Annotated in this window: 43 protein-coding genes and 1 tRNA gene; 20 read left to right on the top strand and 24 right to left on the bottom strand. The window is 63.5% G+C overall.

The features are described from left to right. Positions 1–17: 17 nt before the first annotated feature. Both ACEWPM_RS18745 and ACEWPM_RS18740 read right to left on the bottom strand, forming a co-directional pair. Positions 18–740 (bottom strand): hypothetical protein, encoded by a 723-nt coding sequence (locus ACEWPM_RS18745; RefSeq protein ID WP_393963760.1) that lies wholly within the window; start codon positions 738–740, stop codon positions 18–20. A gap of 99 nt (positions 741–839) precedes the next feature. Continuing rightward, a tRNA-Leu gene (locus tag ACEWPM_RS18740) sits at positions 840–925 on the bottom strand. A 150-nt stretch (positions 926–1075) separates the two neighbouring features. On the opposite strand from ACEWPM_RS18740, the gene ACEWPM_RS18735 reads away from it, so the two are divergent. From ACEWPM_RS18735 to gltB, 4 genes are all read left to right on the top strand, one after another. Then, complete coding sequence (locus tag ACEWPM_RS18735; RefSeq protein WP_393963759.1) at positions 1076–2071, top strand: complex I NDUFA9 subunit family protein; 996 nt, start codon at positions 1076–1078, stop codon at positions 2069–2071. 91 nt (positions 2072–2162) lie between these two features. Continuing rightward, a complete protein-coding gene (locus tag ACEWPM_RS18730; RefSeq protein WP_393963758.1) occupies positions 2163–2963 on the top strand; it encodes an undecaprenyl-diphosphate phosphatase in 801 nt (266 codons plus the stop codon). 155 nt (positions 2964–3118) lie between these two features. After that, positions 3119–4552: an NAD(P)-dependent oxidoreductase gene (locus tag ACEWPM_RS18725; RefSeq protein ID WP_393963757.1), complete on the top strand. Its 1434-nt coding sequence runs from the start codon at positions 3119–3121 to the stop codon at positions 4550–4552. 56 nt (positions 4553–4608) lie between these two features. Continuing rightward, on the top strand, positions 4609–9138 hold the full coding sequence (gene gltB, locus ACEWPM_RS18720; protein ID WP_393963756.1) for a glutamate synthase large subunit: 4530 nt from the start codon (positions 4609–4611) through the stop codon (positions 9136–9138). Positions 9139–9220: 82 nt separating this feature from the next. Here gltB and ACEWPM_RS18715 read toward each other — a convergent pair whose 3' ends face one another. The 7 genes from ACEWPM_RS18715 to ACEWPM_RS18685 form a co-directional block, all read right to left on the bottom strand. Continuing rightward, a complete protein-coding gene (locus tag ACEWPM_RS18715) occupies positions 9221–10366 on the bottom strand; it encodes an iron-containing alcohol dehydrogenase (protein ID WP_393963755.1) in 1146 nt (381 codons plus the stop codon). Further along, entirely contained in the window at positions 10363–11745 is a 1383-nt protein-coding gene (locus ACEWPM_RS18710) for an aldehyde dehydrogenase family protein (RefSeq protein WP_393963754.1), read from the bottom strand. The genes ACEWPM_RS18715 and ACEWPM_RS18710 overlap by 4 nt, the downstream gene beginning before the upstream one ends. 98 nt (positions 11746–11843) lie before the next feature. Further along, positions 11844–13226, bottom strand: a complete 1383-nt coding sequence (locus ACEWPM_RS18705; RefSeq protein WP_393963753.1) for a glutamine synthetase family protein — start codon at positions 13224–13226, stop codon at positions 11844–11846. A gap of 82 nt (positions 13227–13308) precedes the next feature. Next, entirely contained in the window at positions 13309–14349 is a 1041-nt protein-coding gene (locus ACEWPM_RS18700; protein WP_393963752.1) for a TRAP transporter substrate-binding protein, read from the bottom strand. Positions 14350–14407: 58 nt separating this feature from the next. Next, on the bottom strand, positions 14408–15727 hold the full coding sequence (locus tag ACEWPM_RS18695; protein ID WP_393963751.1) for a TRAP transporter large permease: 1320 nt from the start codon (positions 15725–15727) through the stop codon (positions 14408–14410). Beyond that, positions 15727–16323 carry a TRAP transporter small permease subunit gene (locus tag ACEWPM_RS18690; protein WP_393963750.1) on the bottom strand — a complete coding sequence of 199 codons (597 nt, stop codon included), beginning with the start codon at positions 16321–16323 and terminating at the stop codon, positions 15727–15729. Before ACEWPM_RS18690 ends, ACEWPM_RS18695 begins: the two co-directional genes overlap by 1 nt. Next, on the bottom strand, positions 16316–17113 hold the full coding sequence (locus ACEWPM_RS18685) for an N-formylglutamate amidohydrolase (RefSeq protein WP_393963749.1): 798 nt from the start codon (positions 17111–17113) through the stop codon (positions 16316–16318). Before ACEWPM_RS18685 ends, ACEWPM_RS18690 begins: the two co-directional genes overlap by 8 nt. Positions 17114–17230: 117 nt before the next feature. Between ACEWPM_RS18685 and ACEWPM_RS18680 the strand changes: the two genes are divergently transcribed. Further along, positions 17231–18109, top strand: a complete 879-nt coding sequence (locus ACEWPM_RS18680; RefSeq protein WP_393963748.1) for a MurR/RpiR family transcriptional regulator — start codon at positions 17231–17233, stop codon at positions 18107–18109. Positions 18110–18115: 6 nt separating this feature from the next. On the opposite strand, the gene ACEWPM_RS18675 is transcribed toward ACEWPM_RS18680, so the two are convergent. Continuing rightward, complete coding sequence (locus ACEWPM_RS18675) at positions 18116–18718, bottom strand: TetR/AcrR family transcriptional regulator (RefSeq protein ID WP_393963747.1); 603 nt, start codon at positions 18716–18718, stop codon at positions 18116–18118. A gap of 202 nt (positions 18719–18920) precedes the next feature. Here ACEWPM_RS18675 and ACEWPM_RS18670 point away from each other — a divergent pair, with 202 nt between their 5' ends. After that, positions 18921–20366, top strand: a complete 1446-nt coding sequence (locus tag ACEWPM_RS18670) for a dihydrolipoyl dehydrogenase (RefSeq protein WP_393963746.1) — start codon at positions 18921–18923, stop codon at positions 20364–20366. Between the two features lie 39 nt (positions 20367–20405). Here the strand turns inward: ACEWPM_RS18670 and ACEWPM_RS18665 are convergent, their stop codons facing one another. Next, positions 20406–21884 carry a DegQ family serine endoprotease gene (locus ACEWPM_RS18665; protein ID WP_393963745.1) on the bottom strand — a complete coding sequence of 493 codons (1479 nt, stop codon included), beginning with the start codon at positions 21882–21884 and terminating at the stop codon, positions 20406–20408. Between the two features lie 244 nt (positions 21885–22128). On the opposite strand from ACEWPM_RS18665, the gene ACEWPM_RS18660 reads away from it, so the two are divergent. Then, positions 22129–22467, top strand: a complete 339-nt coding sequence (locus ACEWPM_RS18660; protein WP_393963744.1) for a hypothetical protein — start codon at positions 22129–22131, stop codon at positions 22465–22467. Between the two features lie 13 nt (positions 22468–22480). Here the strand turns inward: ACEWPM_RS18660 and ACEWPM_RS18655 are convergent, their stop codons facing one another. Both ACEWPM_RS18655 and ACEWPM_RS18650 read right to left on the bottom strand, forming a co-directional pair. Then, complete coding sequence (locus tag ACEWPM_RS18655) at positions 22481–22924, bottom strand: DUF4112 domain-containing protein (RefSeq protein ID WP_393963743.1); 444 nt, start codon at positions 22922–22924, stop codon at positions 22481–22483. Then, positions 22911–23090, bottom strand: a complete 180-nt coding sequence (locus ACEWPM_RS18650) for a YqaE/Pmp3 family membrane protein (protein ID WP_393963742.1) — start codon at positions 23088–23090, stop codon at positions 22911–22913. The genes ACEWPM_RS18655 and ACEWPM_RS18650 overlap by 14 nt, the downstream gene beginning before the upstream one ends. Positions 23091–23336: 246 nt before the next feature. Here ACEWPM_RS18650 and ACEWPM_RS18645 point away from each other — a divergent pair, with 246 nt between their 5' ends. Then, on the top strand, positions 23337–24167 hold the full coding sequence (locus ACEWPM_RS18645) for a PRC-barrel domain-containing protein (protein ID WP_393963741.1): 831 nt from the start codon (positions 23337–23339) through the stop codon (positions 24165–24167). A gap of 66 nt (positions 24168–24233) precedes the next feature. Here the strand turns inward: ACEWPM_RS18645 and ACEWPM_RS18640 are convergent, their stop codons facing one another. The 3 genes from ACEWPM_RS18640 to ACEWPM_RS18630 form a co-directional block, all read right to left on the bottom strand. Next, a complete protein-coding gene (locus ACEWPM_RS18640) occupies positions 24234–24872 on the bottom strand; it encodes an HdeD family acid-resistance protein (RefSeq protein WP_393963740.1) in 639 nt (212 codons plus the stop codon). Between the two features lie 41 nt (positions 24873–24913). Further along, positions 24914–26470 carry a phospholipase D-like domain-containing protein gene (locus ACEWPM_RS18635; RefSeq protein WP_393963739.1) on the bottom strand — a complete coding sequence of 519 codons (1557 nt, stop codon included), beginning with the start codon at positions 26468–26470 and terminating at the stop codon, positions 24914–24916. A gap of 114 nt (positions 26471–26584) precedes the next feature. Continuing rightward, on the bottom strand, positions 26585–26779 hold the full coding sequence (locus ACEWPM_RS18630; RefSeq protein WP_393963738.1) for a hypothetical protein: 195 nt from the start codon (positions 26777–26779) through the stop codon (positions 26585–26587). A gap of 212 nt (positions 26780–26991) precedes the next feature. On the opposite strand from ACEWPM_RS18630, the gene ACEWPM_RS18625 reads away from it, so the two are divergent. Together ACEWPM_RS18625 and ACEWPM_RS18620 are read left to right on the top strand one after the other, a co-directional pair. Continuing rightward, on the top strand, positions 26992–27594 hold the full coding sequence (locus ACEWPM_RS18625) for a YqaA family protein (RefSeq protein ID WP_393963737.1): 603 nt from the start codon (positions 26992–26994) through the stop codon (positions 27592–27594). Positions 27595–27700: 106 nt separating this feature from the next. Continuing rightward, positions 27701–29833, top strand: a complete 2133-nt coding sequence (locus ACEWPM_RS18620; protein ID WP_393963736.1) for a DEAD/DEAH box helicase — start codon at positions 27701–27703, stop codon at positions 29831–29833. Here the strand turns inward: ACEWPM_RS18620 and betA are convergent. Beyond that, positions 29830–31506: a choline dehydrogenase gene (betA, locus tag ACEWPM_RS18615; protein ID WP_393963735.1), complete on the bottom strand. Its 1677-nt coding sequence runs from the start codon at positions 31504–31506 to the stop codon at positions 29830–29832. The genes ACEWPM_RS18620 and betA overlap by 4 nt on opposite strands. 125 nt (positions 31507–31631) lie before the next feature. On the opposite strand from betA, the gene betI reads away from it, so the two are divergent. Beyond that, positions 31632–32315 carry a transcriptional regulator BetI gene (gene betI / locus ACEWPM_RS18610; protein WP_393963734.1) on the top strand — a complete coding sequence of 228 codons (684 nt, stop codon included), beginning with the start codon at positions 31632–31634 and terminating at the stop codon, positions 32313–32315. Between the two features lie 109 nt (positions 32316–32424). Here betI and ACEWPM_RS18605 read toward each other — a convergent pair whose 3' ends face one another. From ACEWPM_RS18605 to ACEWPM_RS18580, 6 genes are all read right to left on the bottom strand, one after another. After that, on the bottom strand, positions 32425–33273 hold the full coding sequence (locus ACEWPM_RS18605) for a TonB family protein (protein WP_393963733.1): 849 nt from the start codon (positions 33271–33273) through the stop codon (positions 32425–32427). Continuing rightward, positions 33270–33686 carry an ExbD/TolR family protein gene (locus tag ACEWPM_RS18600; RefSeq protein WP_393963732.1) on the bottom strand — a complete coding sequence of 139 codons (417 nt, stop codon included), beginning with the start codon at positions 33684–33686 and terminating at the stop codon, positions 33270–33272. The genes ACEWPM_RS18605 and ACEWPM_RS18600 overlap by 4 nt, the downstream gene beginning before the upstream one ends. A gap of 2 nt (positions 33687–33688) precedes the next feature. After that, the gene (locus tag ACEWPM_RS18595; protein ID WP_393963731.1) at positions 33689–34072 is read right to left on the bottom strand and encodes an ExbD/TolR family protein; all 384 of its coding nucleotides are present in this window, start codon (positions 34070–34072) and stop codon (positions 33689–33691) included. 1 nt (position 34073) lies between these two features. Next, the gene (locus tag ACEWPM_RS18590) at positions 34074–35033 is read right to left on the bottom strand and encodes a MotA/TolQ/ExbB proton channel family protein (RefSeq protein WP_393963730.1); all 960 of its coding nucleotides are present in this window, start codon (positions 35031–35033) and stop codon (positions 34074–34076) included. Further along, a complete protein-coding gene (locus ACEWPM_RS18585; RefSeq protein ID WP_393963729.1) occupies positions 35008–37062 on the bottom strand; it encodes a TonB-dependent receptor domain-containing protein in 2055 nt (684 codons plus the stop codon). Before ACEWPM_RS18585 ends, ACEWPM_RS18590 begins: the two co-directional genes overlap by 26 nt. Positions 37063–37159: 97 nt before the next feature. Continuing rightward, entirely contained in the window at positions 37160–37522 is a 363-nt protein-coding gene (locus ACEWPM_RS18580; RefSeq protein WP_393963728.1) for a DUF2946 family protein, read from the bottom strand. A 286-nt stretch (positions 37523–37808) separates the two neighbouring features. On the opposite strand from ACEWPM_RS18580, the gene ACEWPM_RS18575 reads away from it, so the two are divergent. Then, the gene (locus tag ACEWPM_RS18575) at positions 37809–39239 is read left to right on the top strand and encodes a Hint domain-containing protein (protein ID WP_393963727.1); all 1431 of its coding nucleotides are present in this window, start codon (positions 37809–37811) and stop codon (positions 39237–39239) included. Positions 39240–39313: 74 nt separating this feature from the next. Here ACEWPM_RS18575 and dapB read toward each other — a convergent pair whose 3' ends face one another. Continuing rightward, positions 39314–40132, bottom strand: coding sequence for a 4-hydroxy-tetrahydrodipicolinate reductase (dapB, locus tag ACEWPM_RS18570; protein WP_393963726.1), 819 nt, complete (start codon positions 40130–40132; stop codon positions 39314–39316). An 86-nt stretch (positions 40133–40218) separates the two neighbouring features. Between dapB and rbfA the strand changes: the two genes are divergently transcribed. The 8 genes from rbfA to pnp all read left to right on the top strand — a co-directional run bounded on the left by rbfA (position 40219) and on the right by pnp (position 48453). Then, complete coding sequence (gene rbfA / locus ACEWPM_RS18565; RefSeq protein ID WP_393963725.1) at positions 40219–40614, top strand: 30S ribosome-binding factor RbfA; 396 nt, start codon at positions 40219–40221, stop codon at positions 40612–40614. Beyond that, positions 40607–41362, top strand: coding sequence for a phosphodiester glycosidase family protein (locus tag ACEWPM_RS18560; protein ID WP_393963724.1), 756 nt, complete (start codon positions 40607–40609; stop codon positions 41360–41362). Before rbfA ends, ACEWPM_RS18560 begins: the two co-directional genes overlap by 8 nt. 100 nt (positions 41363–41462) lie before the next feature. Next, positions 41463–42875, top strand: a complete 1413-nt coding sequence (locus ACEWPM_RS18555) for an MATE family efflux transporter (protein ID WP_393963723.1) — start codon at positions 41463–41465, stop codon at positions 42873–42875. A gap of 55 nt (positions 42876–42930) precedes the next feature. After that, positions 42931–43842 carry a tRNA pseudouridine(55) synthase TruB gene (gene truB, locus ACEWPM_RS18550; protein ID WP_393963722.1) on the top strand — a complete coding sequence of 304 codons (912 nt, stop codon included), beginning with the start codon at positions 42931–42933 and terminating at the stop codon, positions 43840–43842. After that, entirely contained in the window at positions 43839–44360 is a 522-nt protein-coding gene (locus tag ACEWPM_RS18545; RefSeq protein ID WP_393963721.1) for a DUF1643 domain-containing protein, read from the top strand. Before truB ends, ACEWPM_RS18545 begins: the two co-directional genes overlap by 4 nt. A gap of 74 nt (positions 44361–44434) precedes the next feature. Further along, positions 44435–45592, top strand: coding sequence for a calcium-binding protein (locus ACEWPM_RS18540; RefSeq protein WP_393963720.1), 1158 nt, complete (start codon positions 44435–44437; stop codon positions 45590–45592). 176 nt (positions 45593–45768) lie between these two features. Further along, positions 45769–46038 (top strand): 30S ribosomal protein S15, encoded by a 270-nt coding sequence (gene rpsO, locus ACEWPM_RS18535; protein WP_393934269.1) that lies wholly within the window; start codon positions 45769–45771, stop codon positions 46036–46038. A gap of 282 nt (positions 46039–46320) precedes the next feature. Next, positions 46321–48453, top strand: a complete 2133-nt coding sequence (gene pnp / locus ACEWPM_RS18530; RefSeq protein ID WP_393963719.1) for a polyribonucleotide nucleotidyltransferase — start codon at positions 46321–46323, stop codon at positions 48451–48453. Positions 48454–48609: the final 156 nt, after the last annotated feature.

Genomic DNA, 48609 nt, shown 5'->3' with positions numbered 1-48609 from the left:
CAAATTTATCAGGGGGGTCACTTTTGGACGCCGATCACCCCAATACAGGGGTCAAAGTTGCATGCTGATCCACATGTAAGGTTCCGTTTCGCCGATGTCGCCTTCATCCGACCCAAGAGTTTATCGCGTACTTGTCGGGCGTGAGTTCGCGTGACATTGGCTATAGCGATGTCTTGCTTCGTCACATTTAAAAGGTCTTGTTTGACACGAGCGATCCGCTGCTCCTGTTTCCTTCTTTTGTGCGGATCGGGTTCTTTCTTCTCAGAGAGGTAAAATGCGAAAGCTTCGGTGATCGTGAGCGGAACCTCAATGCTATGGACCCCATTCAACAAAGCGGTGACCATAGCCCTATCTCTCAAGGAAAGGCTCTCCGGATCAGGCCACCCAGTCTCCGCGTCAGCTGGGTATTTTCCGAGTAGCCGGTCTGCCTCTGCTTCCCTGGCCGTTCTCTCGTCCTCGCTCTTGCCACGCGAATAGGGATCGGCCTCCAATTCTGCGAACTGGGCTTCGATGCTATCCTTTATCGCTGGTAGCTCAGACGCGTCAGAAGAAGGGTTTGAAGACCGCAAGAGGTGCTCAACGTGATCGTGATAGCCAGGGTAGTTCCGCATGACTTCGAGTTCAGTCTTACCGAGGACTTTGACGAATTCTCGTTTTCCTAGAACCTGTTGAAGATCTTTTGGGATCCTACGGCGGTACTTTACGGTGCCGTTCTTTTCAGTGCGGAGGTGTTTGAACATGAGGCTTCTAGTCATTGGCATTGTGGACCCGATTGTGGACCTCATGGGGTCATCAATCCGAGAAAGCCAATTTTTTTCAGTGACTTAGATAGGGTTGATTGGTGCCCAGGAGAGGACTCGAACCTCCACACCGTTGCCAGTACTAGCACCTGAAGCTAGCGCGTCTACCATTCCGCCACCTGGGCAGGTCACGTGAGGGGGCGTTTAGACGCCGGCGCCGGGCGTGTCAACGGCCTTTTTGGCGTGAGCTGACATGCCGCCTTGCCCGCAGGGCCGTGCGCAGGTAGGACAGTAGGCGCACAAAAACTCAGCACAGCGCGCCGGAGGCTGCTCTTATGTCGAAACTGGTCACAATCTTTGGCGGATCGGGCTTTGTCGGCCGCTATGTCGCCTATCGCATGGCGCAGGCTGGTTGGCGTGTCCGTGTCGCCTGCCGCCGTCCCGAAACGGCCGGGTTCGTGCGCACCTACGGCGTTGTCGGTCAGGTCGAGCCTGTCATTTGCAACATCCGCAACGATGAGAGCGTGCGCGCAGTCACGCGCGGTGCGGATGCGGTAGTCAACTGCGTCGGCACTTTCGACCGTAAGGGCAAGAACAACTTTGGCGCGGTGCAGGATGACGGCGCCACGCGCATCGCCCGTATGGCCGCGGAAGAGGGCATTTCCCATCTCGTCCACATCTCGGCAATTGGCGCGGATGTGGACGGCGCCAGCCTCTATGCCAAGAGCAAGGGTCGCGGCGAAAGGGGCGTGCTGAAGCATTTCCCTAATGCCGTTATCCTGCGCCCGTCCATCGTTTTCGGACCCGAGGATGCCTTCTTCAACCGCTTTGCCGCGATGACCAAGATGGGCCCGATCCTGCCGGTCGTCGGCGCAAGCACCAAGTTTCAGCCGGTCTATGTCGGAGACGTGGCCGATGCCGCCGCGATGGGTGCGCAGGGCAAGGCCGCACCGGGCGTCTATGAGCTGGGCGGGCCTGAGGTAAGAACGTTCCGCGAGTTGATGCAGAACATGCTGGCCGTCATTCGCCGCCGTCGCCTGATCCTGAACATCCCCTTCCTGCCGGCCCGTGTCCTTGGCGCATTCATGGAGCTGGGTCAGAGCCTGACGCTGGGCCTCGTGCCGGCGCAGATCACGCGCGATCAGGTGACCTCGCTGAAATCCGATAACGTCGTGCAGGATGGCGCCAAGTGCTTTGCCGATCTGGGTATCACGCCAACGGCAATGGAGGCCGTTCTACCCGACTATCTGTGGCGTTTCCGTCCGTCGGGGCAATATGCCGCCATGACGGAATCCGCCAAGAACGCGTCCGGGAAACTGGGCACGCACTAAACCAATACCCCGGGCCAAGCCGGCGCAGATCGGTTGGCCTACCCCGTCCGCCCTTGCGCGGGCAGTCGCAACAGGCAAGAGCGGTGCAACTATGTCGGATACCACGCTGGTCGCGGCCGCCCTTGGGCTGATCGAGGGCCTGACCGAGTTCATTCCGGTCTCCTCCACCGGCCACCTCCTTCTGGTCGGGCATTTCATGGGGTTCCACAGCCCGGGTCGCAGTTTCGAGGTGGTGATTCAGCTGGGGGCGGTTCTGGCGCTGCTCAGTGTCTATTTCACGCGGCTGGCGCAGGTGCTGATCGACGCGCCCTACAAGCCCGGCGCGCGGCGCTTTCTGGCGTCGGTTATCGTCGCGTTCCTTCCGGCGCTGGTGGTTGGCGTGCTGGCCCATTCCTTCATCAAGCAGGTGCTGTTCGAGACGCCGATCCTGGTGGCTGTCATGCTGATCCTTGGCGGCATCATTCTGATTTTCACGGACCGTTTTGCGCCGACGCCGCGGTATGTCGACGCGACCCATCTGCCCATCTGGGTGACCTTGCGCATTGGCCTGTTCCAGTGCCTCGCGATGGTTCCCGGCACCAGCCGGTCAGGCGCGACGATTGTCGGCGCGCTGCTGATGGGAGTGGATAAAAGGGCGGCGGCGGAATTCTCCTTCTTTTTGTCGATTCCGACGATGGTGGGGGCGGTCACCTATGATCTCTACAAGAATTGGGACGTTCTGGACCTGAGTGCCATGGGCGATATCGCGATCGGCTTTGCCCTCGCTTTTGTCAGCGGCCTGCTCGTGGTCAAGTGGCTTCTCGGCTTTGTGTCGCGCAATGGATATGCGCCTTTTGGCTGGTGGCGAATCATTGTTGGGGCGCTTGCCTTGGGGTTCCTGCTCATCCGGTGACACTATTTAGGTAAGTTATACTGCCATATTATCTAACGGCCTAGCGACAGAATTTCTCTATGCCATCCGATTTCTGATATATGAGTCAGTAATACTGTCTTTTATACGATCTGCGACCGGTCTATGCATCAACTTCTGAATAGATAGGTGCGCCGATGGCTGACAACCCGATGCTGAAATTTACCACCGTGATGCGCGACATGCCCGAAAAGCGTGCGCCGGATCTGCGGACCCATGATTTCCACGAAATCTACGCCGAATACGCGGCCGACAAGGCGCGCGAGCAGGCCAGCCGTTGTAGCCAGTGCGGCGTGCCTTACTGTCAGAGCCATTGCCCGCTGCACAACAACATCCCCGACTGGCTGCGCCTGACCGCCGAGGGCCGCCTCAAGGAGGCCTACGAGATCAGCCAGGCGACCAATACCTTCCCCGAGATCTGCGGCCGGATCTGCCCGCAGGACAGGCTCTGCGAAGGGAATTGCGTGATCGAGCAGTCGGGCCACGGCACTGTCACCATCGGCGCGGTCGAGAAATACATTACCGACACGGCGTGGGACGAAGGCTGGGTCACCCCCGCCAAACCGGCGCGGGAGCGCAGCGAAAGCGTCGGTATCATCGGCGCGGGCCCCGGCGGGTTGGCTGCCGCAGACATGCTGCGACGCGCGGGCGTGCAGGTGACGGTTTATGATCGCTATGACCGTGGCGGCGGCCTCATGACCTATGGCATTCCCGGCTTCAAGCTGGAGAAAAACGTGGTGATGCGCCGGATGGAGCAGTTGGAGGCGGGCGGCGTAAGCTTCCGGCTTAACTGCAACGTGGGCGAGGACATCACTTTTGCCGAGATGCGCGCCCAGCATGATGCGCTGATCATTGCCACCGGCGTCTACAAATCGCGCGAACTGACCGGCCCCGGATCGGGCGCCAAGGGCATTGTGCGCGCCATCGACTTCCTGACCACCAGCAATCGTCAATCCTTTGGCGATTCTGTTCCGGAGTTCGATGACGGCACGCTCAACGCCAACGGCAAGCGCGTTGTCGTGATCGGCGGCGGTGACACCGCGATGGATTGCGTGCGCACCGCCATCCGGCAGGGCGCGACATCGGTCAAATGCCTCTACCGGCGGGACCGCACCAATATGCCCGGCAGCCAGCGCGAGGTCGCCAATGCCGAGGAAGAGGGCGTCATCTTCGAATGGCTCAGCCTGCCCAAGGGCTTCTCGGGCGATCCTGTCACGTCGGTGCGGGTCCAGCAGATGCGCCTTGGCGCGCCCGACGCGACGGGCCGCCAGTCGCCCGAGGAGATCGACGGCGCTGTCCATGACGAGCCTGCGGATCTGGTGATCAAGGCGCTTGGCTTCGAGGCCGAGGAATTACCGACCCTCTGGGACCAGCCCGAGCTGGAGGTCACCCGTTGGGGCACCGTCAAGGCCGAGTTTACGACCGGGCGCACTTCGCTTCCCGGCGTCTATGCCGTGGGCGATATCGTGCGCGGCGCGTCCCTCGTCGTCTGGGCCATCCGCGATGGGCGTGATTGTGCGGCCGCGATCCTCGACGATCTGGCCGCCAGCCAGGCGGTGGCTGCGGAATGAGTATTTTCAGAACCATGAAAGACGCAGAGCAAAGCATCTGCAGGGAGGGCCGGACCATGACGAGTTTCGATGCGAATTGGGCCGCCACGGAGACCGCCAAGCGTGACTGGATGGCGAAGAACGGCATGTATGCACACGAGGAAGAGCATTCTTCCTGCGGTGTCGGCCTTGTCGTCGCGGTCAGCGGCAAGCGCTCGCGCCGCGTCGTGCAGGCGGGCATCAATGCGCTGAAGGCGATCTGGCATCGCGGCGCGGTGGATGCGGATGGCAAGACGGGCGACGGCGCAGGCATCCATTTGCAGATCCCTGTGCCGTTCTTCTATGATCAGATACGCCGCACCGGCCACGAGCCGCGTCAGGATCAGTTGGTCGCGGTGGGCCAGGTTTTCCTGCCGCGCACCGATTTCGGCGCGCAGGAGGCTTGCCGGACCATCGTCGAGACCGAAGTGCTGCGCATGGGCCACACGATCTATGGCTGGCGGCATGTTCCGGTGAATATCGACTGCCTTGGTGAGAAGGCGAATGCGACCCGGCCCGAGATCGAGCAGATCCTGATCTCGAACGCCAAGGGCATCGAGGAAGAGGATTTCGAGCGCGAGCTTTACGTTATCCGCCGCCGCATCGAAAAGGCGGTGATCGCCGCTGGCATCGCCAATTTCTATATCGCGTCGCTCAGCTGCCGCAGCATCATCTACAAGGGCATGATGCTGGCCGAGGAGGTAGCGGTATTCTACCCCGATCTGATGGACGAGCGGTTCAAATCCGCCTTTGCCATCTATCACCAGCGCTATTCGACCAACACCTTCCCGCAATGGTGGCTGGCGCAGCCCTTTCGCATGCTGGCCCATAACGGCGAGGTCAACACCCTCAAGGGCAATCGCAACTGGATGAAAAGCCACGAGATCCGCATGGCCTCATCCGCCTTTGGCGATCTGGCCGAGGATATCAAGCCGATCATCCCCGGCGGGGCGTCCGACTCGGCCGCGCTCGACTCGGTTTTCGAGGTGCTGGTGCGCGCTGGCCGCTCGGCCCCGATGGCGAAAACCATGTTGGTGCCGGAATCCTGGTCGAACCTCGCGCAAGATCTGCCGCAAGCGTGGCGCGACATGTATTCTTATTGCAACTCGGTGATGGAGCCGTGGGACGGTCCCGCCGCCCTCGCCATGACGGACGGGCGCTGGGTCTGCGCGGGTCTCGACCGCAACGGGCTGCGCCCCATGCGCTATGTCGTGACCGGCGACGGCCTTGTCATCGCGGGCAGCGAGGCGGGCATGGTGCCCATTGACGAATCCACCGTGCGCGAAAAGGGCGCGCTGGGCCCGGGCCAGATGCTGGCCGTCGACATGAATGAGGGCAAGCTTTACGGCGATGTCGAGATCAAGGACCGCCTTGCCGCCGCGCTGCCCTTTGGCGAATGGGTGGGCAAGATCAACGAGATGGACGAGGCGCTGGCCGTGGTCAGCGAGGCGCCCATGCATAGCGGCGATGCCCTGCGCCGCCGCCAGATCGCGGCAGGCTACACCATCGAAGAGCTGGAACAGATCCTTGCCCCGATGGGCGAGGACGGCAAGGAGGCGATTGCCTCGATGGGGGATGACACGCCCAGCGCGGTTCTGAGCAATCAGTATCGCCCGTTGAGCCATTATTTCCGGCAAAATTTCAGCCAGGTGACCAACCCGCCGATCGACAGCTTGCGCGAATACCGCGTGATGAGCCTCAAGACGCGCTTTGGCAACCTGCGCAACGTGCTGGACGAGAGCGGCGCGCAGACGCAGATCCTCGTGCTGGACAGCCCCTTCGTGGGCAACGCCCAGTGGAATGTCCTGATGGAGCAGTTCAGTTCGGCCGTGGGGCATATCGACTGCACCTTTGCTGCCGGCGCCGGCGCCCTTCAGGAGGGGCTGGAGCGGATCCGCGCCGAGGCCGAGGATGCGGTTCGCAGTGGCGCGGGCCATATCGTGCTGACCGACGAGGCCGTCGGTGAGGGCCGCATCGGCATGCCGATGATCCTGGCCACATCGGCGGTGCACAGCCACCTGACACGCAAGGGGCTGCGCACCTTCTGCTCGCTGAACGTGCGCAGCGCCGAGTGCATCGACCCGCACTATTTTGCCGTATTGATCGGCGCGGGCGCGACGGTGGTCAACGCCTATTTGGCCGAGGATTCACTGGCCGACCGGATCGAGCGTAACCTGCTGGACGGCACCCTGACCGAGGTGGTGGCGCGCTACCGCAAGGCCATCGACCAGGGCTTGCTCAAGATCATGTCCAAGATGGGCATTTCCGTCATCTCCTCCTATCGTGGCGGCCTGAACTTCGAGGCCATCGGCCTTTCCCGTGCCATGTGCGCCGAGTATTTCCCCGGCCTCGTCAGCCGCATCAGCGGCATCGGTGTCAGTGGGGTCCAGACCAAGTTGGAAGAGATCCACGCCAAGGCCTACGGCACGCCCGAAAACGTGCTGCCCATCGGCGGCTTCTACAAGGCGCGCCGGTCGGGCGAGACCCATGCATGGGGCGCGCAGAACATGCATATGCTGCAAACCGCGTGCAACACGGCCAGCTTCGATCTGTGGAAGCGCTACTCGGCTGCGATGCAGGCCGCCGCGCCGATCCACCTGCGCGACCTGATGGCGATCAAGCCCATGGGCAAGGCCATTCCGCTGGACGAGGTCGAAAGCGTCACGGCCATCCGCAAACGCTTTGTCACGCCGGGCATGTCGTTGGGCGCGCTCAGCCCCGAGGCGCACAAGACCCTGAACGTGGCGATGAACCGCATCGGTGCGCGCAGCGATTCAGGCGAGGGCGGCGAGGATCCGGCGCATTTCCTGCCCGAATCCAACGGTGACAATCCTTCGGCCAAGATCAAACAGGTCGCCTCGGGCCGCTTCGGCGTGACCGCCGAATACCTCAACCAATGCGAGGAGCTGGAGATCAAGGTGGCCCAGGGTGCCAAGCCCGGTGAGGGTGGCCAGCTGCCCGGCATGAAGGTGACCGCGCTGATCGCCCGCCTGCGCCACTCGACGCCGGGGGTCACGCTGATCTCGCCGCCGCCGCATCACGACATCTACTCGATCGAGGACCTCGCGCAGCTGATCTACGACCTCAAGCAGATCAATCCGCATGCCAAAGTAACGGTAAAGCTGGTCGCCCAATCCGGCGTCGGCACCATCGCGGCGGGGGTGGCCAAGGCCAAGGCCGACGTGATCCTCATTTCAGGCCATAACGGGGGCACCGGCGCCAGCCCGGCGACCTCGATCAAATATGCGGGTCTGCCGTGGGAGATGGGCCTGACCGAGGCGCATCAGGTGCTGTCGATGAACAACCTGCGGGGCCGCGTCACGCTGCGCACCGATGGCGGGCTGCGCACCGGGCGCGACATCGTCATGGCTGCGATGATGGGGGCCGAGGAATACGGCATCGGCACGGCAGCGCTGATCGCCATGGGCTGCATCATGGTGCGCCAGTGCCAGAGCAATACCTGTCCCGTTGGCGTCTGCACGCAGGATCCCGCCCTGCGCGAGAAGTTCACCGGCAGCGCAGAGAAGGTCGTGAACCTCATCACCTTCTATGCGCAGGAAGTGCGCGAAATCCTGGCCAGCATCGGCGCGCGCAGCCTTGATGAAGTGATCGGGCGCGCGGATCTGCTGACGCAGGTTAGCCGCGGCTCGGCGCATCTGGACGATCTGGACCTAAACCCGATGCTGATCACTGTCGCCAGCCACGGCGCGCCTTATGACCGCGCCCGCCCGCGAAACCCGGTGCCCGACACGCTGGATGCCGAGATCGTGCGCGATGCTGCCCGCTTCCTTGATGATGGCGAGAAGATGCAGCTGCATTACGCGGTGCAGAACACGCATCGCACGGTGGGCACGCGCCTCAGCAGCCATATCGTACGCAAGTTCGGCATGCGCAACTCTCTGCAGCCGGATCACCTGACGGTGAAACTGTCGGGCAGCGCCGGGCAGTCGCTGGGCGCCTTCGCCGCGCCGGGTCTGAAACTGGAAGTGTCGGGCGATGCCAATGACTACGTGGGCAAGGGCCTGTCGGGCGGTATCATCGTGGTTCGCCCGCCCATGTCCAGCCCGCTGGAGGCCAGCGAGAACACCATCATCGGCAATACCGTCCTTTATGGCGCGACCGCTGGCTATCTCTTTGCCGCCGGCCGCGCGGGCGAGCGGTTTGCCGTGCGCAACTCGGGCGCGCATGTGGTGATCGAGGGCTGCGGGAGCAACGGGTGTGAATACATGACCGGCGGCGTCGCCGTGATCCTGGGCCGCATCGGCGCCAATTTCGGCGCGGGTATGACTGGGGGCATGGCCTATCTCTATGATCCGGACGGCCTTGCCACCCCGCTTATGAACCGCGAAACCATCGTGACGGAGGCCGTGCAGCATCCTCATTGGGAAGAGGAGCTCAAGACCTTGGTCCAGCGTCACGCGGACGAGACCGGCAGCCGCAGGGCGCTGGACATCCTGCAGCATTGGGACGTCGAGCGCGCGCATTTCATCCAGGTCTGCCCGCGCGAGATGCTGGGCAAGCTACCCCATCCGCTGGGCGATGAGGATATCGCGGTGCCAGCCGAATAAGCGCAGCGCGATCTAATGAAAACCCCGGGCGCCCATAATGCCCGGGGTTCTTTTTTTGAGTATTTTCAGAACGATGAAAGCGTCAGATGCTCGCCTCATAGAGGGCGCGCAGGTTTTCCTTGGTCAGCTTGACCGGATTGCCGCCACAGCTGGGGTCTTTCACAGCCTCCTCGACCAGATCGTCGATGCGGTCCGCGGTGACGCCCATCTCGGACAGCTTGCGCGGGATGCCGAGCGCATCGTTGAACTCCTGCACGAAGTTGCAGAAGCCGTCAAACCCGCCCTCGATATCGAGATAGGCGGCGGCCGAGTGAAAGCGGCCCTGAATCTCGGGCGCGTTCAACTGCAGCACGGCGGGCATGCAAACGGCGTTGGTGGTCCCGTGATGCGTGCCGAAAACGGCGCCGATCGGATGGCTCATCGCGTGAATCGCGCCAAGGCCTTTCTGGAAGGCGGTTGCGCCCATCATCGCGGCGCTCATCATATGCGCACGCGCCTCGAGGTCATCGCCGTCCTTGTAGGCGCGCGGCAGGTAATCCTTGACCAGGCGCATCCCCTCCAGCGCCATGCCCTGGCTCATCGGGTGGTAATGCGGGCTCGAGAACGCCTCGACGCAATGCGCGAAAGCATCAAGGCCGGTGCCTGCGGTGATAAACTTGGGCATCCCGGTGGTCAGCTCCGGATCGCAGATGACGACCGTGGGCATGACCTTTGGGTGAAAGATGATCTTCTTCACATGCGTCACGGAATTGGTGATGACGCTGGCGCGCCCCACCTCGGATCCCGTGCCGGCGGTGGTTGGCACGGCGATGATCGGCGCGATGGCATCGGCATCAGCACGGGTCCACCAGTCATCCACATCCTCGTAATCCCAGACCGGGCGCGTCTGATGCGCCATGAAGGCGACCATCTTGCCCAGATCCAGCCCCGAGCCACCACCGAAAGCGATCACGCCGTCATGCCCGCCTTCGAGATAGGCGGTGACACCGGCGGCCAGGTTGATCTCGTTCGGGTTGGGATCGACGTCGGAGAAGATACCGCGGCCAAAACCCGCCTTCTCCATGATGTCCAGCACCTGCGCGGTGATCGGCAGATCGGCCAGCCCCTTGTCGGTCACCAGAAGAGGGCGCGTCATGCCGGCCTGCGCACAGGCGGCGGGCAGTTCGGAAATGCGGCCGGCGCCGAATTTCACGGAGGTCGGGTAGGACCAGTTTCCAGTCAGGTTCATTTTGTCACCTTCTTGAGATGGTAGGATTTCGGGCGCGTCAGGTTGTGATAGCCGATGACCGACAGACCGCCCCCGCGGCCCGTATCCTTGCAGCCGGTCCAGCACAAGCCGGGGTCCAGATAGTCGGCGCGATTCATGAAGACGGTGCCCGTCTCGACCCGGTCGCCCACGGCCTGCGCGCGTTTCACATCGGCAGTCCAGAGGCTGGCAGTCAGGCCGTAGGGGCTGTCGTTCATCAGCTCGATCGCCTCATCATCCGAGGAGACCTTCATGATGCCGACGACAGGACCAAAGCTCTCGTCGCGCATCACGCGCATCTCATGCGTCACATCCGTCAGGATCTGGGGGGTCAGATAGGCGCCGCCATCATCGGCAGCCATGGTGGTGATATGTGCCTTGGCGCCCGCCGCGACAGCCTCGTCGATCTGCGCGCGCACTTCCTTGGCGAAGCGCACATGCGCCATCGGGCCGATGCTCGTCTCCGGGTTCAGCGGATCGCCCAATTTGTAACCTTCGACGATCTTCACGGCCTTTTCGATGAAGGCGTCGTAAAGGCTCTCATGCACATAGATCCGCTCGATCCCGCAGCAGCATTGGCCGGAGTTGAACATCGCCCCGTCGATCAGCGTGTCGACGGCGGCCTCCAGATCGGCATCCTCCATGACATAGCCCGGATCCTTGCCGCCCAGCTCGGTCGCCACCGGGGTAAAGGTGCCCGCCGCCGCGCGCTCCATCTCGCGCCCGCCACCGACGGAGCCGGTGAAGTTCACGAAATCCACGGCGCCGGCTGCGATCAGACCCGAGGTGGTGTCATGCCCCATGAAAAGGTTCTGGAATACATCCTCGGGCACGCCTGCCGCGTGAAACGCCTGCGCCATGCGCTCGCCCACCAGAAGGGTCTGCGTCGCATGTTTCAGCAGCACGGTATTGCCGGCGATCAGCGCGGGCGCGACCGTGTTGATGGCGGTCATGTAAGGGTAGTTCCACGGCGCGACGACCAGCACGACACCATGCGGCAACCGCTTGATATAGCGCAGGAAGGCGTCATCCTCGCCCACGATGATATCGGCCAGCGCATCCTCGGCAATCCCTGCCATATGCGACGCGCGCTCGTTAAAGCCGCCGAATTCGCCGCCATAGCGCACCGGCCGCCCCATCATGCGGGCCAGCTCGGGCACGATATCGTCATTCATCGCGCCGACGGCCTCGACGCCCGCCATCACCAGCCGGATCCGCTCGGCCAAAGGCCGCGTCGCCCAGTTCGCTTGCGCCCTGCGCGCCCGCGCTGCCGCCGCCTTGGCGCCGTCCAGATCCAGCGTCTCACGCGTGGCGAAAACCGATCCGTCGATCGGCGAAATGCAGGTCAGTGTGTCGCTCATTGCAAACCTATCCATAGTCTGGGTTCGGCCATGTATCTTTTGGCCCTAAATATCCCCGCCGGAGGCTCCGGCGCTCTCAATCCGGCGCCACCGGCGCTTCAGCAGCGCTCGAACCCGCGCGCGATCTCGTAATCTGTGACGGCGGCCTCGAAATCCTCGATTTCGACCTCGGCGGCGCGGGCATAGTGATCCACCACATCGTCGCCCAGTGTTTGTCGCAGCATGGCCGAGCCTTTCAGCGAGGCATAGGCATCACGCAGATTGGTCGGAATCATCCCCTCGTCGCCGGAATAGGCATCCCCCTTGAAGGGCGCACCCAGCTCCAGCTTTTCCTCGATACCGGCCATCCCGGCGGCCAGTTGCACGGCCATGGCGAGGTAGGGATTGATATCCGATCCGCCAACGCGGCATTCGACGCGCACGGCCTTGGTGCTTTCACCGCAGAGGCGGAACCCGGCGGTGCGGTTGTCTACCGACCAGATCGTGCGCGTGGGCGCGAATGTGCCCTTCATGAACCGCTTGTAGCTGTTGATGTAGGGGGCCAGGAAATAGGTGTAGTCCGGCGCGTATTTCAGCATTCCGGCCATGTAGTGCTTCATCACTTGCGACATGCCCAGATCGTCCGACTTGTCGTAAAAGACGTTCTCGCCGTCCTTCCACAGAGACTGGTGCACATGGCTGGAACTGCCCACGCGGTCACGGCTCCATTTCGGCAGGAACGATACCGCGTGCCCTTGCTGCCAGGCGATCTCCTTGACCGCATGCTTGGCGATCGAGTGGTAATCGGCGGTGTCGAGCGCCGCGGCATATTTGATGTTCAGTTCTTCCTGGCCCGCCTCGGCCTCGCCCTTGGTGCACTCGATGGGCAGACCTGCGTCCCAAAGGTGATTGCGCAGCGGGCGCATCACATGCTCTTCCTTTGTAGTCTGGAAAAGGTTGTAATCCTCATTATAGCCCGAGATCGGCGCGAGGTCGCGGTAGCCGTCCTTGCGGATCTCGTCAAAACTCTTCTCGAAAAGAAAGAATTCAAGCTCGGTTGCCATCATTGCCGTCATGCCCATCTCTTCCAGCCGGGCCAGCTGCTTTTTCAGCATGGCGCGGGGCGAGTGGGGCACAGGCTCGTGCGTGTGGTGGTCCAGCACGTCACAAAGCACCAGAACCGTGCCCTCCAGCCATGGCATCGGGCGCAGCGTGTTCAGATCGGGGCGCATGACGTAATCGCCATAACCCGTTTCCCAGGAAGTGCTGGCAAAGCCTTCGGGCGTCGACATCTCAAGGTCGGTGGCCAGAAGGTAATTGCAGCAATGGGTTTCCTTGTAGGCGCCGTTGATGAAATGCCGCGCATGAAAGCGTTTGCCCATCAGGCGTCCCTGCATGTCGACAAGGGCGACGAGAACGGTATCGACGCGGCCCGCCTCCACCTGTTCCTTCAGTTGGTCAAAGCTGAGCGCCGGGGTCTGGGCAGTCGTTTGGGCGGGCATGGAAAACCTCGAAAAATGGCGGATGATTGAAACAGGGGGGACCGGCCCCGAAGCGCCTCGGGGCCGGTCATCAGGTGAAGGATCACTCGAAGGTGTAGGGAGGGCCCGCCTTGCTGATCACATCGCTGTAGTCGCGGAAGATCTGCACGACCTTCTGGTGTACTTCGCCCTCTTCGGCGATTTCGTCCCAGAAGGTGATGGCAGCCTCTTCGACCGTTTTCCACTCCGATTGCGGGATCGAACGCAGTTGCAGCTTGTCGCCCTGCGCGCGCAGACGCGCCTCGCCGCCCCAATACCACTGGTTGCGGTAGGTGTGGCTGGCCTCGATACCGGCCATGACGATCTGCTTGAGGTGGTCGGGCAGATCCGCCCATTGCTGCGGATTGACGAAGAACGAGCCGATCCAGGCACCCGAGATGTTGTTGGTCAGGAAGTAGTCGGTGACATCCGCCCAGCCCACCGTGTAATCCTCGGTGATGCCCGACCAAGCCATGCCATCTAGCTCGCCGGTCTGCACGGCGACCTCGGCATCCTCGTAGGGAATGCTGACCGGCACGACGCCGAATTGCGACAGGAATCGGCCCGCCGTGGGGAAGGTATAGAGGCGCAGACCGTCCAGATCGGCCAGCGAGGTGATTTCCTTGGTGGTGTTGAAGTTGCACGGATCCTGGCCCGCGGCGGACAGCCACTTGACGCCGACCTTCTCGTATTCGGCGTCCCAGATATCCGCGAGGCCATACTGGTTGAAGAGGACCGGCACGTCCAGGATGTGCTTGGTCGCCAGCGGGAAGTACCCGCCAAACCGCTGCAACGGCGTGGGCGAGGCCATCGAATCGTCATCCGAATGCACGCCGTCGATAGTGCCGCGCTGAAGCGCTTGGAAAAGCTCGCCGGTGGGCACGATCTGATCCGCGTAGAACAGCTCGATCTCCATCTCTCCATTGGCGGCGTTGTTGATGTAATCGATGGCGGGTTTCGTCACATGCTCGCCCAGGGCGGCGCCGGCATAGGTCTGAAAGCGCCATTTGATCGGCGCTTGTGCGCGCACGATGCTGGGGGCGCCTAGCGCGGTGGCTGCGGTGCCGAGACCGGCGGAGGCCAGAAACTTTCTGCGTGTCGTCATTTTTTCTCTCCTTGTTGTGGTCATCTCTCGCCCCGGTGTACCGGGATTCTGATTGGGTCTAGTTATAGACCAGATCCGGCAGCCACAGCGCGATTTGCGGGAATGCCATCACAGCGATCAGCGCGCCTACCATGACCGCCACGAACGGGATGATCGACCGATAAATGTCGCGAATCGAAATCTCGGGCGGCGCCATCGCGCGCATCAGGAACAGGTTATAGCCAAAGGGCGGCGTCATGTAGGCAATCTGGCAAGTGATCGTGTAAAGCACACCATACCAGATCAGATCGAAGCCCAGCTCGCCCACCAGCGGCACGTAGAGCGGCGCCACGATGACCAGCATGGCGGTGTCATCGAGGAACGTGCCCATCACGATAAAGCTGAGCTGCATGAGTATCAGGATCACCCAAGGGGAAAGGCCCCATTGCGCGGTGAAGAGGTCCGAGATCGCCTTGACCGCGCCCAGCCCGTCAAAGATGGCGCCAAAACCGAGCGCGGCGAGGATGATCCACATGAACATGCAGGAGATGCCCAGCGTGTTGCGCACTGAGTTCTCGAAGACCTCGCGCGTCATCCGTCCCTTGAGCACGGCGGCAAGAAAGGCCGCCATCGCGCCGATGGCGCTGCTTTCCACGAGGCTGGTCCAGCCCTTGACGAATGGCACCATCATCACCGCAAAGATCACCAGCGGCAGCAGGCCCGCGCGCAGAAGGCGCATCTTCTCGCGGGTGCTGACGTCGCGCTCTTCTGCGGGCAGGGGCGGGCCCAGATGAGGCTGCATCCGGCAGCGCACATAGATGTAGATGATGAACATCGTCGCCATCATCAGGCCTGGGATCACGCCCGCCAGCCAGAGCTGCCCCACCGGCTGCCGCGCGATCATCGCGTAGAGGACCAGCACGACCGAGGGTGGCACGAGAATTCCCAGCGATGATCCCGCCTGGATGACCCCCGTCACCATGATCTTGTCATAGCCGCGTTTCAGCAGTTCGGGCAGCGCAATGGTCGCGCCGATGGCCATGCCGGCCACGCTCAGCCCGTTCATCGCAGAGATCAGCACCATCAGGCCGATCGTGCCGATGGCCAGCCCCCCGCGCACCGGCCCCATCCAGACATGGAACATCTTGTAGAGGTCATCGGCGATGCGGCTCTCGCTGAGCACATAGCCCATGAAGATGAACATCGGCAGCGTCAGCAGCGGATACCATTTCATCAGCTTCATCGCGGCGGAAAACGGCATGTCCGCCCCGCCCGTGCCCCAAAGCAGCATACCGCCCGCAGCCGCGACAAAGCCGATGGCGCCAAAGACCCGCTGGCCCGTCAGCAACATCAGCATCATCGTGCTGAACATCAGGATGGCGATCATTTCGTATGGCATCAGAGCTCCACCCCGCGGATACGGCCGATATCGCGGAAAAATTCAGCCAGCACCTGCAGGATCATCAGGGTGACACCCAGGATCATGATCGCCTTCACGGGCCAGATATAAGGCCGCCACGCCGTCGGGCTGCGCTCCATGAAGCCCATCTGGTCCTTGGCGGCGGCCGGCCCTTCGGTGACAAAAGTGGTTAAGAGGTTCCAGAAGAAGCTGAACGGCTCGCCCTGGAAATGGCCCAGCGAATAGGCGGTTGATCCGATGGCGCCATATAGAAGCACGCCCAGATAGAACATCAGAAACAGCACGGTGAACGCGTCCATCCACGCCTTCTGCTTGGCCGTCCAGTCGCCGTAAAATAGGTCCATCCGCACGTTCGATCCCATCTGGATCGCGTAGGGCCCGCCCAGCACGTAATAGGCAACCATGACGAATTGCGCCGTCTCCAACGTCCATAGCGTCGGATCGAAGAAGGTCTTGGAGACCGAGGACCACAGCAACACGCCGACCAGCGCAAAGATCAGATACATCGCGATGCGCCCGACAAAGCGGTTCATCGCGTCGATCCCGCGGACATAACCGCGAATGAGGCTAGGCATGGGCGGCCCCTTGGGTTTGCAGGCCCAGATGGATCAGCGCGGGCGTGATCATGGCGGCAAGCTCATCGCCGATGGCGGCCACCTGCGCAGGTGTCTGCAGCAGGTCGTTGCGCACCTCGATCATCACGTTGGGCAGGCCATGGGCCAGCCCGTGGATCTGCAGCGAATGGGTCACGCCATCCTCGGGGCCGTAGGGGCGGTTGCGGTGTGTGATGCGGTGGGACAGCTTGGCCGCGGCCTTCAGCATCGCATCGGCCAGCGCGGTGTCGGTGTCATGCAGGATGCCGATCTCGGTCTCGCGCATCTCGCCGTAATAGACGGGCGTGAAACTGTGCACGGTAATCAGCGCCGTGGGCTGGCCGCGCGCGGCGCGCTCCTCGATCTGCGCGGTGACAGCCTCGCAGAAGGGGCGGTAGATGGCATCCGTTCGCGCTTCGCGCTGGGCCTGCGTCAGGCCAGCGTTGCCGGGCACTTCGATCACTTCGGATTTCTCGGGCATGGCCGATGCGGCCTCGGGCGGGCGGTTGCAGTCATAGACCAGTCGCGACACGGTGCTGGCCACCAGCGTTCCGTTCAACTGATGCATCAGGTTCAGGGCCAGATCGCGCGCGCCGGGGTCCCAGGCGGCATGGCTGACCGCTGCCTCATCTGACAGGCCAAGGCCGTCATACTGCGCGGGGATACGGTGCGAGGCATGCTCGCACAGGATCAGCGCGGCACCAGCACCGCCCGCGTCGATCACTTCAACCACATCCTGATCCTGCGACTGGCCTGATATATCGCCCGTCATCACATCCCCCTTGCGTCTGAAAAATTGTTTTCACGCACGAGATTTTCTGTCAATATCTTTCCAGTCAGAAATTTGCATCCCGCCCCTTTTGCCTCTTCTCTATGCAAGGCCCGGCACATGAGCGATCCGGCCCCAGTCCATTACAAGACAGTCCGCGAAGCGATCCGCACCCATTATGCGGCCCTCACGGCGTCCGAGCGTAAATTCGCGCAGGCTCTTCTGGATAATTACCCCGCCGCCGGGCTTGCCTCGATCACCATCGCGGCAGCCAATGCCGAGGTGTCGACACCCACACTGGCGCGCCTCGTGCAAAAGCTGGGCTTCAAGGGCTATCCGCAGTTCCAGCAGGCCCTCTTGGCCGAGCTTGAGGCCAAGGCGTCCGGCCCCACGCAGCGGCGCGATCAATGGGCCAGCGATGTGCCGGAATCGCACCTGCTCAATCGCTTTGCCACGGCCGTCGGCGACAATATTCAGCAGACGCTTGCCAATATCGACAGTGCACAGTTCGACGCAGCCGCGCAGTTGCTGGCCGATACGGACCGGCGGCTGTACGTGGTGGGCGGGCGCATCAGCCGCGCGCTGGCAGATTATGCCTTTACCCATTTTCAGGCGGTGCGCCGGCGCATCACGCATATGACCTCCAGTTCGGCCACATGGCCGCATTACGTGCTGGATATGAGCGAGGGCGACATCCTGCTGCTGTTCGATATGCGCCGCTACGAGACGAACCTCCTGCGCCTTGCCGAGCTGGCCAGTGCGCGGGGCGTGCGGGTGATCCTGATAACGGATCAATGGACCAGCCCGGTGGCCAGCCATGCCGTGCACACCTTCCATTGCTGGACACAGATCCCCTCGGCCTGGGACAGCAACACCTCGACAATGATGCTGCTCGAGGCGCTGATCGCCGCGGTCCAAGAGGCGGACTGGCCCGAGACGCGCGAGCGTTACGAGCGTCTGGATGCCATTTTCGACGCCGCGCGTCTTTTCGAGAAATAGTGCGGCCTAGCTTGATTGCAGGCTGTTCAGAACATCATCGCGCGCCTGTTCCATATCGGCAATCGGCATGCCGGTTCGGGCCATGACCCGAAGGCCAGCATAGACTGCCAGTACCGTTTGCGCGCGGCGGCAGGCAGCCTCCGCCGGCATGATCTCGGCCAAGGTCCGCTCTAGCGCAGTCGTGACCTTGGCGTAGCAGCGGCGCACCACCTGCGCGGTTTCCGGGTCCAGTGCGGCCCGATCGGCGGAAGCGTTGCAGACAAAGCAGCCGCGCGCATCGCCCGCATCGCGCCGCGCGGCGATGGGCGCGTCCAAAAAGGCCGTCACGCGCTCTAGCGCCGAACCGTCGCCGGATCGCAACGTCTCGGCGCCTGCGTCGACCATCTGCGTCTCGAACGCGGCTAGCGCGCGCAGATACATCGACTGCTTGTTGCCGAAGGTCGCATAAAGGCTGGCCTTGCCGAGGCCAGTGGCCTTGATGATATCGCTCAGGCCGGTCGCTTCATACCCATGCTCCCAAAAGAGCTGCATGATGGCGGCCAAGGCCTGATCTTCATCGAATTGGCGCGGTCTGCCGGGGGCTGCGCGCGCGGTGATCTGATCTTCCATGCCGTGCCTCCTTTACCTTTTGGTAAGGTATTCATTTAAAAAACATGTTCAAGACCGTTCGGTCGGGATCTCAATGATGAGCGGTGCCCTGACCTGCGGCAGATGCGTGCTATAACGATTTTCAACAGGGGCTTTGCGCGGGGTTGAGGCAACGATCCAGGCGCATCGCGCGTTGGACGGCAAAGCATAACGGGAGTTCAAGATGAGAAAGTATGATGTCGACGTCGCCATTCTGGGCGCGGGAACCGCCGGCCTGGCCGCCTATCGCGAGGCTGCCAAGCGTACTGACAGCATCGCTCTTCTGGATGGCGGGCATCTGGGGACGACCTGCGCGCGCGTCGGCTGCATGCCTTCGAAACTGCTGATTGCGGCGGCGAATACGGCGCAGGGCGCGCGCGGCACCGACCGCTTCGGCATATACCTCGATCCGCCCCGCATCGACGGCGCGGCAGTGATGCAGCGCCTGCGGGACGAGAGGGACCGCTTTGTCGGCTTTGTCCTCGATTCGATTGAAGGGTTCCCCGAGCGTCACATCATCCGCGAAAACGCCACGTTCGAGGATGATCACACCCTGAAGCTGTCGTCGGGGCGCAAGCTGACGGCGCGGGCCATCGTCATCGCCACCGGCTCGCGGCCCAATATCGTGAAGCCTCTCAAAGGGGCGGGGGACCGCCTTTACACCAATGACGACGTGTTCGACTGGCACGATCTGCCCCAATCGGCGGCCGTCTTTGGCGCGGGCATCATCGGGCTCGAGCTTGGGCAGGCGCTACACCGGCTGGGCGTGCGCATCCGCCTTTTCGGGCGCGATCACGAGGTCGGCCCGATCAGCGACCCGGAGGTGCGCCGCTATGCCGCCCGAACTTTCGAAGAGGAGTTTCCAGTGCATTGGCACGCCGATAGCGAGGTCGAGCGCGGCAGCGACAGGGTCACTGTCCGCTGGTCCGACGCCAGCGACGAGAATGCGCCGCAGCACGAGGAACGCTTCGATTGCGTCATCGCGGCCACAGGCCGGCGGCCCAACATCGACAAGCTGGGACTTGAGAACACCACATTGCCGCTGGACGAGCGCGGCACGCCGATCTTTGACAAGCTGTCGATGCGGGTGGGCGAGAGCAATGTCTTCATGGCGGGTGACGCGAATGCCAATCTGCCCCTGTTGCACGAGGCGGCGGATGAGGGGCGCATTGCCGGGGAGAATGCCGCGCTGTTCCCCGACGGCTACCGCAACGCCCGTCGCACACCGCTGAGCATCATCTTTTGCGAGCCGCAGATCGCCATGACGGGCGCCACGCATCAGGAGCTGATGGATTGTGACACCAAATTCGCCACAGGCTCGGTAGATTATGCGGATCAGGGCCGCGCACGGGTCATGGGGGTCAATCAGGGTCTATTGCGGCTTTACGCCGATATGGACACCGGCCGCCTTCTGGGGGCTGAAATGGTCGGCCCCGCGGCCGAGCATATCGGCCATCTGCTGGCCTGGTCGATCGAGAGCGATCTGACTGTGGACCAGATGCTGGCCCGTCCATACTATCATCCGACACTTGAGGAAGGTCTGCGCACGGCGCTGCGCAATACGGCTGAAGCGCTGGGGATGGGGCCGCCGCCGCCGCTGCGCAGCATCGATTGCGGCCCCGGATCGTAATGACATGCGCCCGGCCTCATTGGACCGGGCGCAACAGGATCACTCTTCCTCGCCGGCCAGCTTGACCGCGATGAAGGTGTAGTTGCCACCGCGATAGACGCGCAGCAGCAGGGGCGTCTCGGCATCCGCCGCCGATTTGACCGCAGCTCTGAGTGTGTCCAGATCGCCCACCTCATCGCCAGACGCGGCAGTGATCACGTCACCAGGCTGAAGGCCGGCCCGCGCCGCGGCGCTATCCGGCTGCACGCCGGTAATGGCGACGCCGCTGAGCTCCTCGGGCAGCTCCAACCGAGCGCGCACCGCGGCATCCAGCGGCGCGATGGAAACGCCCAGACGCGGGGTGCCATCGGCTTCGGGCTCATCCGTGCCCGCCTCTGCGATGCTCTGGCTGGGATGCAGACCGATTTCGACGGTCACCTCCTGCTCGCTGCCACCCCGCAAGACGGTCAGCGCAGCGTCCGAGCCTACCTCCAGGTCCGCTACGGCCAGCGACAGCTCACGTGGCCCTTCGACAGGAGCGCCGCCCAGCGACAGGATCACATCGCCCGGCCGGAGGCCCGCCTTTTCCGCCGGGCTGTCACGCGTGACCGACGAGACCAGCGTGCCTTCGGCGGTGTCCAGATCCAACGCGCTTGCGATATCCTCGGTCACCGGCTGGATGCCGACCCCAAGCCAGCCGCGCTGCACGGCGCCATCATCCTGCAGGTCTGCGACGATCCGCTGCGCCACGGCCGACGGCACGGCAAAGCCGATCCCGACACTGCCGCCCGAGGGCGACACGATGGCGGTATTCACGCCGACGACATCGCCATCGACATTGAAGAGCGGACCGCCCGAGTTGCCCCGGTTGATTGCAGCATCCGTCTGCAGGAAGTCGTCATAGGGACCGGCATTGATGTTGCGCGAGCGCGCCGAGAGGATGCCCGCGGTCACGGTGCCGCCAAGGCCGAAGGGGTTTCCGATGGCCACCGTCCAGTCACCGATCTCCAGATCGTCGGATGCGCCCCATGCGACATGCGGCAACTCTTCGTCGCTCTCGATCTTGAGGAGGGCGATATCCGTGGCAGGGTCGGTGCCGACCAGAACGGCGTCAAAACGGCGCTCATCCTCCAGCACCACCTCAATGCCCGAGGCCTGTTCGATCACGTGGTTATTCGTGACGACGTAACCATCTCCCGTGATGATGAAGCCCGAACCTTGTGCCTGCGCCGGGCCCTGAGGGCCACGCGGTCCGCGAGGTGCGCCGAAAAGGTCGCCCATGCCGGGCGGCAGTTGCGGCTGTGCGCCGCGCTGGGCGGCAGGAGCGTCAACGGTGCTGATGATGCCGACAACGGCGGGAAGCTTCTTCTTGACGATTTCCGAGAAGCTGATGGGCGCGCCGGCAATGGGCGCGGCAGCGGTATTGGCTGCCTCCTGCTGGGCAACGCCGACCATGGGCACCGACAGCGCGATACCGATGGCCGTGGCAGCGCCAAGCATGTAACGCGGCGAGCTTGCGAGCCGGGAAAGTGTAGTCATGAATGCAAATCCTTCGTGTGTGATGCGCGTCAATTGGGCGCGCCGCCTCTGCGCTTCAACCCGCCGAAAGGGCCGGTCCGGTCACATGTCGATCCCATTCGCGTGAGCGATGCGGCACTGCGCCGCGCCTGATAACGGGTCTCGGGGCGGAACGTAGCGCAGGTCCCAAGGGTTATCCTCACAAGCCGCCAATGAATGCACCGGGTCCGAACGGCCCGAAGCCGAAGCTGAAAAGGAGACGCCGATGGCCAATTCAAGTGGCAAGACCACCGAGCCGAAGCATACCGAGGCCGGGCCTGACATCGCGCCCCATGGCCGTGAGAAGACCATGGAAGAGCACCGAGGGCGCTTGGAGGGCGAGCCAGCCGCCGCCCCAATGGAGACCGACGCCGAAAGCGGCGGCGCTTCAGCGGTGTCAGGACTGCCGGAGGGAGACGCACCCCGAGACCCGGCGGAACCTTATTTGGAAGGTGCTGCAGAGTTCGGCACCGATGCACCCAAAGACGGCGGAACCGGTTGGCTGAAATGGGTCATAGCTGCTCTGATTGGTGTGGCGGTAATCTATGCCGTGATGCAGTTCTGACGTGCTACGGGTGTCAACGCGCGCCTTCGTCCAGCACCATTCGCTTGGGCGCTTTGCCTTGACGTAGCATGTCTGCCCGCAGCAGTGCGGCGTTGCGCAGATTGGCCTTGTAGCCGATGTCGAAAATATCCCCGACCAGCGGTATGGCCCCGATCACGAGATCGATCCCGCTATTCGTGGCCATGCGGACCAGTGTCCGCTTGCGTGCTCCGTGATGCCAGCCGCGTTGCAGCATCCAGGCAGATGGCAGGAATACAACCGCATCACCAATACCCGGAATAAGGCCTATCAGCCCGTCAAGTCCAATGCGGGTGCCGATCACCGGCAGCTTGAACTGGGCATCCATTAATTGCGCAATGCGGTCGATCCGATCCAAATCGGCTTCAACCGCGCTCGCGCCTGGCCGGGCATGCCCCTCGGGGGCCGTGTCGCCAGCCAGCTCGTCAGGATGCCGCACGGCCAGGCCCCCGTGAAGCGATAATGTAGACGGCATGCACGATGCCGGGCAGGTAGCCCAGAATGGTCAGCAGGATGTTGATCCAGAAATGCTTGCCGAGGCCCTCCTGCAGGAACACCCCCAGAGGGGGCAGGAAAATGGCGATGATGATGCGTATGAAATCCATGAAGCTCTCCTGTCGGCGCGTCGCGTGGGATCGGGAACCGCTTAAAGATAAACGCGCGGCGAGGGGCATTGTTCCCGAACGGTACACATCACTGAACGCACGCGCAATCGGGCGCGAATAACGCAAAGGACGGTGCGCAGGTTCCGCGAAGAATCTGCATTTTTCTTTGAAACTTACAGCCTCGCCAAGCGCTTGTTCCAGCAGAAGCAGGTATGGCCTGCACCGAAGTTAAAAGGAGCAATTCGCATGAAACGCTTTATGATGACGACCGCACTCGTGATGGCAACCGCAACCGCACCCGGCGCCCTGATGGCCGCCAGCGACGATGCGTCCATGGAAACCGCTTCGATGTTCGAAGCGCAGTCTCCGGCAGGTGAAGCGATGGACGTGAAGGCATCCAACCTGATCGGCCATCGCATCTATATCCCTGAAAACGGCGGCGACATGAGCGCCATCGGCGAGATCACGGATGTACCCGACAACTGGCGTATGGCCGGTGAGATCGATGACGTGATCATCGGCAAGGACGGCAGCGTTCAGGCCGTTCTGATCGACGCTGGCGGCTTTCTTGGCATGGGCGAAAACCAGCGCCGCGTTGCACTGGATACCATCCGCTTCCAGCCGGATTCCGATGATGAAGGTGAATTCTTTGCCATCTACACGGGCGACCGTCAGATGCTGGAGGAGACCGAAAACTACGACGAAACCGCATCGAATGAGATGGGCGAATCGCTGGGAACCAGCACGTGGTCCGATTACGGCGCCAATGACGCCGAAATGCAGACCGTCTCCTACGACGATATGACCACCGAAGAGCTGCTGGGGACCACCGTCTACGGCAGCAACGACGAGTGGGTCGGCGAGATCAGCGAGTTGGCTCTGGGCGATGACGGCAACGTCTCGGCCGTGATCCTCGATATCGGCGGTTTCCTTGGTCTGGGCGAACGCGCCGTGTCCATGCCGATGGACCAGGTCGAGCTGCGCCGGATGGGCGATGATGGCGACGTCAGTGCCTATGTCTCGGCCACCGAAGAAGAGTTGGAGAACATGGAAGAGTGGACCGGCGACCAGTCGTAAACTCTGACACTACCTACGCGAAAGGGCGGGCCGATCGGCCCGCCCTTTTTTATGAGCATGGCAATGTCACGAAGCGGTCGTCGATGCCTCGCGCGCTGCGGCCAGTTGCGCATTGCGTGTGCCAAGGGCGATCAGGATCGCGCCCCATGTCACCAGGTCGATGCCCAATAGAACGCCCGGCACCCAGGCCGCGCTGAAAGGCAGGCCGCTGATCAGAATCACCGCCAGGATCACCGCCAAGGCACCGCCCGCGATCATCCAGCCGCCACCGCCGCCATGTTGCAACATGCGGATGCCGTAATAGAGGCGCAGTGCACCGCTAACCGCGAAGAACGCGATGATCAGCGCGGTGATGGTGAGCAGCCCGACCATGGGCTGCACGAGGATCATCAGGCCGATCAGCACCGACAGCGCCGCGCTTAGCGCGGCGGCCACCATGTGCCAGCCATGCCGCCGCCGGAAGGCCGCGATGATGCCGACAACACCGCTGGCGATCAGAACCCATGCGGCCACCAGGGCCATGGTGATGGAGGCAAAGAGCGGCATGGCGATGGCCAGAACACCGCCGATGAGGGTGACGATACCGATGATCAGCAGCAGCCACTTGTTATGGGCGGCCTCCTGTCCGGCGGCATAGGCGGCCTCGGAGGTGGGGCTGTCGGGCATGGCAGGGCCGCCGGACGCGGGGTGAGACGGTTCGGTCATGATCAATCCTTTCGTTTTTTGACAGGTAGCGCGGTGGCGGATCACACCATCGCGTCGGGGATACCGGGCAGGCGGCGCCCGAATTCCTTGGCCGGGCGGACGTCATAAGGCACAAGGAAGCCTTGCCGGTCCTCCGGCGTGACCTCGGCGTTGCGCCTGGCGCGCTCGGCCCAGAGGGCGACGGCACTTTCGGGGGCGTAGAACTCGGGGCCCGCACCCTTGCCCAGCCAATGTTGGAAAATGCGGTCGCGCAGATGCATTACTTGCTCGGTGTCGCTCAACATGACGCCCGCCTCGGTATCCCAGTTCAGCGACCGCCCGTTCAGGTTGGCCGACGAGACGATGGCGCGGTCGCAGTCGAAGATCGACACCTTGGAATGCACATAGATGATGGGAGAGCCGCAGAGCGTGTCTCGCTCACCCGTGTCCAGCGCCTTGGGGCGCACGGGCGAGCAGATGGTCATGCGCGGGCCAAAGGCGTCCTGCAGCATGCTCACGCATTTGGCCTGAAGGAATTCGCCAAACCGCGCGTCCGATCCCGTGGCGCCGTCGAAGGCGACGGATTCAGGCGCCCCCGGCACGACGACAATCAGCATCAGCGCCGGGTTGTCCGCCGCCGCCTGCGCCAGCCGTTTGCACAAGGGGCGGTCGCGCAGGAACTGCGTCTCCAGATAGACCAAGCCGCGCGCGCGCCCGATCATTCGGTGGTGATCATCCGATATCGTACGCACCAGAGGTTTCGGGCTGAGGAACGGCCAATCATGCTTGCGCTTGCGTGACAAGGTGCGCAGCAGTCGCCCCTCGGCTGTCGGAGGAGTGGTGCCGGCGACAACGTCCAGAAATTCCTGCAGATGGCTTTGCACGTCGCGCGCAATCGGGCCTGTGCAGCGCAGTTGCACGTCCTGCCATGTCTCTTCACGGTCGCGGTCATGGCTCTTGTCGTCATAGCGCCGCTCGTTCAGGTCCAGCCCGCCGACATAGGCGACGCGCCGGTCGATCACGCAGATCTTCTGGTGATGCGTGCCGGGGATCAGGCGCGGGATGGGCCATTTGCGGGCGGCATATTTACCGTCCCGCTGGCACAGCATAGGGCGCAGGCCGGGGCTGCATTCCAGAATACGCTCGGCCTCCGACCGGCTCATGTGGTTCAGCTTGGAGGCGGTCTTGCCCACCTCCTTAATGAGGCGGGGCCACAGTGCGATACGGGGCAGGATGCCGACATTTGCCGAATGTGCCGCGTTTGTCACGGTCAGCTCGGCGTCCCTTCCGGCCAACTCGCGTGCCGCGACAAAGGCCCGCCGCGCCTTCCAGGATCGATAATGCAGGTCCGGCGTCAGCACAGCGTCGAAATCGGAAATCACGAAGTTCAGACGGATCCCGCGCGTCAGGACATGCACCAGCAGGTCGAACCAGTCATGCCCAATGGCCTGCCCTTCCTCGCTGCGCAGTTTCGTCGATAAATCGAAAACGCGGTAGCCAGCCCAGATTTCGGTTGTCGCAGACAGAAAATCCCGCTCCATGGCGGGATATACTTCCTGTGCAGTGATCATGACCTTGGCCTCGGCCACGTCATCCCCATCTGTCTGGTCGTTGCTCAAATCCTGCCCACCCGAAAATACCGTTGGCGTGTGATGCGCGCATCATGACTTGGACCAACTCCTCAGTCATGCCGGGAGTTCCGTCGCAGAAGGGGCAGGTGAAGCGGTGCGCGGTCACCCCGCGGACTGTTTGTCCTGTTCCTGCAGCTTGCGCAGCAAATCTGCCATCTCGGGCGGCATGTCTTGCGGTTCGGCCTCGCGGTAGGCGCGTTTCAGATTTTTGGCTACAGGGTTCATAACAGGTTCGCTCGCTTCTAGATTTGCCTCGTCCACTCCGTTCTTGTGGTCGCGTTTGATGCCTTTCGTCATGCTCGGGACGGTGGCTCAACACGGGGCAAGGCGAGAGGTTCCCGCCAAAACAGCCTCTTGGACATAGAATGTTGCAAGAATATCGAAACAATCTGTTAACGCACGCCGGTGCGCGCTCTGCCGCGCGCCGGAACCTGCCCGGCCAGGGGGCGTTGCTCTCAGATATGACACGCACCGGCATGACGGAAGCCGCCGAGGGAAGGGACACGCGCATGACAGACAACACCGCAACGGGCGCCCGGCCCGATACCCCCAGCTGGACGGACCGCCTGTCCAACAGCAAGGCCGGTCTTGCTCTGTTGTCTTTCGCCGAAAGCACCGTCCTGCCGATCCCGCTTGAGGCCATCGTGGTGCCGCTGATGGTGGGCCATCCCCACCGGGCGCTGCGCATTGCGCTGATCATCTGGCTGGGCTGCCTTGTCGGGGCGAGTGTTTTCTACCTCGTCGGATACCTTCTGGCCGATCCTGTAGTGATTCCGGTACTGCAAATGCTGGGCCTTGAGGACAGCTTTGATGAGATGGCGCAGAGGCTTTCGGGAGACGGGCTGTTCTGGTCGGTCTTCCTCGTATCGCTCCTCCCTGCTCCGCTGCAACTGGCCACCTTGGGCGCGGGCACCATCGGCGGCAATTTCCTCGTCTTTTTCGGTGCCGTTCTACTGTCACGCGGGTTGCGGTATTTTGGCATGGCCATCCTGGCGCAGTTCGTGGGCGAGCGGCTTGCCCATTGGAACATTCCCAAGCGCTACCTCGTGCCCGGCCTCGCGGCCGTTCTGCTGCTGATCTGGGGCATCGCGCAACTCTTTGGCGGGTCCTGACTGCGCGATGACAACGCTATACATCCCCGCCCCGAGGGTATAGACCGCGCAACTTGTGGCGCCGCAATGCCCGCGCCCACCCCTGACACAGCAGAAATCGATACCCGTGAAACAAGCTCTCGCCGACGCCATCAAAGCCCGTGGATATGCCACCCTCACCCCTGTTCAGGAGGCCGTGACGAACCCGGACCTGACCGGCGCCGACATGCTGGTCTCGGCCCAGACCGGCTCGGGCAAGACGCTTGGCTTCGGTCTTGCCATCGCGCCGACCCTGCTGGACGAGGCCGAGGCGTTCGATGCCGCCGCCGCACCGCTGGCCTTGGTCATCGCGCCCACCCGCGAGCTGGCCCTGCAGGTCAAGCGTGAGCTGACATGGCTCTATGCCGGGGCGAATGCCGTGCTGGCCTCCTGCGTCGGCGGCATGGACATGCGCGACGAAAAGCGCGCGCTGGCGCGCGGTGCGCATATCGTCGTCGCCACGCCGGGCCGTCTGCGCGATCACATCATGCGCGGCTCGATCAACCTTGGGAGCCTGCGCGCCGTGGTGCTGGACGAGGCGGACGAGATGCTCGATCTCGGCTTTCGCGAGGATCTGGAATTCATCCTTGGCGAGGCGCCCGAGACGCGCCAGACGCTGCTCTTTTCGGCGACCGTGCCAGCCGCCATCGCCAAGCTGGCCGAGAATTATCAGCAGGACGCCGTGCGCGTCAGCACAGCGGCCACCGAAAAGGGCCAGCACGCGGATATCGAATACCGCGCGATGAACGTCTCGCCCCGTGATGGCGAGAACGCGATCATCAACGTGCTGCGCTATTATGAGGCGCCCAATGCCATCGTTTTCTGCAACACGCGCGCCATGGTCGCCCGCCTGACGACGCGTCTGTCGAATCGCGGCTTTGCTGTCGTTGCCCTCTCGGGCGAATTGTCGCAAACCGAGCGCACCCATGCGCTTCAGGCGATGCGAGATGGCCGCGCCCGCGTCTGCGTGGCCACCGATGTGGCCGCGCGCGGCATCGACCTGCCCAATCTCGATCTGGTGGTTCATGCCGAGCTGCCCGGCAGCCACGAGACGCTGCTCCACCGCTCGGGCCGCACGGGCCGGGCCGGGCGCAAGGGTGTCAGCGCGCTCATCGTGCCGCCCGCCGCCCGCAAGAAGGCCGAGCGAATTCTCAACTGGGCCAAGCTGCGCGCCGAGTGGGGGCCTGCGCCATCCGCCGACGAAGTCACCGCCAAGGACGAGGAGCGGATGCTGGGCGACGAGGCATGGTCTGAGGCGATCACTGAAAGCGAGGCGCCCGCCGTCGCCAAGCTGCTGGAGCGGTTCTCGCCTGAGCAGATCGCCGCCGCCTACCTGCGCTTTTACCACGCGCGCCATTCCGCCCCCGAGGATCTGGGCGATCCGGGTGAGAAACCCGCACCGCGCGCAGCCTTTGGCCCATCAGTGTGGTTCTCGATCTCGGGCGGGCGCGCCAAGGGCGCTGAGCCGCGCCGCCTTCTGCCCATGCTCTGCAAGGCAGGTGGCGTCACGCGCGAGGATATCGGCGCGATCCGCGTTGGGGATGACGAGAGCTATGTCGAGCTGCGCAAACCCGCCGTGGCAGGCTTCAAGGCCACGATCGGTGAGAATATGCGCGTCGAGGACGGCGCCGAGGTCAAGGAACTCAGCCAGCCGCCTGCGATTGCGCAGCGCAAGGGCGGACCAGCGGGCAAGACCCATTCCGGCCCCAAGCCTGAGTGGAAAAAGCCCGCGCCAAAAGGCCCGCCCCCGCCCAGCGCGATGGACGACCTGCCGCCCGTGCAGGCGCCCTCCGATGCGCCGGGGCCGCGCACGCCATCCAGCAAGCCCGTGCAATATGACGACGCGCCCGCACCGCGATACAAAAAGCCCAAGGGCGAAGCGCCGTCCAAGCCGCACCGCAAGGGACCAAAGCCTGACTACAGCCGCGACGGCGCGGTGACGGCAGCAGGTGACAAGCCGAAATACAAGGGCAAGACCGGCGGCTTTGGCAAGCCCGGCGGCAAACCCGCAGGCGCGCCCCCCGTGGGCAAGCCCAGCAGCAAGAAAAACCGCGCCCGTGCCGCCGCCAAGGCCGCAGAAGGCTATGCCAGCAAGCCGGGCGCCGCGCCGAAGGGCGGTAGCAAACCGGCGGGCAAGCCGTTTGGCAAACCAAGCGGCAAACCGGGCGGCAAGCCGCGTAGCGGTCCGCCTAAGTCCGGCTCCAAGGGCGGCAAAGACTAGGCCGGAATCGCCGCCTTCACCGTCTCGCGCCAGCCGGGGTGAACCCACGGCCTCTGGTTCGAGGCGGGCAGGGGGGGCTTGCCGAGAATGTGATCCGCTGCTTTCTCGCCCGTCATGATGCTGGGTGCGTTCAGGTTGCCATTGGTAATGCGCGGAAAAATCGAGCTGTCGGCGACGCGCAGCCCCTCGACGCCGATCACCCGGCACTCGGCATCGACGACCGCCTGAGGATCATCCAGCGCCCCCATCTTGCAGGTGCCGCAGGGGTGATAGGCGCTCTCGGCGTGCTCGGCGATGAAGGCATCGAGATCGGCGTCGCTTTGCACCGCGTCCCCCGGCTGGATTTCCTTGCCGCGATAAGGGTCGAAGGCCGCCTGTCCGAAGATCTCACGCGTCAGCCGGATGCAATGCCGGAACTCCTCCCAATCGCTGTCATGGGACATGTAGTTGAACGCAATTTTCGGCGCCGTCATCGGATCGGACGACCCAAGGCTGACCCGCCCGCGCGATTTGGATCGCATCGGACCGACATGTGCCTGATATCCATGCCCCTCGGCCGCCGCCTGCCCGTCATAGCGGACCGCCATCGGCAGGAAGTGGTACTGGATGTCGGGATAATCGACTCCCGGTTTGGAGCGTAAGAACGCCGCGCTTTCAAACTGGTTCGAGGCGCCAAGACCGGTCTTGCGAAAGAGCCACTCTGCCCCGATCAGTCCCTTGGACCAGAGGTTCCAATGCTTGAAAAGCGTGATCGGCTGGATGCAGGCCTGCTGGATGTAAAGCTCTAGGTGGTCCTGCAGATTTCCGCCCACGCCGGGCCGGTCGGCCACGACGTTGATCCCATGTTCGGCCAGATGCGCGGCGGGGCCGATCCCCGAGAGCATCAGGATCTTGGGCGAGTTGAAGGAGGAGGCCGCCAGCACAACCTCGCGGTTCGCGCGTATCACCTGGATCCGCCCACCCCGCTCGATCTCGACGCCGGTTGCGCGGCCCTCTTCGATGATGACGCGCCGTACAAAGCAGCGGATCATGTCGCAATTCGGCCGCTTCAGCGCAGGCTTCAGATAGGCGTTGGCGGCGGACCAGCGGCGGCCCTTGTAAACCGTCTGCTCCATCGGGCCAAAGCCCTCCTGCTTTTCGCCGTTATAATCCTCGGTCACCTCGTAGCCGGCTTGCTGGCCGGCCTGTTGAAAGGCGTCGAAGAGCGGATTGTGCCGCGGCCCACGCGTCACGTGCAGCGGTCCGTCCGTGCCGCGCCACGCCGGGTCGCCGCCATGGCCGCCATCGGTCCAGCTCTCCATCCGCTTGTAATAGGGCAGGACGTTTCGATAGCCCCAGCCGGTCGCGCCCGATGTCTCCCAATGGTCGAAATCCCCGGCATGGCCGCGCACATAGACCATCCCGTTGATCGAGGACGAGCCACCCACCACCTTGCCTCGCGGCGCGGCAAGGCGTCGTCCGTTCAGCCGCGCCTCCGGCTCGGACCTGTAGCCCCAGTCATAGCGCTTCATGTTCATCGGATAACTGAGCGCGGCAGGCATCTGGATGAACGGCCCCGCATCGCTGCCGCCGTATTCCAGCACCAGAACGCTGTGCTGTCCATCCTCGGACAGCCGATACGCCATCGCGGACCCCGCCGAGCCCGAGCCTATGATCACGAAATCCGCCTGCATCGTACTCTCCTGAGCTTCATCTTGGCTCAAATACTTACCAACGGTCAGTTTTCTAGTCAAAAGGTAAATATTGTGACTTCCAAGCCCCCGCCCTAGACTGGAGGGAAGCGGAGATGAGCAGGCATATGGCACGCAAGAGCATCGGGGATATCAGGCGGGCGGAGCTGTCGCAGGCGGCCTTCGATGCATTGGTGCAGCACGGCATCCGGGGCACGACGTTGGACCGGGTGGCCAAGATCGCGGGGGTGTCAAAAGGCGTCGTGCTGCATCATTTCAAAGACAAGGATGCGCTTTTCGAAGGCGTGCAGCGCAAGGCGAACACCGTGCTGCGCGACTGCGTGAGCGAGCTTTTGCGCCATGCCGAGACCCCTCTGGAGCGGCTTTATGCGATCATTGTCGGCAATTTCGCCGCGCCGGTATTCCAACAGGAGATTTGCCATGCCTGGATCTCGCTCTGTTCGGACGTGCCGCATAATCGACAAAGCCAGCGCATTCAGACAGTCGTGCATGCCCGCATGCGCAGCAACCTGATGAGCGCGCTGCGGCCTTTGGGTGTGGCGGATGCGCCGCGCGCCGCGTTTCAGTTGCGCACGGTGATGGACGGGATCTGGCTGCGCGCGAGTTTTCAGATCGCGCCTATGACGGGTGCCGAGGGCGTGGCGGAGGTAGACTATGCCGCGCGGCACCTGCTGGCGGGCAGCGCGATTGCGTTGACGGACATGGATGCGGCGCTGGCCAAGATGCAGGGGCTCGCCAACCTGATCCTGACCACGCGTGCGTTCCGGGATCAGGCCTTGACCGGCAGTTGAACGGCACAAAAGGGGGGGGGCTTCGCCCCCGTCGCCCTTCGGGCGTCTCCCCCAGGATATTTTTCGGCCAGAAGATGGGCAGTCCTGGATTGGTCGCTGCCCTTGTCGCTCAGGTGCTGAAGCGCATTGCGAGTGTGAAGGAGTAGCTGGGCTGATCGAGCTGGCGCGGGGCAGGCGGGAACCGGCGGGCGGATTTGACAGCGCGCAGGGCGGCGGCGTCGAGCGCGGCATGCCCCGACGAGGTGGCCACGGAGACGGCGCGCAGGGTGCCATCGCGGGCGACGGTGATACGGACATGCGCGGTGCCAGTGGCCCCGCGCGCGGCGGCGGGGTAGCGCTTGGCGCGCTCGATCTTGTTGCGGACCTGGGCGCCCCATTGCGCAAAGAGGCTCTGGCGTTGACCCGCGCTGAGGGTGGCGGCCGCGCTGCTGCGGGCCGAACCGGCATTGGCGCCGCCGCCGCTGCCGCTGGCGGTTTGTGCCGCGCTGGATTGTGACGTCGGCCTGTTCTGTTTTGGAGCCGGCTTAGCCGGGGTGGGGCTAGGCGGCTGGGCCGGACGCATGCGTGGCCGTGTGTCCGAAACCTCGGCGCGTGTGACCGCCGGAGCGGCGGGCGCGGTATCCACCTGATCCGGCGCGCTGTCGCTGCCTGGCAGTTGCAGGCCCGGCCCTTTGCTTGCGGGTCTGGGTGCCGCGTCGGGCGTGGGCAGCTCGGGTGCTGAGTCGAAGGCGGGCGTCTGCATCTCTTGCGGCGGCGCCTCATCAAGTGTCTCGGGCGGGGTTTCCCAGCGGGCCACCATGTCGCTGACCTGTGCGGAAGCGGCCTGCAGCGTGACGGTGGCCGCGCCGCCCTGACCGGCGGATTGCGCGCCCTCGGCCTCGGGGCTGAGCGTGGCGAGGGCCAGATGGGCGGCAGCGGCCAATCCGAGAAAGACGGCAAACTCCGCCGTGCGCCTCATTTCGGCACCGTGACAAGCTGGACCTGCGCAAACCCTGCCTCGCCCACCATAACCATCAGACCGGCGAGCGCCGCGCCCGAGGCGCTGCCATCGGCGCGCAGTATCAATGGGGGCGGGCTGGTGCCGCATCCTCCGCCCGCGCAGATTGCCTCGCGCGCACGGGTGAGCGCGCCGAGTGCGGCAGAGCCTGTGGCATCCTCGAAGGCCAACGCGCCATCGGAGCCGAGGTAGAGCGTGAGATCGGCCTCGGTGGGCGCGCCTGCCTCCTGAGCGGTTGGAGGGTTGACATCGATGGGAAAGGGCGGCGCGATCTGGGCCGTCATCAGGAAGAAGATCAGCAGCAGGAAGACCACATTGATCATGGGCACGATGCTGTCCGAGGGCTTGCGGCGGGGCGGGTCGGAAAAATGCATGGCTATTCCACCAACACCAGTGCGGTGAAGCCGGCCTGCGCCAGACGCTCCATCACGTCGACCACGCGCTGAAGCTGGGCGTCCTCCTGCGCGCGCAGTATGATCGTGTCGGAGGGCGCCGCGGTGAGATCGCCGATGGCGGGCAGCAGCGCCGCCGCCCCGATGGGCTGGCCGTTGAGGCGCAGGCCCTCCGGCAGGATGTCGATCAGGCGGGGTGAGCCGGACCAGGCGGCGCCTGCATCTTGCCCCGCAGTGTTGAGCGGCAGGGCAGAGTCCACGCCAAACCGCGAGGCCAGCATGAAGAACACCAGCAGCAGAAAGACCACGTCGATCATCGGGGTCAGACTGGGCCTGCGCGCCGGCCTTGGGGTGTCGAAGGCGAACATGTCATTCGGCCGCGCGCGCGAGGGGCGTGTCCTGCGCAGTCGGGCGCAGGAAGATCCGGGTGGCGGCATCCTCCATCTCGCTGCGCAGCCGGTCCACGACGCTTTCGAACCATGCCAGGGCCATAGACGCCGGGATGGCGACGGCCATACCCGCCGCCGTGGTCAGCAGCGCCTCCCAGATGCCGCCCGCCAGGATGGCCGGATCGGCGCGGCTGCCCGCCTCTTGCAGGGCCTGAAAGGCGGCGATCATGCCCAGCACCGTGCCGAGAAGCCCCAGAAGCGGCGCAATAGCGGCGATCAGTTCGAGCGGGCGCAGGCCATCGCGGGCGCGCGCGATGAGGCCCCGCGCCACACGCTCGGTTTCGGCGCGCGCGCCCGCATCGTCGAGCGTGCCGTCGCGCCTTGCGGCCATGGCGGTGCGTACAAGCGCGGCGCGGCAGGTGCGGCGCCCCTCTAGATCGGCGAGCGCATCCGCCTCGCGCCCTTCGGTCCAGAGCGCGACGGCACTTTGAACGCGGCGCCCGCCGCTCCAAGCGCCCATCATGGCGAGGCGCCAGGTTTTCCAGAGAATGAGGGCCAGGGCCACGATCGACAGCGCCGAGATTGACCAGATCGCAGGCCCGCCGCGCTGGAGAAATGTCAGCGCGTCCGAGGCGCCGCTGGCCGGTGTTTTCGGCGCGGCAGCGACAGGCTCTGACACGTCGGGCATCACCGGGGCGTCCGCAGGGACGGGCTTCATGTCTAAATGGCCCGAGTGATCCTCGGCTGCCGCGTTCGGGGCTGTCGGCGCCTCGATCTGCAGCGACGGGGCGGGCAGGGATGGGCCGGGGGACGTGCCCCCGGTCTCGGCTTCCTGGGCCAGCGCCGCCCCGCAGGGCGCCAGCGCAAGCGCCGCGCAGGCAAAGGCCATGCGCAGCGACCGGCCCCCGGCGCGATCAGAAAGTCGCTTCGAGTTTGACATAGATCGTCCTTCCCGGCTCGTTCACTTGGGTCACCGTCGCGTCGAAAAGGTTCGAGCGGCTGAGGTGATTGGCGTAGGTTTCATCGGTCACGTTGTTGATACCGGCCAGCAGCGTCGCCTTGTCGGACAGCGCGTAGCTGCCGAAGAGGTCGAGTGTTGCATAGCCCGGCGTGGTGCCCGGATCGCGGGACGGGTCGATCCGGTCCTGCTCGGTCGCCCAGTTGACGCGCGCGCCGCCGCGCCAGCCATCCTGCCCATAGGCGACGGAGACCTGCCCCTGCAGCGGCGGGATCTGCGCCAGCGCCATATTGTCCGAGGTATTCTCGCCATAGGTATAGGTGGCATCGCCCCAGATTTCCCAGTTGCCCTGCGCCCATCCGGCGGCGATCTCGACCCCGGCCAGCTGCGCATCGACATTGCGGTAGGTGGTCACGCCCGCGACGCTGAACTGGTCACGCAGGATAAAATCCTGCACCCAGTCGGCATAGGCATTGGCATCGAGATACCACGCGCCCTTGTCGATCTGCACGCCCAGGTCCAGCTGGTGGTGCTTTTCCGGGTCGATATCGGGATTGCCGACCCAGTTTGGGCGCGCCATCGCGCGCTCGGTCGCGTCCGCGGTCCGGACCGAACGCGAGAGCGCGGCGAAAATCATCGTTTCGTCGGTCAGGTCGTGCTCGAGCCGGATCAGACCGCCGACATTATGCTCGTCCCGCGAGGCGTTGAAATCGGTCCCGTATTGCGCCGTGTAGTAGGTGTTGGGCGCTGCGCCGAGAGCGGGCGTAACCGCCGCCTTGCCGGCGTCGGCATTCACGTAATCATACCGCAGACCTGCAATCAGCGAGGTTGCCGTAGAGAGCGCCGTTTCGGTTTCGGCATAGATCCCCGTCTGTGCGATGGTCACGTCAGGCCAATTCAGGAAAGCGGTGCGCGCAGGATCTTCCGCCTCGAGCAGCGGGATCATGCCCGGCATACCCATGAAGGCCGTCGCGTTGCGGTTGTTCGACTGGTAGTCGACGCCGATCTTCGCCTCGGTCGCGCCGAAGGTGAAATGGCCTTCCAACTTGCCGCCACCCGTATCCGAGGTGGCGGGCACGCGCATCGCCATGGCCCCGACGGGGCGCAGCGAATAGTTGTCCATCACGTGATCGACGGTGCTGTAATAGAGTGTGCCTTCGATCCGGTGCAGCGCGCCCACGGCCACGTCCACCCCTCCGCGCAGGCGATAGGTGTAGGTTTCGTCAAAGGGGCTGTCCATGCCCGCGCCGGGAAAAAGGATATCCTCGGCCAGGTCGTATTCCACATCAAAGGCCAGATCGATACCGGTGCCGACATAGCCCAGCGTCACACCGGCGCTCCGCTGATCGTAGGCGCTGCGCACCTCGCGGCCCGAGCCGTCCTCGTAATTCTCGGCCGATTTCACTTCACCCGCGCCCTGAAGGTAGAGGCCATTGCCCAGATCGTAGGTGAACCGCCCGGCCACGTCCTGACCGCCCCCGTTGCTGGAAATACCCGCGCTGGCCGCGCCGCTGAACGCTACTTCCTGGTCCAACTCGGGTGGGTTACGCTTGAGGATAACCGCCCCGCCCGAGCCGCCCGGCCCGTTGGTGACGGTGGAATAGCCCTTTTGCACGATGATCTCATCAGCGCGGTTGAAGGACGCCATCGCGGTCGGCGGGTCCATCCGGTTGGGGCAGGCACCATAGGTGAAGGAGCCCGCGTCGATCACGTTGATCTGGTTCTGCTGTTGGCCGCGAATGACCAGTTCCAGCCCGTGCCCGCCCATGCGGCCCGAGGTCACGCCGGGGACCTGGCGCAATATCTCGGCGCCGTCACTGGCCGGAGCGATGTTTGCCAGCTGCGGGTCCAGCGCGGTGGACATCGGCCCGTCGGCGATGATGTCGCCCTCGACGAGGATCGGATCGAGCGCGATGGTGGTCTGGTCCAACTCCTGCGCCAGGGCGAGTTCGGAGATCGTGCAGAGCAACAAGGCGTGTGTGCCAAGGCACAGTGGTTTGCGAAGTGTCATTTGGAATTACCGTCAATGGTCTGAAAATATGCGGCCCCATACCGGTGCCGGACACGCACGGGTGCCGATCCTCCCGAAGGACCGCGTTTAGGAAAATTCAGACGTGAACGGGTGGTGCGCGAATGGCGTCAGCGCGGGCCGAGAATTGGCCGCGCGTTTGTGCGGATGCGGTGATATCCGCGCGCTGGGTCGCCTCGATCCGCCCGGCGGGCTGCCAGGCGCCGGCGCAACTCGGCAGGTCGACCACCTGGATGCAAAGCGTGCATTGACCGTGCAAGGCCGATGGGTCGGTGGGCGCATCGGCCGGATCCTCGCCGCTGACCGCGACGGTGCGCAGCCCGTCGGCGGAACAGATGACCATGCTGAATTGCGTATCCGCGCCCGCAGGAACCGCAGCCGACGCCATCGCAACCTGCACCGCGAGCAGCGTGGATAGCAGAACGCCGCAGAAGGCGTTCAAAAAGGCTGATATGCGATTGCAAGACAACATTGCTCCCTTTCATACAAAACTCCGTGATTGCGCAACCCTAAAGGCGCCGTTGGGTCGAGGCCAAAACGTCGCGGTGCTGGCAGTAGGTTTTGCGCCTAGAAACGGCAATGCAGGGCGCCGCCCACCACTGCAATCCTCACACGCCCGATAAAATCCGAGGAGAGTTTCCTTCGCATTTTCAGCATTTATCGCGTGACGTTAATCACCCTTTTGCCTTTGACGCGCTAGCGTTCCACGACCTTTGGAGGTGAACATCATGGCCACAATGAATTCGGGGATGGGTGGGCCTGCCGGCTACGGCGAGAATGCGTTCTCGTCGACCCGTAAGTTTTCCGGCGACAATGATGACGGCAATGTAAAGATCGACATTACGTCTGTTTTCAGTGGCGGCATGAATTTCTTCGGAACAACCTACTCCGAGATTTATCTCGGCGTGAATGGCATAATCACGTTCGGAGGGTCACATGACAATGACAATGATGACGGCTTTCCCGTTATCGATCTCCCTGCACTTGTGCCTTTCTATTCTGACCTTGATGTGGACCAGGGTGGCGAGGTCTACTGGGATTTTGACACCGCTAACGGCAAAATCACGATCACTTGGGACGCCGTCGAGCCTTACAATTATCGCAACGACAACTACGAGGATGATGACGATGGTGCCGCAAACTCTTTTCAGGTCGTACTCACTGATCTGGGTGGTGGTGATTTCAACGTCGAATATATCTATGAAGATATTCAGGATGCCTACGTCGGCGGTGACAACGCGATTGCCGGATTCACGGACGGAGCGGGAACGGTCTTCGAGCTTGAGGGCTCGGGGAATGACTCCTTTATGGAGAGCAATTATTCCAGCAATGATTTCGGCTATGGCGATCCGGCGGGAACGTTCTCCTTCAGCACTGTAAACGGCACGCCGGATGCTCTGTCGGGGCCACCTTGCTACGCCCCCGGTACATTGATCGACACGCCCGATGGGCAGCGCCCGGTCGAGGTATTGGCGGTGGGTGATATGGTGAACACGGTGGATCACGGCCCGCAACCCATTCGCTGGATGCGCAGCGGCAGTCATCCGCTGGAACAGGTCGAGCCGGACGCCAAGCCCGTTCTGATCGCCGCCGGGGCGCTTGGGCGTGGGCTGCCTACGCAGGACCTGATTGTGTCGCCACAACACCGGGTGGTTGTCGGCGGCGGCGGACAGTTGGATGGTTGGTTCAAGGCCGAGGCCTTTGCTCCGGCGAAATCCCTGACGTCATTGCCGGGCATTCGCCACATGAAGGGCAAAATCGCAATCACCTGGATTCATTTCGCCTGCGACCGGCACGAGGTGGTAAGTGCCAATGGATGCTTGTCGGAAAGCCTGCTACTCGGGCCGATGGTGACAAATGGGCTCGCGCGCACCGAACACAAACTCCTCGCCGACATTTTCGGACCTGCGGTCTCAGACGGTGCAGCCCTGAATGGCCCGGCCGCCCGCAAATGCCTCAAGGTTGGCGAGGTGCGACGGCATCTCACGAAGTGCAAGAACGACAAAGAGCAGCGCACCGCGAAAGACATCAGCAAATGGGACTTGGACCTGATAGCCGAGCGATGGGAATCGGACGAGGTGCGCGAGGATCTGCCGAGAGGTGAGGAACGTCATCTTAAACACGTCAGCCAAGAATTAATTGGAGCCTGTTTCCAGTAACCCTCAGCCGTACTCGTAACGGTCATCGAAGCAGCTGTAGTCAAAATTCACCCTGCTTCCGCAAAACGTCCCCTTCACCCGTCCCCAAGCCCCAGCACGTCCAGCATATCATAGGCCCCCGGCGACCGCCCCTGCCCCCAAAGCGCGGCCTTGAGCGCGCCGCGCGCGAAGACGGCGCGGTCGGTGGCGATATGGCGCAGCACGATGCGCTCGCCCGCGCCGGCGAAGATCACGTCATGTTCGCCCACCACATCGCCGCCGCGGATCGCGGCAAAGCCGATATGCCCCCGCTCGCGCGGGCCGGTGATGCCGTCGCGCCCCCGGTCGGCCACGCGGTCCAGTGCGACGCCGCGCCCCGTCGCCGCTGCCTCGCCCAGCATCAGGGCGGTGCCCGAGGGCGCGTCGACCTTCTGGTTGTGATGCGCTTCGACGATCTCGATATCGAAATCTTCATCGAGCGCGCGTGCGACCTTTTCGGTCAGCATGGTTAATAGGTTGACGCCAAGGCTCATGTTACCGGCGCGCACCTGCACCGAATGGCGCGAGGCGGGGATCAGTGCCTCAAGCTCGTCATCCGAAAAGCCGGTGGTGCCGATCACATGCACGGCGCGGGCCTGTGCCGCCAGCTTGGCAAAGGCGATCGTGGCGCTGGGCGCGGTGAAATCGATGACGGCCTGCGCGTGGCGAAACGCTTCGAGCGCATCGTCCGTGACGATCACGCCCAGCTTGGCGCCGCCCATCGCCTCGCCCACATCCTGGCCGATCCAGGCATGGCCGGTGCGCTCGACCGCGCCGACCAGGTGGGCGCGATCGCTCTGCATGATGGTGCGGATCAGCATCTGGCCCATCCGGCCCGATGCGCCTGTCACTGTTATGCCCGGTCCTGCGCTCATCATCCTGCCCCTTTGCTGATTGCCGCCTTTGATAGCGCGGGCATCACCGCTTGGCAAAGGGCGCCATAGGGACTAAATGCAGGCCTATGGCAAAGAACAAGTTCTCTGATGGCGCAGGCCCATCCCAAAGACAGCTACAGGTGGGCGAGAACGTGCGCCGCACGCTGGCCGAAGTGCTGGCACGCGGCGATATCCACGACCCCGACCTGGCCCGCATGTCGGTGACCGTGGGCGAGGTGCGCATGTCGCCCGACCTCAAGATCGCGACCGCCTATGTCATGCCGCTGGGCGGGCAGGGACAGGAGGAGCTGCCGGCCCTTCTGGCCCGCAACAAGGGCGAACTGCGCCGCGTCGTCGGCAAGAAGCTGGGCCTCAAATTCGCGCCCGACCTGCGGTTTCGCCTCGACACCACCTTTGATCAGATGGACGAGACCCGGCGGCTGTTTTCGCAAGGCGATGTGCAGCGCGATCTGGATGAGTAAGGCGGTTCGGGCCGCGGCGCTGGTTGCCGGGCTTGGACTGATGCCTGCTGCGCTTTTCGCCGCGGACTGCCGGAGCCACACCTTTGACGGCGTGCGTTACGTGATCTGCGAAGTCGACATGCGCAGCGAGGATCTGCGTCTTTTCCTCAAGGATGCCGAGGGCGAGAACCTGGGCAGTTTCAGCCGTGTCGATACCATGCTCCGCGCCGAGGGCGCGGCGCTGGGTTTCGCCATGAATGCCGGTATGTATCACTCCGATCGTCGGCCCGTCGGGCTTTACGTTGAGGATGGGCATCAGCAGGCGGGCCTTGTGACCCGCGAAGGGCCGGGCAATTTCGGCCTGCTGCCGAATGGCGTTCTGTGCATCCGCGAGGGCCGCGCCGACGTGATCGAGACGCTTCGCTTTGAGGAAGAGGCGCCCGCGTGCCGCTATGCCACGCAATCGGGGCCGATGCTGGTCATCGACGGCGCGCTGCACCCAAGGTTCCTCAAGGATAGCGACAGCCTTTACGTGCGTAACGGCGTCGGAACCAGCGCAGATGGCACGCGCGCCGTCTTTGCGATCTCGGAGGGGCCGGTGAATTTCCATACCTTCGGGCGTCTTTTCCGCGATCATCTGGATCTGCCGCAGGCGCTCTATTTCGATGGCAACATCTCGCGGCTTCGGGCGCCGGATCTGGACCGTAGCGATATCGGCTTTCCCATGGGGCCCATCGTCGGCACGGTGCGCCGCGCACCTGCTGAGTAGCGTAGCCCGGGATCTGATCCCTAGGATTCTGCGCAATTCGCCTTAGGTTTGCGGTTTGGCGGCCGATCCGGGCCGCAGCCATGCCCGAGGATTGCCTGCCATGAGCGCCGAGAAAACCCTGAACGACGGTCCTGTCGGCGGCGCGCTCTGGTCCGTCAGTGCGCCGATGACCATCGGCATCCTTGGCGTTCTCAGCGTCGGGCTGGCCGATGCGTTCTTCCTTGCGCGGGACGGCGAGACATCGCTGGCGGCCATTGGCTTTGTCTTTCCTGTGATCACCGCGCTCACTTCGCTATCGATCGGCCTCTCGGCGGGCACGAACACCGTCATCAGCCAGGCCATCGGGCGCGGTGAGGAGGCGGAGGATCGGCGCCGCATGACGCTGCATGCGATGGCGCTGGCGCTGGCTTTGGCCTGTTCTGTCGCGGCGCTGGTCTATCTGTTGGCGCCCTATCTTTTCCGCGCGATGGGCGCCGAGGATGAGGTGCTGGAGGCGATCCTTGGCTACATGCGCTTCTGGAGCCTCAGCTTTCCTTTCCTCGTCACCAGCATGGCGCTGAACGCCGTCTTCCGCGCGGGCGGGCGCAGTGGTGTTGCGGCAGTCACGATGCTGCTGCAGGCGCTTATGAATATCGGGCTGGACCCAGTGTTGATCTTTGGGCTTGGCCCCATCCCGGCGATGAGCATGGATGGCGCCGGCCTCGCCTCGCTATTGGCGCGGATGGCGTCGCTGACTGGGCTGGTGCTCTTTGCCTTGCACGCGGGCGTGCTGCAACTCGGCTCGGCGCCTTGGCAGGGGGCTATCCGGTCGGCCCGGCGCATCGTGCGCGTGGGGGCGCCAGCGGCTATGTCCAACGCGATCAACCCCCTGGGCATGGCCATCGTCACCGGGTTTGTCGCCACGATCGGCGATACGGCCGTCGCGGGCTTTGGCGCCGCCACCCGCGTGCAGGGCGTTGTCGTCGTGCCTCTGCTGGCGCTCTCCTCCGGCATCGGGCCGGTGGTGGGACAGGCCTGGGGCGCGGGCCGGTACGAGCGTGCGCGCGATGGCCTGCGCATCTGTCATATCACCTGCGTGGTCTTTGGCCTTGGCGTTGCCGCGCTGCTGCTGGTCTCTGCCGGGCCGCTGGCCAGGATCATGACCTCGGGCAGCGAGGCGCAGGCCTATACCGCCACCTATCTGCGTATCGCCAGCTGGGGATTCATGGGGTATGGCATCCTCATCACTGCGAATGCGGCGATGAACGCCCGTGATCGCGCCCTCTGGTCGATGAGCCTCAGCGGCACGCGGATCTTCCTGCTCTATGTGCCGATGACATGGGTCGGTGTCCAGTTGGGCGGCTACGGCGGCATGATCGTCGGCGCGCTGGTGGCCAATCTGGTCAGCGGATGGCTGTCGCTGATCGCCGTGCGCTCGGTCGGCCTCGGTGTCCTTGACTGGGCGCCTATTCGCATCCCGTCGGACCGGCTGGCCGGGGTCATGGGGGCCGAGCCGGCGCCAGCCCGCGATTGACAGCCCGGCGGCCTTGGGCTAGCCCGCGCGCTTCGAGGCAGTGAGGGCTAGGCGCATGGCACGCAAACGCAAGGGACGCGATATTTCCGGTTGGCTGGTCGTGGACAAGCCTGCGGGCATCGCCTCGACCTCCGTGGTGAACAAGGTACGCTGGGCGTTGCAGGCCAAGAAGGCGGGCCATGCCGGCACGCTGGATCCCGAGGCGACCGGCGTGCTGGCCGTGGCGCTGGGCGAGGCGACCAAGACGGTTCCCTACATCACCGACGCGCTCAAGGCCTACCGGTTCGAAGTGCGCTTTGGGGCCGCCACCAATACCGACGATGCCGAGGGCGAGGTGATCGCCTCCAGCGATGTGCGGCCTACGGATGACGAGATCAAGGAGGCGCTGCACCAGTTCGCGGGTGACATCATGCAGGTGCCGCCCAAGTTCTCGGCGGTCAAGATTGACGGGCAGCGCGCCTACAAGCTGGCGCGCGACGGTGAGGATGTGACGCTGGCCGCGCGGCCGCTGTTCGTCGATGAATTGCTGCTGGCGGACCGGCCCGATCCCGATACCGCCGTGCTGGAAATGGTCTGCGGCAAAGGCGGCTATGTCCGCTCGATCGCGCGCGATCTGGGCAATGCGCTGGGCTGTCATGGCCATGTAACATGGCTGCGCCGCGTCTGGTCCGGCCCGTTCGAGGCCGAGGATGGCCTCACGCTGAAGCAGATCGACGAATTGGCCCATGACCCTGCCCTGGACGCGTATGTTCAGCCGCTGGAAGTGGGTCTGACCGATCTGCCCGAGCTGCGCTGTACGCCCGAGGGCGCGGTAAAGCTCCGCAATGGTAATCCGGGCATGGTCTTTGCCAGCGATGTCGAATACGGCGACGAATGCTGGGCCTCGCTCGACGGGCGCGCGGTGGCCGTGGGCATCTACAAGGCAGGCGAATTGCACCCCAGCCGCGTCTTTGTGGACCCGGCGTGATCACACGGACGCATCTCAAGGGCGACGCGGCCTCAACCGCCGTTTATTCGGACTGCGAGCGCTACAGATATTCCCTGACCCGCATCTGGGACGAGGGCGGCGGGCGCGTGCATTTCATAATGCTGAACCCCTCGACCGCAACCGAAGTGCAGAACGACCCTACCGTCGAGCGGTGCGAGCGCCGGGCGCGCACGCTGGGCTTTGGCGCGTTTCGGGTCACGAACATCTTTGCCTGGCGCGACACTGACCCGCGCAAGATGCGCGCGGCGGCGGATCCCGTCGGCCCCGCCAATGACGCCGCCATCTTTGAGGGCTGCGCCTGGGCCGCGTGCAACGTGGCCGCCTGGGGCACGCATGGCGCGCATCTGGAACGGGGGCCGCAGGTCCTCAGCCTGCTGCGCGGCGCAGGGGTGTCGCTGCACCATCTAGGCATGACCAAAGAGGGCCATCCGCGCCATCCGCTCTACGTTGCCTATGCGCAGCAGCCCCGTCTGTGGGATATTTCGCACAGCCGTTAACCAGTTACTCAGAATAAGCTGGGAAGCATGCCCGTATCGGTGCATTCTGCACTTGAGCAATAAGGTTTGATAACATGCTGCTGCTTGCAGGTCTGTTGGGAATGGTTGCGCTGGGCGCAAGCGCCTTGGTCGGCGTCTCGGACGTGAACGTGGCCGAGACTGACGATCTGCCTGACGAGTCAGAAGAAGAGCGGAGTGAAATCGACGCCGAGGGCGGGTTGCTGTCCTATGTCGGCCCGGAAGGCGAGGTGAGCGCGGAGACGGACGAGGCGCGAAACGATGCCGATGCAGAGCATTTTGCCGACGTGAGCGCGGAGGCTGCTGGCCCTCAGCTTGTCACTGTGCCGTTCCCGGCAACGGCAGAGCTGAGCCCGGCGGCGGAATTGGCAGAGCTTTCCGTGGCTGAAGATGAGGTCGTGACCGTTGGTACCTCCGGTGATGACCTGCTTGAGGGCGCGGATGCGCGCGATGTAGCGAATGGCTATGCGGGCGACGATATGCTGACGGGCGGCACGGAGGCCGATCAGCTCTGGGGTGGCCTTGGGGCCGATACGCTAATCGGCGGGGCCGATGCGGATATCCTGAATGGCGATGGCGGCGATGACTCCATAGCTGGGGACGAAGGTAATGACCTGCTTTATGGCCATGGCGACGCGGACAGGCTGACCGGCGGCGCTGGTGCCGACAGTCTTGTCGGCGGTGCTGGCGATGACATGCTGCAGGGCGAGGATGGCGACGATATACTTCACGGCGGTCTGGGGGATGACGATCTGCGCGGCGGCGCCGGACATGACGCGCTGTTCGGCGGCTGGGGCGACGACACGCTTTCGGGCTATGAGGCTGATCCCGATGCGGGCGGCGGGAGCGATACCGACGGGATGGATTTCCTCAATGGCGGTGGCGGGTCGGATGTGATCACCGCCGGAGCAGGTGATATCGTCACCACGGGTGATGGGGCGGATACTGTTGTCCTTGGCGAATGGCTGAGCGGCGCACATCAGGCCGAAATATTGGACTTCGCGCCGGATGAGGATACGCTGATGGTAATTTATGACGATGCAGACGACAGCGCGCCCGAGGTCGATCTGGCAGAGGATCCCGACGACAGCGGCATCATGCATGTCATGCTGAATGGCGTTGCGATTGCGACGGTCAACAATGCGGCGGGCCTGAACGCGGGGCATATCACCATCATCGGCTCCAGCCTGCTGGAAGCGCAGCTCCGCGTCTAGATCACTTTGCCTTAATACGCGCCTCGAACCGCTTTGGACGCGGAGCCTTTTCAACACGCTGGATTTGCCCTATACGCCGCTGCGTGCGTCTGCCCCCGGCTGGCGCCGATTCTCTATGGACCTTGCTGGACGACATCCCGGCTTGCGCCCGCAACCCTTGATACAAGGAGATCCCGATGTCGATCACCGTCGAAGAAAAGCACCGCCTGATGAAGGAATTCGCAACCAAGGAAGGCGACACCGGTTCGCCCGAAGTTCAGGTTGCCATCCTCACCTCGCGGATCACCACCCTGACCGAGCACTTCAAGACCCACAAGAAGGACAACCACGGTCGCCGTGGCCTTCTGAAAATGGTCGCCCAGCGCCGTAAGCTGCTGGACTACACCAAGGCCAAGGACGAAGCGCGCTATCAGGACCTGATCAAGCGCCTTGGCATCCGCCGCTAAGCGCATTTCAGTTTAAGCTCACAAATGAACGCCCGCTGCATCCAGCGGGCGTTTTGCGTTGGGCACCGCTATTGTCTGGCGCGCTTGGGGGTGGGTAATGACGCTCTGCCGCAATGCCTTCCAAAACGCTTCGTTTTCCTGTATGGCCCGCCCATCTGAGACTGCGTGCCACGGCCCCGGCACCTGGAAGACAAGATGATTGGGGTCGGCGGCAATGGGGCCGCCATTGAAAAAAGGAGGACCGGGCAGGGGCCCGCTGTGCCTCCAGATAGGAAACGATAGATGTTCAACGAAGTGAAAAAATCGATCCAGTGGGGCGAAGAAACGCTGACACTGGAAACGGGCAAGGTTGCCCGTCAGGCCGACGGATCGGTCATCGCCACTCTGGGCGAAACCAGCGTCATGGCCAACGTGACATTCGCCAAAGCGCCCAAGCCCGGAATGGATTTCTTTCCGCTGACGGTGCACTACCAGGAAAAATACTATGCGGCCGGCAAAGTGCCCGGCGGCTTCTTCAAGCGCGAGGCGCGCCCGACGGAGAAAGAGACGCTGACCGCGCGTCTGATCGACCGTCCCATCCGCCCGCTTTTCGTGCCCGGCTTCAAAAACGAGACGCTGGTGATGTGCACCGTGCTGTCGCACGATCTTGTCAACGATCCCGACATGGTCGCGATGATCGCCGCCAGCGCTGCGTTGACGATCTCGGGCGCGCCCTTCCGCGGGCCCATCGCGGGCTGCCGCGTCGGTTATGAGGATGGCGATTACATCCTGAACCCCACCGTCGACGACATGCAGGACCTCAAGAACAACCCCGATCAGCGTCTTGATCTGGTTGTCGCCGGCACCAAGGACGCCGTCATGATGGTCGAGTCCGAGGCTTACGAGCTGACCGAAGAGGAAATGCTGGGCGCCGTGAACTTTGCGCATGAGCAGATCCAGCCGGTGATCGACCTGATCATCGACCTGGCCGAAGCCTCGGCGAAAGAGCCGTTCGACTTCCAGCCTGCCGACTATTCGGAGCTGTATGAGGCGGTCAAAGCCGCCGGTGAGGACAAGATCCGCGCCGCTTATGCGATCACTGACAAACAGGAGCGCACCAGTGCTGTTTCTGCTGCCAAGGATGCGATCAAGGATGCTCTGACCGAAGAGCAGCTGGAAGATCCGAACCTGTCCTCGGCGCTGAAGAAGCTCGAAGCCAGCGTCCTGCGCGGCGATGTCGTCAAGACCGGCAAGCGGATTGATGGCCGTGCCCTCGACACCGTGCGCCCGATCGTCTGCGAGACGGGCCTTCTGCCCCGTACGCATGGCTCGGCGCTCTTCACGCGCGGCGAAACGCAGGGTTTGGTCGTGACCACGCTCGGCACCGGCGACGACGAGCAGTTCATTGACGCGCTGCATGGCAACTTCAAATCCAACTTCCTGCTGCATTACAACTTCCCCCCTTACTCGGTAGGCGAAGCTGGGCGCGTGGGCCCTCCGGGTCGCCGCGAGATCGGCCATGGCAAGCTGGCCTGGCGTGCGCTGCAGGCGGTTCTGCCCGCCGCGACGGACTTCCCCTACACGATCCGTCTGGTCAGTGAGATCACCGAATCGAACGGCTCCAGCTCGATGGCGTCGGTCTGCGGTGGCTCTCTGGCGATGATGGATGCGGGTGTTCCGCTGAAAACCGCCGTGGCCGGTGTGGCCATGGGCCTGATCCTCGAAGAGGACGGCTCCTACGCGGTCCTGACCGACATCTTGGGCGACGAGGATCACCTCGGCGACATGGACTTCAAGGTCGCAGGCACCAAGGACGGCATCACCTCGCTGCAGATGGACATCAAGGTCGCGGGTATCACGCCCGAGATCATGCAAAAGGCCCTGGCCCAAGCCAAGGACGGCCGGATGCACATCCTGGGCGAGATGAACAAGTCGATCACCGGCGCGCAGGAATTCTCGGTCCACGCACCGCGTATCGAGACGATGCAGATCCCCACGGACAAGATCCGCGAAGTCATCGGCTCGGGCGGCAAGGTCATCCGCGAGATCGTCGAAGTGTCGGGCGCCAAGGTCGACATCAACGACGAAGGCATCATCAAGATCGCATCGCCCAACGGCGAGGCCATCAAGAAGGCCTATGACATGATCTGGTCCATCGTGGCCGAGCCCGAAGAGGGTCAGGTTTACGACGGCAAGGTCGTCAAGATCGTCGATTTCGGTGCCTTCGTGAACTTCTTTGGCAAGCGTGACGGTCTGGTGCACGTGTCCCAAATCGAAAACCGCCGCCTGAACCACCCTTCGGACGTTCTGAAGGAAGGCCAGGACGTGAAGGTCAAGCTTCTGGGTTTCGACGATCGCGGCAAGGTGCGCCTGTCGATGAAAGTCGTCGATCAGGAGACCGGCGAGGAAGTGACGGAAGAAAAAGCCGAAGGGTGAGCGATCGCTCTTAGGTTGGAATGAGAGGCCTCGGCGGAGACGCCGGGGCTTTTTTGTCGAGTGGTGCAATGGCGGCTTTGAGCCCCCTTTACCACATGCTGCATGATGCACTGATGTCTGCTATCGTGCGCGAGCCAAAAACCTTCAACAATCGAT

The organism is Roseovarius maritimus, assembly GCF_043355895.2.
Classification (GTDB): domain Bacteria; phylum Pseudomonadota; class Alphaproteobacteria; order Rhodobacterales; family Rhodobacteraceae; genus Roseovarius; species Roseovarius maritimus.
The sequence above is the reverse complement of the archived record's forward strand: the minus strand, read 5'-3'. Positions and strand labels throughout refer to the sequence as shown.

Bases quoted from the DNA above. Each gene is read 5' to 3' on its own strand.
- ACEWPM_RS18645 (WP_393963741.1), top strand. From the start codon at position 23,337: ATGAAACGCTTTATGATGACGACCGCACTCGTGATGGCAACCGCAACC.
- pnp (WP_393963719.1), top strand. From the start codon at position 46,321: ATGTTCAACGAAGTGAAAAAATCGATCCAGTGGGGCGAAGAAACGCTG.
- ACEWPM_RS18625 (WP_393963737.1), top strand. From the start codon at position 26,992: ATGACAGACAACACCGCAACGGGCGCCCGGCCCGATACCCCCAGCTGG.
- ACEWPM_RS18700 (WP_393963752.1), bottom strand. From the start codon at position 14,349: ATGACGACACGCAGAAAGTTTCTGGCCTCCGCCGGTCTCGGCACCGCA.
- ACEWPM_RS18650 (WP_393963742.1), bottom strand. From the start codon at position 23,090: ATGGATTTCATACGCATCATCATCGCCATTTTCCTGCCCCCTCTGGGG.
- ACEWPM_RS18560 (WP_393963724.1), top strand. From the start codon at position 40,607: ATGAGTAAGGCGGTTCGGGCCGCGGCGCTGGTTGCCGGGCTTGGACTG.
- rbfA (WP_393963725.1), top strand. From the start codon at position 40,219: ATGGCAAAGAACAAGTTCTCTGATGGCGCAGGCCCATCCCAAAGACAG.
- ACEWPM_RS18725 (WP_393963757.1), top strand. From the start codon at position 3,119: ATGGCTGACAACCCGATGCTGAAATTTACCACCGTGATGCGCGACATG.
- ACEWPM_RS18680 (WP_393963748.1), top strand. From the start codon at position 17,231: ATGAGCGATCCGGCCCCAGTCCATTACAAGACAGTCCGCGAAGCGATC.
- betI (WP_393963734.1), top strand. From the start codon at position 31,632: ATGGCACGCAAGAGCATCGGGGATATCAGGCGGGCGGAGCTGTCGCAG.
- ACEWPM_RS18670 (WP_393963746.1), top strand. From the start codon at position 18,921: ATGAGAAAGTATGATGTCGACGTCGCCATTCTGGGCGCGGGAACCGCC.
- ACEWPM_RS18705 (WP_393963753.1), bottom strand. From the start codon at position 13,226: ATGCCCGCCCAAACGACTGCCCAGACCCCGGCGCTCAGCTTTGACCAA.
- ACEWPM_RS18715 (WP_393963755.1), bottom strand. From the start codon at position 10,366: ATGAACCTGACTGGAAACTGGTCCTACCCGACCTCCGTGAAATTCGGC.
- dapB (WP_393963726.1), bottom strand. From the start codon at position 40,132: ATGAGCGCAGGACCGGGCATAACAGTGACAGGCGCATCGGGCCGGATG.
- ACEWPM_RS18660 (WP_393963744.1), top strand. From the start codon at position 22,129: ATGGCCAATTCAAGTGGCAAGACCACCGAGCCGAAGCATACCGAGGCC.
- ACEWPM_RS18630 (WP_393963738.1), bottom strand. From the start codon at position 26,779: ATGACGAAAGGCATCAAACGCGACCACAAGAACGGAGTGGACGAGGCA.
- ACEWPM_RS18540 (WP_393963720.1), top strand. From the start codon at position 44,435: ATGCTGCTGCTTGCAGGTCTGTTGGGAATGGTTGCGCTGGGCGCAAGC.
- ACEWPM_RS18710 (WP_393963754.1), bottom strand. From the start codon at position 11,745: ATGAGCGACACACTGACCTGCATTTCGCCGATCGACGGATCGGTTTTC.
- ACEWPM_RS18590 (WP_393963730.1), bottom strand. From the start codon at position 35,033: ATGTCAAACTCGAAGCGACTTTCTGATCGCGCCGGGGGCCGGTCGCTG.
- ACEWPM_RS18695 (WP_393963751.1), bottom strand. From the start codon at position 15,727: ATGCCATACGAAATGATCGCCATCCTGATGTTCAGCACGATGATGCTG.
- rpsO (WP_393934269.1), top strand. From the start codon at position 45,769: ATGTCGATCACCGTCGAAGAAAAGCACCGCCTGATGAAGGAATTCGCA.
- betA (WP_393963735.1), bottom strand. From the start codon at position 31,506: ATGCAGGCGGATTTCGTGATCATAGGCTCGGGCTCGGCGGGGTCCGCG.
- ACEWPM_RS18555 (WP_393963723.1), top strand. From the start codon at position 41,463: ATGAGCGCCGAGAAAACCCTGAACGACGGTCCTGTCGGCGGCGCGCTC.
- ACEWPM_RS18585 (WP_393963729.1), bottom strand. From the start codon at position 37,062: ATGACACTTCGCAAACCACTGTGCCTTGGCACACACGCCTTGTTGCTC.
- ACEWPM_RS18735 (WP_393963759.1), top strand. From the start codon at position 1,076: ATGTCGAAACTGGTCACAATCTTTGGCGGATCGGGCTTTGTCGGCCGC.
- ACEWPM_RS18665 (WP_393963745.1), bottom strand. From the start codon at position 21,884: ATGACTACACTTTCCCGGCTCGCAAGCTCGCCGCGTTACATGCTTGGC.
- ACEWPM_RS18730 (WP_393963758.1), top strand. From the start codon at position 2,163: ATGTCGGATACCACGCTGGTCGCGGCCGCCCTTGGGCTGATCGAGGGC.
- ACEWPM_RS18595 (WP_393963731.1), bottom strand. From the start codon at position 34,072: ATGTTCGCCTTCGACACCCCAAGGCCGGCGCGCAGGCCCAGTCTGACC.
- truB (WP_393963722.1), top strand. From the start codon at position 42,931: ATGGCACGCAAACGCAAGGGACGCGATATTTCCGGTTGGCTGGTCGTG.
- ACEWPM_RS18605 (WP_393963733.1), bottom strand. From the start codon at position 33,273: ATGAGGCGCACGGCGGAGTTTGCCGTCTTTCTCGGATTGGCCGCTGCC.
- ACEWPM_RS18640 (WP_393963740.1), bottom strand. From the start codon at position 24,872: ATGACCGAACCGTCTCACCCCGCGTCCGGCGGCCCTGCCATGCCCGAC.
- ACEWPM_RS18675 (WP_393963747.1), bottom strand. From the start codon at position 18,718: ATGGAAGATCAGATCACCGCGCGCGCAGCCCCCGGCAGACCGCGCCAA.
- gltB (WP_393963756.1), top strand. From the start codon at position 4,609: ATGACGAGTTTCGATGCGAATTGGGCCGCCACGGAGACCGCCAAGCGT.
- ACEWPM_RS18575 (WP_393963727.1), top strand. From the start codon at position 37,809: ATGGCCACAATGAATTCGGGGATGGGTGGGCCTGCCGGCTACGGCGAG.
- ACEWPM_RS18690 (WP_393963750.1), bottom strand. From the start codon at position 16,323: ATGCCTAGCCTCATTCGCGGTTATGTCCGCGGGATCGACGCGATGAAC.
- ACEWPM_RS18600 (WP_393963732.1), bottom strand. From the start codon at position 33,686: ATGCATTTTTCCGACCCGCCCCGCCGCAAGCCCTCGGACAGCATCGTG.
- ACEWPM_RS18745 (WP_393963760.1), bottom strand. From the start codon at position 740: ATGTTCAAACACCTCCGCACTGAAAAGAACGGCACCGTAAAGTACCGC.
- ACEWPM_RS18685 (WP_393963749.1), bottom strand. From the start codon at position 17,113: ATGACGGGCGATATATCAGGCCAGTCGCAGGATCAGGATGTGGTTGAA.